Genomic DNA, 57671 nt, shown 5'->3' with positions numbered 1-57671 from the left:
GGGCCGAGTATCTGATGCAGGCTGTGTTGTACTGCATTGAGGAAGGTTGCAGGCAAAGCGCAGCGCTTGCCAGGGGAAGAAAGCTTTCTGCGAAAGAGTCGTACCAGCGGGGCTATGAGCTTGTAAAAGAAAAAGCGCGACTGTGTTTAAAGCAATATAATGAGATGCTTTCAGGATTTTGTTCGTATGGCAACGAGAATTATTATGATACGGTTTGTAAGGCACTTCCTGGATTTTTTCGTACGTATGATGCGCGGTTTGCTCCCCAGGAAACGATCATAACAATGGATTATCCGGTGTTGTTGCCCATGCACCAATTGACGGGGATCGATGTGATTGAACGATACATTTCGTATATTCAACTAGAACAGGTTTTTCTTGGCGCATTTGAAGAAGAGCAAGTTTGTCGTGTGCTTGGAATGTTTCAAAAGAACTATCGGAGGCAGTTTTACAATATATGCAGTGTTTTCCTGCGGCATTTGCTTGGAACGATCTTATTTAGATTTGGGAAGTGTGGAAAAATGGAAGATCGGTATACCGTTTTGCGGGAAATTGTTCAGGGGTATTCCAAAGAAGAACTGAAGGGGATTTTGAATCAAGCAGTTGATGCGCTCGTATGCAAAATGTGGGAAGGGCAGCAGGAACTTGCAGAATATCTGAAAGCGGATACAGAGGAGTACAGCGCAGCGCTTGTAAGAGCAGCAGAAAATGATTGTCTTCCCGCTGTTGTGGTGTTGTAAAGGCAGAATAGTCGATTTGCTGCAAAAAATTGTCGTCGAACCGAAAAATATACTGGACGATTTGTGATAGGGCATGTAAAATAAAAGGATGTAAAAGGAGGAGAGTACCGTGAAAAAATCAACGCTTGTTGGAGGAATGCTTGCTGCCCTGTGTACATTTGGAATCAACAGCTATACCATCAAGGCAGACCTGGATGGGGAGATCAACATTGTAGAGATCGAAGAAATCGGCTCAGGCACAGTTATGTATTCTGAGGAAGACGGAATTGACATTATCAGTGAGATTATAGTCGTTCCGGAGGAGACGGAAGCGGCAGATATAGAGATTGCTTTGGAGGAAGCGCCAGAGCGCGCGGCAAGTCGGATGCTTGGACTCATTTCTGGCTTTGCGGCAGAAAAAGCAGTGGGAGAAATGACAGCTGCTCTGAAAGACGCGGAGACAGAAGCAGAAACGGAAACTGAGATGCAAACGGAAATAGAGACGCATACAGAAACGGAAACTGAGATGCAAACAGAAACGGAGACAGAAACCGAAACAGAAATGCAAACGGAAACGGAGACAGAAACGGAAACCGAGATGCAAACAGAAACGGAAACAGAAATGCAAACAGAAACAGAAACTGAAATAGAAATAGAAACAGAAACCGAGGCGCAAACAGATACCGAGATAGAAATCGAAACGGAAACAAAAACAGAAGTAGAACTTGAGACAGAGATTTCAGTTGATATTGTTGAAGTCATAGAAACAGAGACAGAGCTACCGACTGAAAACAACACAGAAACAGAGACGGAAGCTGTGGAGGTAGCGATAACCGAAACAGAAGCGGTAACTGAAACAGAACCCACTACGCAGTCTGAGACGGCGCCTCTGACAGAATCAGAACGGATACAGGATGTTGATCTGACCATTTATGAGAAGCTGGAAAAGATGGTTTTACAGGATGAACGGATGCAGGAGATTGTAGATCATTATGACAGCTATCCGGAAGATATGCTGGCGTTGTTGTCCCGCAATATAGATATGCTGGATTTTGTGCTCGGATATCCGGAGAAAAAGGGCCAGGTATATGCGGATACAATCGGTGAGGCAGAAGAGGGAGTATTTCCTCTGCTTCTTCAGTGGGATGAGCGCTGGGGATATGGATATTACGGTGACGGCGAGAATACACTGGCGGTAAGCGGCTGTGCTCCGACAGCGCTTGCGATGATTGTGGCCGGACTTACCGGGGATGCTTCCAATACACCGTATGAAATTGCACAGTACGCACAGGCAGAAGGCTATTATGTTTCGGGGATTGGGACAAGCTGGGATTTGATGACCTGGGGCTGCCAGCATTTTGGTGTGTACGGGGAGACCATTTCGCTTTCAGAAGAGTCTGTTTTTTCAACACTTGAAAGTGGAACGCCGATTGCATGCAGTATGAGGCCGGGTGATTTTACGACAGGTGGTCATTTTATCGTATTGACAGGTATCGAAGATGGAAAAATCCGTGTGAATGATCCGAACAGCATTGTGCGCAGCAATCAGCTGTGGGATTATGAAGTGCTTGCAGGACAGATTAAAAATCTGTGGGCGTTTTGGAGATTGTAAGGAAAAGTCTGGAAGTATAAAAGAAACAGAAAAAACAAATGGAAAAGGAGAGACTGTATTCTATAAACAGGATGCAGCTTCTCCTTTTAGGTGTAACGGCTCAGAGAAATCGGGGAAACGCACGACTCTATACATGGAGCAAAGGATGCACAGTGTTTTACGGAAGCCTACTGCATATGCGATCTCAGAAATTTTCCTTTTCGGGTCTTTCAGCAATTCAATGGCTTTCTGAATACGGATTTCATTCAGGATATCGACAAAATTTTTTCCGGTTTCACTTGTAATCAGAGAACTGCAATAAGCAAGGGAACGGTATACCTTTTGCGAGATATCGTTCAGCGTAATCGTATTCTGGTAATTTTCGTGTATATGATGAAGGATTGTATCAATCAGAACATGTCTTGAAAATACCTTTCAGGAGATTCTCCCGTCACAGCCGGTCAGCCTGCTTGCATGGCTTCTCGAAAACGAGCCGGAAGTGCTGGAGCGGACACAGTACATTTTTTCCGTTAAAGACTACATTCGTTTCCGGATGAACGGTGAGTCTGTTGCTGACTATACAGACCGCCCCTACGCCCTGGGCCTGTATGAAAAAGCCATGCCCCCGCAGCTTCCCTGGAAAGAAAAACTGCAAAGCGCAAAACAGGCCGGCTATGACTACATAGAGCTGAGCATCGACGAAGCAGAAGAAAAAATCCGCCGTCTTGTCATGACAAAAGAGGAACGGCTGCGGCTAATCAGCGCCATGTACGAGACCGGTCTTCCGGTACGTTCCATGTGCGTGAGCACGCTGACAAAATATTCCCTTGGCAACGACAACCCGGCTTACTGCGCAAGAGGCATAGAAATCCTGCGCGGAGCAGTGAAACTTGCAGACGACCTGGTGCGGTCCTCGGGAACGATCGCGCAGGGATTTAATAGAACCGTCATAACGCTGATTCCAGCGGTAGATATACTGTCTGTCCCTTTACTTTTTTACAAAGAAACCTTTACTTTTTGGCTTTTTAGGATATAATAAGTAAAGGAAGAAGGTGAATCCTATGATTTCATATTCCGGTCTGCTGCAAAAACTGAATGAAAAAGGTCTGACGAAAACTGCATTGGCTAAGGAGCTTGGTATATCCTCCCGCACCGTGGCAAAAATCCGCCGGAGAGAGAAAATCGCCGATTATGTTCTTGAAAAAATGGCTGTTTTTTTCGGTTGTTCTGTAGATGAACTATGCCAGACCATTTCGGATAACAGTTTGCTTCAAACGCTCAGAGATGAGAAAAACATCCGTATGCCCGGAGGTCTGTACCATGAACTTCAAGTACGGATGACCTATAACTCCAATCACATAGAGGGCAGTAAACTCAGTGAAGATCAGACCAGGCTGATTTTTGAAACAAACACAATAGACATCGGAGAAGGTATCCCTGTTGATGACATTATCGAAACTGTCAATCATTTTCGGGCCATTGACTTTTGTATCGATATGGCAGAAAAACCGCTTACCGAGGATATCATCAAAGAACTGCACCGCATTTTGAAGCAAAGCACAAAGGATTCCACGCTTGCATGGTTTGCCGTTGGTGATTACAAGAAAAGAGCCAATATGGTCGGCGGCCGTGAAACTGTAAAGCCGAAAGAGGTTGCTCCATGCATGAAAGTTCTGCTTTCCGAATATGAAGCCAAAACTGCTGTCACCATTAACGACATCATTCGCTTCCATTACGCGTTTGAACGCATTCATCCATTCCAGGATGGCAACGGAAGAGTCGGCAGGCTGATCGCTTTAAAAGAGTGCCTGCGATTCGGGCTTATTCCGTTTATCATTGAGGATGCCAAAAAAATGTATTATTACCGAGGGCTCTCTGAATGGGAACGGGAGAAAGGCTATCTGACAGACACTTGTCTGGATGGACAAGATACTTTTAGAAAACTGATGTCCATGTTTGATATCCAGTCATAACCCCCTCTTTGGAGAATTACTTGATATTAGGATTTTCTCCCTATCCGGATTAACGTATGTATTATGATCTTACATCATCAGAAATGCTCAGCTCCATGTGTCCTTGACATGGGGCTGAGCATTTTGCTATAACAGCTCTTTTGGTTTTCATGCCAGATATAACGGCAGGTGAGTGATGGTTCCATCTTTCCGGCAGCCGTGCTTTGAAAAACGAAGCGCATGATCTGGCTGGTGTATGGAAAAATAACCTTAAAAAGAAGGAACGGTTTTGAAATTTACATTTTTTGTTTGGTTTATTTTTAAATTCAGACATTAAACTGATTGGGCGTTACACCGGTATATTTCTTGAAAAGTTTGATAAAATAGCTGACATCCTAAAACAAGAAAGGAGCCCCCAAAAATGCCAGACCGCCCCTACGCCCTGGGCCTGTATGAAAAAGCCATGCCCCTGCAGCTTCCCTGGAAAGAAAAACTGCAAAGCGCAAAACAGGCCGGCTATGACTTCATAGAGCTGAGCATCGACGAAACAGAAGAAAAAATCCGCCGTCTTGTCATGACAAAAGAGGAATGGCTACAGCTAATCAGCGCCATGTACGAGACCGGTCTTCCGGTGCGTTCCATGTGCGTGAGCACGCTGACAAAATATTCCCTTGGCAACGTCAACCATCTGAAAGAAGCCGCCAGGATTGCAGAAAAGGCGGGAGTTCAAGTTACTTGAAGGTATATCCGCATATCGGGAACCTTACAAATGCGGCAGCGGTGTACCAGACGGATATCCTGGAGGATTGGGAGCTTGGCAGAGGCAGTATTACTTCAATGCATTTAAAAGAGACAGTCCCAGGCAGGTACCGGGAGGTTCCGTATGGAGAAGGGCATGTGGACTTTGAACAGGCGATTGCAAAAATGTGGGAGATGGGTGTTCGAAGATATGTAGCAGAATTTTGGTACAAAGGGAGCGCTACATGGCGGGAAGATTTGCAGGACGCGAATCGGAGGATGCGGAGAATTTTAGATAAACAGCAAGTATGAAGAAAGGGATCTGGAAGGTCCCTTTTTGTTGCAATTTTTGTTCCGCTTATATTCTGTCTTTTTGAGGATATGACAAGATTTTAACGGAGATACTAAAAGAAAGGGTTGCAAAATACCCATAAGGGGTATATAATGTTAAATGTAAGATACCTGGATGGGGTATGGGAAGGGAGGAGAGAGGATGGAACAATATACAGTGACTGGTATGAGCTGTGCAGCGTGCAGTTCCAGAGTGGAAAAAGCAGTTTCCAGTGTTCCTGGTGTAGAGAGCTGTTCCGTGAGTCTTTTGACTAATTCTATGGGCGTAGAAGGAACTGCAAATATGGAAGAAATCGTTCGGGCTGTGGAAGCGGCCGGATATGGTGCAGTTCTAAAGGGAAGTAAAGGCGCAGAGGGGAACTCTGGGGTAAATACGGTTGCAGAGTATGAGGATATGTTGAAAGACCGCGAGACGCCTGCGATGAAACGGCGCTTGATTGCATCGCTGAGTCTGCTCATTCCGATGATGTATGTGTCCATGGGGCATATGATGTGGAACTGGCCGCTTCCGGCTGTTCTTTCGGAAAATCATGTAGCCATGGGGCTGATTCAGCTTTTGTTTGCAGCAGCGATCATGGTGATCAATCAGAAGTTTTTTATCAATGGTTTGAAAGGCCTGATTCACCGGGCGCCGAATATGGATACCCTGGTAGCCCTCGGTTCTGCCGCATCTTTTGTATACAGCACGTACGCACTGTTTGCGATGACAGATGCGCAGATGCACGGAGATATGCAGACCGTTATGAGTTACATGCATGAGTTTTATTTTGAATCAGCAGCAATGATTCTCACGTTGATTACGGTTGGTAAGATGCTGGAAGCACGTTCAAAAGGCAGAACCACAGATGCATTGAAGGGATTGATGAAGCTTGCACCGAAAACTGCCACGCTGCTGCGAAATGGACAGGAAGTGGAGGTTGGCATTGAGCAAGTACGGATCGGCGACCGCTTTGTGGTTCGGCCGGGCGAAAATATTCCGGTGGACGGTATTGTCGTGGAGGGAAGCAGTGCGGTCAACGAATCGGCGCTGACAGGAGAGAGTATTCCAGTGGATAAGGCGCCGGGAGACGGCGTGTCGGCCGCAACCTTAAATCAATCAGGATTTCTGACCTGTGAGGCGACAAGAGTCGGGGAAGATACGACCCTGTCCCAGATTATCCGAATGGTCAGCGATGCGGCGGCGACGAAGGCGCCAATTGCCAAGGTGGCGGACCGGGTATCTGGTGTGTTCGTTCCAATTGTGATTGCCATCGCACTAGTGACGCTTGTAGTCTGGCTGGTTGCGGGAGAGGGCATTGGTTTTGCACTTGCGAGAAGCATTTCAGTTCTTGTGATCAGCTGTCCGTGTGCGCTTGGGCTGGCGACACCCGTGGCCATCATGGTGGGAAATGGGATGGGAGCCAAAAGCGGTATTCTGTTTAAAACAGCCGTATCACTGGAGGAGACAGGCAAAATTGAAGTGATAGCGCTGGATAAAACGGGAACGATTACAAGCGGAGAACCGCGGATTACAGACTTGCTTCCATCAGACGGTGTGACGCAGGAGGAACTGCTCATTCAGGCATTCGCATTGGAACAAAAGAGTGAACACCCTCTGGCCCGCGCGATTGTGGAGCGGGCAAAAGAACAAAAACTTCCGGCCAGAGAGCTGCGGGATTTTGAGGCAGTGCCAGGAAACGGACTTACCGGAAACAGTGACGGACGTTTGCTTGCAGGAGGCAATCTGACCTTCATTCGCACGAAAGCGGAGGTGCCGGAGCGTGAGCAGCGTGCGGCAGAGCAGTTTGCGGCAGAAGGAAAGACGCCATTGTTTTTTGCACAGGATGGGAAGCTTATCGGCGTGATCGCAGTGGCAGATGTTATAAAGGAAGACAGTCCGGAGGCCGTAAAGCAGTTGCAGAATATGGGAATCCGGGTGGTGATGCTGACAGGCGACAATGAGCGGACCGCAAAAGCTATCGGTGCGCAGGCTGGCGTGGATGAGGTGATTGCAGGAGTTTTGCCAGACGGTAAAGAAAGCGTGATTCGAAATCTGAAGCATCATGGAAAGGTCGCAATGGTGGGAGACGGAATCAATGATGCGCCGGCCCTGACACGTGCAGATATCGGAATCGCCATTGGCGCCGGTGCGGATATTGCGATTGATGCGGCGGATGTGGTTCTGATGAAAAGCAGACTTCTCGATGTAGCAGCCGCAATCCGTCTGAGCAGGGCGACACTGAGAAATATTCATGAGAACCTGTTTTGGGCATTTTTCTACAATATCATTGGGATTCCGCTTGCAGCAGGACTGTGGTATCCAATCTTTGGCTGGAAACTGAATCCGATGTTTGGCGCCGCGGCCATGAGTTTGTCAAGCTTTTGTGTTGTGGTAAATGCGCTACGTTTAAATCTGTTTTCGATGTATCAGACATCGAGAGATAAAAAAATAAAACATCATAAAGAAAAGGAGACGAAAAAAATGGAAAAAACAATGAAAATCAATGGGATGATGTGCGGACACTGCGAGGCACGTGTAAAGAAGACTCTGGAAGCTCTGCCGCAGGTAGAAGAGGCGATTGTGAGCCATGAAAGCGGAACAGCCGTCGTAAAGCTCAATGCAGAGGTAGATCCTGCTGTGCTGAAGAAAGCGGTAGAGGAGCAGGACTATGAGGTGACAGATATCCAATAAAAGGATTGTGGGAAATATGTGATTTATTTATGCAAGGACAAAGCCAATTTTCGGGCTTTGTCCTTTGTATTACATAGATTTTGGCAGAAAAGAAGGGAAAAAGGTATCTTTACGCAGAAAAGAAAAGCATGTATACTGAATGAAAAGAACTAAGGAGGAACGGTAATGTCTGAATTTTATGATCAGGTGAGGGAACGGCTTATTCGTTATGCAAAAGTAGATACACAGTCTCTGGCAGGGACTACTGCTACACCGACTACGGAAAAGCAGAAGGATTTAGGACGTATGCTCAGAGATGAGCTCGTAGAAATCGGAGCAGAAAATGTTTATATGGATGAGGAGAAGTGCGTGGTATATGGTACGATTCCCTCAAACCTGCCGGATGGCGCAGGAAAATCCGTTGGTTTTGTGGCACATATGGATACGACGCCGGATATTACCGGCACAAATGTAAAGCCGTGGGTGCTGGAAAACTATCAGGGCGGAGATATTTTGGTGAATCCGGAGAAAAATATTATTATGGAAGAGTCCGTATATCCCAAGCTGAAAAATTATATTGGTCATGATCTGATTATGACGGATGGAACGACACTGCTGGGCGGAGACGATAAATCTGCAGTGGCAGTAGTTATGACAATGGCTGAATATTTTTGCAAACATCCGGAGGTTTTGCACGGCCCGATTCAGATTGGATTTACTCCGGACGAGGAAGTAGGACGTTTGGCTGAAAATCTGGATCTGGAGCGGTTTGGCGCAGAGATTGCCTATACGGTAGACGGCGAAGAAGTAGGACATTTCAGCTATGAGACCTTTAACGGAACAGAAGCTCAGATAACGGTGAACGGACTGAATGTGCATCCTGGTTTTGCAAAAGATATCATGAAAAATGCAGTGGAGATCGGCGGCCAGTTCATGGAAATGCTGCCTGCGTTTGAACGTCCTCAGTTTACAGAGGGAAGAGAAGGGTACTTCCATCCGTTTATTTTTGAAGGTACTGTAGAAAGAACTTTTATTCGCTGCCTGATTCGTGACCACGATGGCGAGCATTTTGAGCAGCGCAAAGCTTATGTTCAAAAATGTGTGGATGCGCTGAACCGTCAGTATGGAAGCGGAACTGTGGAACTGAACTATGTATCCACTTATTACAGTATGAAGAAGGTAGTGGGCCAGGTGCCGTACATGGTGGACTATGCGAAAGAGGCCATGGAGGCATGTGGCGTAGAAATGATTAACGAGGCAGTGAGAGGCGGAACCGATGGCTCGGCGCTTTCACAGAGAGGACTTCCCTGCCCGAATATCAGTGCAGGTTATCAGTATGGACACAGCCGGTTTGAGTTTGCATCCATTCAGTCTATGGAAAAAACGGCGGAGATTCTGGTAGAACTGGTAAAGGTGTACGCGCGGCACGCGTAAGCAAAACGATCCAAATAAAAAAGTTATTTTAAAATGAATATGCTCCTTTCAGGCAGACAAGTAAAAATCAAACTTGTCACTTAGAAAGGAGCATATTTTATGCTTTAAAGATAGCGCTGTTCAGAATGAGACCGATGCGCAGCATTAGGATTGATTTTTGATCTGCATGTTCCACATAATCTCATTTACATTTTCTTCGGTCACTTTCTGATAAGGCAGACGTATATATTTTCCGTCGATCAGTTTGATATCGTCCGGAAGTTCGGTATGCATAACTACGGACCGCGCGAGCTCCAGCATACTGATTGCCTGGCCCTTTGCATCATTGAGGACGGTTCCAAGCAGATCGCCTGCCTGCAATGCCTCGAGACCAACCTTGGTTCCGTCGATTCCGATGACGACTGGCCATGGATGCCCGTCTTCACTGGCCTGACGCCTGGAACCCAGGTTTTTTTTCAGAGAATCTACAGCGCCGAGCGCCATATCGTCATTGTTGGCAAGTACCACTTCGATCTGACCGTCAAAATTTTTCAGAAACTGATTCATTTTTGTCTCAGCCTGTGCGCGATTCCAGTTGGCAATTTCATCACCAAGTTTTTCAACCTGGTATCCTTTTTCTTTTAGTGTGTTGATTACATATAAGGTACGGACCATGGAATCCTGATGCCCGGCTTCTCCTTCGAGCATCACATATTGAATCACTCCATCACCGTTGCGATCAATAGCGGAAAAATCTTTTTCACATGCCTCGGCAAGAATTTCACCCTGAAGAATACCGGATTCAAAAGCGTCGGCTCCGACATAATAGAGATGATCCCAGCGCTGAAGGTCTTCTTCTACGAGCTCACGGTTGAAAAAGATAACCGGTACTCCGGCGATTTTTGCTTTCTCGATAATACTGGAAGCGTCGGTGCGGTCTACCAGATTGATGCATGCAATATCAAAACCACGTCGGATAAAATCATCCATCTGGTCATTCTGTGTAAGTTGAACTTTGTTTGCATCCTGAACTTCCACAGTAATAGTTATATCCCATTCCTGTTCCTTTTCTTTCGCATAAGCTTTTAGCTGGGAAATTTCTTCCGAAATAAAAGTATCATACTGGTCATAAACGCTGATGCCGATTTTCAGACTTTTTACCTCTTCTTTCTGTCCGGAAATTGCGCCGCAGCCTGTGGTGAAGGCAGTGGCAATCAGAAGAACCGGAAACAGACGTATGATTTTACGAGTCATATGTTTTTCCTCCATATGTTGCGCAGCTTTTTTGTGTTGTTTCTTTGCGTCGTTTCTTTGCGATTGGAACGACACGGCAGCTATTTTAACGGAAACAGTAATCTTTGGTGTTCCGGGTCATACAGGGTCTCTCTTGTGACATAATAATATTTGATTTCGGCAGTTGGTATGAGTTCCCTGTTCTGACTTTTCTGGATCAGTGCCTGAAGGCCCTGATAACCGATATTGAATTCATTCTGATAGACAAGTCCGCAAATTTTTCCGGAATCCAGACCGCTAACGGTTTTTTGGGTATTGCCTATTCCAAAGGCTCTCTGGCGGAAAACATCTTCAAATTCCCGGGCAATCTGGGGGTGGTCAGAAGCGTCAATCAGAGCTTCTGTACAGTACTTGTCCAGTGCAACGACATAGGCCCCCGCATAGCCCTGGCCGTACATATTGGCAATACAGACTGGCAGGCTGTAGTCTCCTACGGAACGGGTGTATTCGGTGATATTTGCGTCCGGGATTTTTTCATTGACGGCATCTGCAAATCCCTCGAAACGACGCTGCACGCTCTGACGTTGGATGTATTCTGTTATAACGCAAACCTCTGTGGAAGCTGTTTGTTTCATGTCCTGGGCCACGCGTGTGCCAAGGAGGTATCCCATTTTATAATTGTCAGCTGAGATATCAGCGTCCTGTGAGCCAAGGCCTGTTTCGAGCGTTAAGATGGGAATGGGCTTTTCCAGTTGTTTTATTTCTTCCATCAGGGCTTCGCTGTCTACCGGGGCGAGCAACAGACCATCCGCACCATTTTCAATTTCCCGTTTGATCAGCTCCAGCTCATTTTCCGGCGTTCCTCCAGATGGCATGGTAACGTAGTTGACCACCGCGTTAGTATCTTCTTCCGCTTGCCGGATTCCTTCAAGAAGAGCTGTCCAGTCATTGTCTGTGTACTGATAGAGAATGACGGAGTAGTGTCCGGACGAAACCTGAATGGGAGGCGTCAGTAGAATCAGGTAGACAAGTGCAAAAATCGCGCTGATGAAAAGAAAGATGAAGGAAAAACGAAAATATTTATTTTTCATAAGATCGCTTCCTCCTTTATTTTTTCAACAGTGTCCTCGCAAAGTGGCAGACGGATACGTACCAAAGTACCTTCATCTGGTTCGCTTTCAATTTCCAGACCATAGGCGCTGCCAAAATAAAGCTGGATACGCTGGTGAACGTTACGCAAGCCAATGCCCGAGCCGCGGCTGCGTTCCCTGGTTTCCTCTGTGAGGAGGGAAGAGAGCCGTTCCGTCGGAATCCCGGGGCCGTTGTCAGCCACCTCGATGGACAGGTCTGCACCGTCCGGTTTTACACGGATGTGAATCTCGCCATCACCGTCCATGAATTCCATACCGTAATAGATGGCGTTTTCGATCAGAGGCTGAATAATCAGCTTGATTGTCTTGTAATGTGTCAGCGAATTATCCACATCAAAGAATGCTTCAAAGCGATTCTTATAGCGGTATTTTTGAATCGCCACGTAGCTTTGGGCATGGCGGATTTCATCTTCGATCGTGATTAATGTTTTGCCCTTGGAAAGGCTGATGCGAAACAGACTTCCAAGCGCCTGTACCATGGAGATCGCGTCCTCGTATTTCTCTGCTTCAATCATCCACATGATGGAATCCAGGGTGTTATACAGGAAATGCGGGTTAATCTGGGATTGCAGTGCATCCAGCTCGCTCTTTCGTTTTTCTTCCTGCTCGCGGACAATATCATCGGTCAGACGACGCATTTCCACGACCATGGACTGAATTGTTTTGCCGAGATGCTGGATTTCATGCGGCCCTCCGATGTAAATCTGCGGAGTGGGTGAAAAGTCAATTTCCTTCACAGAATTTTCCAGACGCTTCAGCGGTTTGACTACGCGGACCGAAACAAGCTGATTCAGGAAAATCATAACAAGAATTGCGATTGCGACAACAAGGAATGCCATGAGCTGGCTTCTGAAAAATGTGCCGTACAGTCGCTTGATCGGAGTGACACTTATGATTTTCCAACCAGTATAACCAACTGTTTTTACAACCAGCATACGTTCCTCGCCGTGAAACGATTCTTTGTGAATGCCGTCTTCCAGTGCGGCATCCTGTATGTTATTCTCTTCAATTAAGTTAGAAAAGATCAGATTCTGTTTCGGATGGTAGATCAGCTTTCCGTTGCTGTCTACCAGATACACGTATCCGGGGCTCTGGATATTTACTTTTGTGAAGAGCTGCTGGATTCCGCTGAAATCCATGTCGACGAGCAAAATACCGCTTTCTAGGCTGCCGTTTCGTGTGATTTCCACACCACGGCTTAAGGAAATAACCCAGTAATACCGGTCACTGCTGTTATCGAAAAGATTCTGTACGTGAATATCGGAAAAGTGCAGATTTTCCATTTTCTCGGAAGCTTTTAAAAACCAGTCCTGTTCTGTAACGTCGATATCGGGCTTCAAAGAAGAGAAGGGGACAGCGCTGATGAGTTGTCCTTCTTCTGAAAAACAGGCGAGACTGACCAGGGTGTCCTTGTTGGCTTCGTACAGAAGGTTCAGGTCGTTGTCAATACCTGAAGCTCCGAAGTCAATCTGTTTGATACTGTTATAATAAACAGAATCGGAAATTCGCATCATATTACGCAGATAGCTGTTCAGGTTAATGTCCACCTGATTCAGAAGCCGTTCATTGTCTTCAAGAGCCAAAGTTTCCATGGCAGACTGATAGCTGCGAAGCAGAAAAATACCGAGCAGCGCCATGCCGATTACGGTCACGAGCGTAAAAGAGATGGAGATCGTAAACTGCATGCTTTTCTGCTTGTAGTAGTGCTTGATGTATTTCCAGCGTTTTTTGAACCAGCTCATTCATTTACCTCTTTTTTCAGGTTTGCGCGGTACTTGGATGGTGAAATACCAAATTCCTTTTTAAATACATAACTGAAATAATTCGGTTCCATATATCCGACAGCTTCTGCGATGATATATGTTTTATCTTCTGTGGAGGAGAGCAGCTGCACCGCGTGTTCCAGGCGGATTTTTGTCAGATAAGAGGCAAAGCCAAGTCCGACCTCGCGTTTGAATACAGTGGAGAAATATGCGGCGCTGACATTCAGATACCGGCAGAGCGTATCAGCAGAAAGATCACTTTCCATATAATGTTCCTCAATGTATTCTTTTGCCTTTTCCGTAAGTCGCATGGTAGAGTCTTTTCGTTCATGCCGCAGTTTGCGGCGCAGATTGGTGCAGATATCCAGAAGCCAGGCCTCAAGCTCCTCCAGGGAAGAGAACTGGTCAATTTCCTGCCACGGTACCCGTTCCTGTCCGAAAATATCGCGGACGTCCAGCTGATAGGAGCGTCCTACCTTGGTAAATTCCGTCAGAAGTTCCATACAGGCAAGCTGGTACTGGCTTGGCGTGACAGCACGGCAGCGCAGCGTTTTAATAAACTGATGGATAGCCTGATAGGTTTCTTCCCGGTTGCCAAGCTTGACGGCGCGAAGAATTTCCTGGTAATTGTATTCAGGAAGCTCCACAGAATCTTCCGGGCGCGGTTCAATATCATTGATATAGATTACCTGACTTTCGGCAGCAATGATGGTGCGGTATTCCATCGCATTTGCAGCTTCCTGAAAGGAGGCCGTGAGATTTGTGAAGTCTGTCACAATCTGACCGACAGCGGCAGTCACGCGGATTTTCAGTATGCGGTCCGCCATCTTGCAGATCTGATCCAGGTGATAGAGGATGTTGCTTAAAGCTTCCGGTGTTTCAGTCAGAAAAATGATAGCAATCCGGTCCAGATAATTGATGCAGTGGTGGCGGATTTTATCGGTCAGGTAGTCCTGAACAAGCCCCATTAAAGAGAGATTCAAAAGCTGTAAAGGATTTTCCCCTCCGCCGGTAGAACTGCCTCGGAGAATAGCGGCGGCATAGCAGGGGCTGTCAAGATTCAGATCATACGTCTGCAACAGACTTTTGGCGCGTTCTCCGGTGGTGTGGCCTTCCAGGATACTGGTGAGAAGCTGTTCCTGCATGGCAGGCAGACTTTTTTGATAATATTCATTCAACCGGTACACGTTGCGGCGCTCGGCGATTTCGTGATCCAGAGCTGTTTTGATTTTGCGAAATACTTCAGTCAGATCTTTGGAGCTGATTGGCTTCAGAAGATATTCCTCTGCTTCCAGGTGGATGGCTTCGCGTGCGTATTCAAATTCGTCGAAGCCGGAATAGATGACCACTTTCATGTTCCGGTAGTTTTCTTTTAATTTACGGCAGAGCGTCAGTCCATCCATAAACGGCATTTTGATATCAGTCAGCACGACATCAATGTGCGTCTGCTCTGCAATCTCCAGAGCTTCCTGTCCGTTTTCCGCAGTGCCTACCATCGAGAAGCCAAGTGCCTCCCAGTCTATTTTTCGTTTCATAACCTGGAGGACGTCTGCTTCGTCGTCGACCAGTAAAATGTTATAGAGTTCGTTTTTGGTGTCCATGTGTATGTCTCCCTGTATAGATGGCATATTTTTTCACAATGTGAGGGATTTTTATAGGATTAATTATAAGGGGTGAACCCAAAAATAACAATGAAATTCCGTAAAGAAAGATTCAAAAAATGAAAAAGAAGCGGTTCTCCGCCCGGGAAAACCGCTCCTCATCTTATCTGCTAAAAATCATTCCGCATATTACGACAGCAATTCCAAAAATCGCCAGTCCGGCAATCAAGCGATCCATTACCTTTACAGTGACATGATGGTCATAAAGCCAGTCGTAGGCACGTTCGCGTATACTGCGCGGATCTACTTCGCGTTTTTTTCTACGCCTTGGTTTTCTGCTCATAGAATGTCCTCTTTTTCAGATATTTTTTCAGGTTAATTCCTGATAAATTATTCCCGATTAGTTATTTCTTTGCGATGTACTTGCGGATATCGAGTGCGATAGCGATTACGATAACGACACCCTGTGCCACGTACTGCCAGCTCGGGTTGAGTCCCAGGAACTGAAGTGCGGACTTCAGAAGCTCGAATACAGCAACACCGATGATAACACCGGAAATTTTACCGATACCACCGTTTACGGATACGCCACCGATCGTACAAGCTGCGATAGCTTCCAGCTCGTAACCATTACCCATAGCAGTAGAAGCACCGCCGGATTTGCCGCCAAGCAGGAAACCTGCGATTGCATACATAGCAGCAGCAGTAATGTAGATGATGATTTTGGTTTTCTTTACATTTACACCGGAAACTTCAGCAGCGGCTTCGTTGCCACCGATTGCGTACATGTATTTACCATGACGGGTATAATTGTAAATAAACCAGAAAATAGCAGCTGCTATAATCAAATAAATAAACAGGAACGGAACGCTGCCGGCAATTTTGCCCTGAGCAACTGTGATGTAGTCCTGACGGTATCCGCCGAGCGGAACGTTGTTTGTGATGACCTGAACAATACCGTAAACAATAAGCTGCATACCGAGCGTACCAATGAAGGCCGGTACATTCAGATAGGAAATTACAACACCATTTATAAGACCGAAGATACAGCAGATTGCAATAACGATGAGCAGAACGATCCATACGTTAAGCTGCGGGAAACTCGGCCACAGTTTGGAAGATGTTTCCGCTTTCTGAAGCATAGCGCCGGCAAGACATGCTGCCAGACCTACCTGACGTCCTGCGGACAGATCCGTACCTTTTGTAATCAGACATCCGCTGACACCGAGAGCGATGATAACACGCGGAGCGGCATTGATTGCCAGGTTCCACAGGTTCTTTACGCTACGGAAGGTCGGAACAGTAATACCTACATAAATAACAAGAATTGCGAGGAGAACGATAATACCGTTGTCCATCAGTAATTTCTTTGCATCAAATTTCTTATCGTTTGACATTGATTTTTCCTCCTTTACCTAGAACTGAGTCGCATACTGCATGATATTTTCCTGAGTTGCCTCATCGCCGCTTACTTCACCGGTAATCCGTCCGTTACACATAACCATGATACGGTTGGATACGCCGATCAGCTCAGGCATTTCGGAAGAAATCATGATGATAGCTTTGCCCTGCTTTGCCAGCTGAATCATAATCTGGTAGATTTCATATTTCGCACCTACGTCGATACCACGGGTAGGTTCATCCATGATCAGAATGTCAGGGTTATTGGCCAGCCAGCGGGAAATAATAACCTTCTGCTGATTACCACCGGAGAGCGACTGAATCAGCGTTTTGCTGCTCGGTGTCTTGATGCTCAGTTTCTTGACATTTTCCTGTACCAGATCTTCAATTTTCTTTTTGTTCAGCTTAACGCCGGCTTCAACATACTGACTCAGGGATGCGATGGATACATTGTCAGCGATGGACAGACAGCCAAGAATACCGGTACCACGGCGGTCTTCTGTGATCATACCGATACCGTTATTGATAGCATCCTGCGGACGTTTGATAGAAAGCTGCTTGCCATTCAGTTTTACTTCGCCGCTTTTGATGTGGCGGATACCGAAGATTGCTTCCATCAGTTCTGTACGCTGTGCGCCTACCAGGCCGCCAAAACCGAGAATTTCACCTTTGCGCAGCTTGAAGGAACAGTCCTTAAAGGAGTTGTCATGAATACTTGTAAAATTATTAACCTCAAGAACAACCTCGCCAGGTGTATTTTCAAGAGGAGGATAGATGTTGGTCAGTTCACGGCCAACCATATTTTTAACGATCTCGTCGTCTGTGATATTTTTCATTTCCCAGGTGCCTACATACGTACCATCACGCATGATTGTGATATCATCGGATATCTTACGAAGTTCAGCCATTTTGTGAGAAATAAATACGAAAGAAACACCGCGATCCCGAAGATCTCTTACAATCCGGAACAGAGCTTCTACTTCATTGTCTGTCAGAGACGATGTTGGCTCGTCCAGGATAATCAGGCGTGCTTCCTGAGAAACTGCTTTCGCGATTTCAACAGACTGCATCTGAGAAATAGAAAGACTGCCTAACTGAGATTTGGGGTCAAAAGGCATTTTTACATTTTCAAGCCATTTTTTGGCTTCTGCGTTCATTGTTTTATGATCGATTACCTGGATCGGTCCGCATTTTTTGGTCGGATATCTGCCCAGGTACATATTTTCAGCAATTGTTCTGGCCGGAATCGGCTGCAGCTCCTGGTGAACCATGGCCAGGCCTTTATGTAACGCTTCATCCGGGTTGGCAATATTTACTTTTTCTCCGTCTACGTAGACTTCACCCTCATCCATGTGATAAATACCAAACAGACATTTCATCAGGGTAGATTTTCCAGCACCGTTTTCACCCATCAGAGCGTGGACTGTACCGGGACGTACTTTCAGATTAACCTGATCCAGCGCTTTGACTCCGGGGAAGCTTTTGCTGACCCCGCGCATTTCCAATCTGTATTCTGCCATTCCACTCTCTCCTTCACAAAATCGGGTGTGTCGTGCAGGACACACCCGAAATAGAGTTTGTTAAATTATTCTGATTTTAAAGCTTTGATTACTGAAGCAGTGCAAGAATGTCACCTGCGTTTTCAGAAGTAGCTTTTACATAGTCAACCATGTTGATCGGAGCAACTTCTTCACCCTTCAGGTAGTTAACTGCCATGTTAACAGCTGTCTGAGCCTGGCTGATGTGATCGTTGAATACGGTACCTGTCATGTTGCCGTCCTGGATGTTCTGAAGAGCATCTGTAAGAGCGTCAACACCTACAAGGTAGATATCCTCATTAACAACTCTGCCTGCTGCCTGGATGGACTGCAGAGCGCCGAGTGCCATAGCGTCGTTGTTACAGAAAACAACTTCGATCTGCTCGCCGAACTGTGTCAGAGCGTCCTGAACGATCTGCTGGCCTTTTGCCTGATCCCAGTCACCTCTCTGAAGCAGAAGCTCTTCAACTTCTACGCCAGCGTCTGTAAGAGCTTTAACAGAGAACTCTGTTCTGTACTGAGCATCAACGTTCTCCGGATCACCCTGAACCATGATGTAGCTAACTTTTCCGTCGCCGTTGATATCGCCGCCGTTAGCTGTTTCAAGGATTTCTTCACCCTGGAAAGTACCGGACTGTCTAGCATCTGCACCTACGTATGTAGCTTTGATGCCTTCAGATTCCCATCTGTCAGACTCAGCTTCTTCCGGCTGACGGTTGATGTAAACTACCGGGATACCAGCTTCGTTGCAAAGGTCTGTAACCTGCGGAGCGGAAGAGGACTGAACGAGGTTCAGGATCATAACGTCAACACCAGCTGTGATGAAGTTGTTGATCTGGTTTGTCTGCTCAGCCTGGTCATTCTTACCATCTGTAACAGTGATGTTTTCCTCTTTGAATCCAAGGTCTTCTGTCAGGTAACGAACGAGCTCTGTTCTGTACAGAGTCATGAAGTTGTCGTCAAATTTGTAAATAGAGATACCAACTTTTGCGTTTTCTACGTCAACGCCTGTCAGGTCGATCGGAGCTTCTGCTGCCATAGCCGGAGCTACCATCATAGATGCTGTCATTGCTGCGCCAAGAATCAGGCTTAAAAATTTCTTTTTCATGTTTTTCTTCCTCCTTATTTTTGGTGGATGTGTAATCCACTGGTTGATGTCGTAATCATAACAAATGAGTCTTGAAAAGGAAATACGATTTTTTCTCCTGATTCTATAAATTTTTTAGCAGGTCACCGAGAAAAAAACAAAAATGAATGAAAAAATTGTATGTTTTTATGGTATAGGAAGAAAGCGGTTGGGGGAAATGACGAAAGATAACGGGAACCTGAGGGAAGATAGGGTGATTCCGCTGGATATGAGAGGGAGTATTTATAAAACCGGTTTAAGATGATTGAAATGTAATTAAAAAGGAGGCAGCCCCCTGACTGCCTCTTATGTATGTTAAAGCTCTTTTTTTCCTTCTGTTTTTAAATGCGCCATGGAACCATAAAGCTTTTGCAGCATCTGGAACTGTTCTTCATCATAAAAACGGCATTTCCCGGCACCGTAAAATTTCGCGGTCTCTACGGCGAAACGCGCGGCGCTTTCGATGCTGACAAACTGGCTTGCACCGGTTGCACAGCCGGCAACCATGGTTTCTGTAGTAATGGCTACCCCGACCACGGGGGCGTCGGTGGATGTGGCAGGCTGCAAGATACTGTTTAAATGATAGAGATTGTTTTCATATGGAGTGATATCCTGTGTGGAAAGCGGAAATATTTTCGGCATGGCTCCGGTTACAGTCTGCATGATGTCGAGAAGATCTTCGGAGACACTCAGGATGTAGCCGGATTTTACGGTATTTGAGATGGCGAAGCCATTGTGGTTGATGATACGGTTGCCTTTTGTTGTGTCGATGGAAAGAATCGCGTCCATCTCGGGAAGAACTTCTGTTTCATTATTCTGGAACATCTCCACCGGAGAACCCATAAATGGAACCGGCTCGTGCGGGGAAGTGGGCGCGTCGGGACAGATATGGGTACACACGATCACGTCGCCCTCTAGTGTATCGCCTTTTTTTTGCATGTCGAGCAACTTTGCAGCAGCAGTGAGGGAAGCGCATGCGCCGTCGCCGTCAGAGACGAAGCCTGTCATCTCCGGACGGGCGCCGAGTCCGCCGAGACGCCCGATGATGCCGAGCGTGGGGCATGTGCCTTGGTTTGTTTTACCGTTTTTGCCTGGGATATAAATACGGATTACATCCGTTGTCTGATAGGGGGGATTGACTCCCTTTAAAACTAAAACTTCTATTTTGGTATCCGGGTTTATAGAGAGCAGGTATTCTTTCATTGCCTGGCCGGAAGCAGTACTGCGGTCAAGCAGGTCGAAAACGTCTGTCAGTTGTTTGAGTAACATAGAAATTATTTCCTCCTTTTAGTAATTTGAGCATCATTATAATACGGTTTAAAATAAAAGACAACCTAAAAAAAGCTGTAAAATACAGCGATTTTTGAAAATATATCCATTTTTCAATATTGTGCATAATGCATATTAATTATCTGCAATAATATGCAAATAAACCATGACAAAGAAAATGGCGTAAGGTATAATAAAGCGAAAATATAGTTTGTTGCCGACGTAAGACGCAGGGCATTGTGTCAGGATAATACGGCAGCCGAAAAAGGAGGAAAATCATGAAGAAGTTAACGAAAGCAGTTAGCGTAGTGACAGCATTGGCAACCGTTGTTACAGCAGGTTCTATGGCAGTAATGGCAGAGGGCGGAGAAGATAAGACGACGATTACATTCTGGCATAGCTGGAGTGGAAGCGAGGCAGATGCTCTGCAGGCCGTTGTGGATGATTATAATGGAAGCCAGAACGAAATCTATGTAGAAGTTTTATCCTCCCAGACAGAAGATAAAATGCTGACAGCTATCCCGAGCGGTGCCGGTCCGGATCTTGTATACACAGCGGATACAACGTGCAGCAAATGGGCACAGGCGGGCATGCTGAGCGAAATTGACGAGTATATTGCACAGACAGGAATGGATGTTTCCAATATTTATGAGTCAGAGTATGCGCTGGGAACGTATGGCGGAGTTCAGTATGGTATTCCGTTTACGATGGATTCCTATATGCTGTTCTATAATGCAGATGTTCTTACAGAGCTTGGCGTAGAGCCGCCGACAACGCTGGAAGAGATGGCTGAAATTTCACAAAAGGCAGTTCTTACTGATGCGGACGGTGATTACACAAGACTTGGTTATGTTCCGGATTATCCGTGGATTGACCGTGTGGAAATGCCGTATCTGTTCGGCGCAGATTTCTATGATTTTGAGAATGATGAAGTAACGTGTAAGACAGATGCGTTTGTAAATGCGATTACATACAAAGCAAGTTTTTATGATAATTATGACAGAGAAAAAGTAGAGAAATTTAAGAGCGGCTTTGGCGCATATGCATCTTCAGACAATGCTTTCTTCCAGGGGAAAGTGGTATTTGCGATTGAAGGCGAGTGGTTTGAGAACTTTATCAATGAGTTCGCATCAGATGATCTGAACTGGGGCAGCGTGAGCGTTCCGGTAACAGAGAGCCAGCCGGAGCTTGCAGGTTCTGGCAGACTGCAGGGCGGTATGCTTTCCGTTACAGCTACAAGCCAGAACCCGGAGGCGGCCTTCGATGTAATCAATTATCTGACATCGGATGATGCTTACGTAAAATTCTGTGCAGCAAAAGGCAGCCTTCCGACCACATATTCCGCACTGAAGTCTGAGACACTGATCAGTGAAGCACCGCAGCTTGAAAAGTTTGTAGCATCCGTGCTGGAAGGAAAGGCAAAAGCATTCCCGGCAGTGCCGTTCAGCGCAGAGTATTCTGATTATCAGGGACTTGCAGAAGAAGCGGTTTACAGCGGAGATAAAACTGTAGAGGAAGCAATGGCTGATCTTTATGATGAACTGCAGCCGTTGGCTGATGAATGGAAAGAATCCAGATAGGAATATAAAAAAGATGGGCTGCTGCGCAATGGGGATTTTCGTGCAGCGGCCTTCTTTTTCAGTGTGGCAAAAAATGTGTCAACAAAGAGGTGACCAGAATGAAAAAAAGCAAATATCATATGCAGAGGCCACAGATACGTCTGGCAATTCTGTTTTTGATTCCGTGGATCACAGGGCTGATTCTGTTCAGCCTGTATCCGATTGTATCGACAATTTATTACAGTTTTACCGAGTATAACCTCATGAAACCACCTGTGTTCACAGGACTGAAAAATTACAGGAATATTTTTCAGGATAAGAATTTTTACCAGTCTGTGTATAATTCCCTGTATTTTGTTGTTGTTGGCGTGACTTTAGAGCTGGCGTTGTCTATTTTTTCGGCTATTCTTCTGAATGCCAAAGTAAAGGGCCGCGGAATTTTCCGGACCTTGTTTTATCTGCCGTCCATTGTATCGCCTGTTGCGAATGCAATTATCTGGATGTGGATGTTGAATCCGCAGTACGGTCTTGTAAATTCATTCCTGAAGACATTAGGTGTACCTCAGCCATTATGGCTTTCTTCGGCACAGTGGTCGAAGCCGGCCGCAATTTTAATGGCGCTCTGGGCAGTCGGCAATACGATTATTGTATACCTGGCAGGAATCGGTGATATTCCGACCGAGTATTACGAGGCAATTGAGCTGGATGGCGGCGGACCGATTGCAAAATTCCGTTATATTACGTGGCCGATGTTGTCCAATGTGACGTTTTTCCAGCTGATCAATGGTATTATTGTTGGATTTGCGACGTTTACGCAGTCCTACATGGTGGCGGCAATCGAACCTAAGGGGAATGGTATGCTCGGCGGCGTAAAGAATTCTTTGCTGTTTTATGCTGTGAATATTTATAATGAAGGTTTCCGGTATCTGAAATTCGGGTACGCCAGTGCTTTGGCTGTGATCATGCTGCTAGGCATGATATTGATTACCGTCATTTTATTTGCAACATCCAAAAAGTGGGTGTATTACGGAGGAGGCGGAAGAGATGAGTAAGAAAAAATTAAAGAGAGTCGGAATCTATGCGATTCTGCTTCTTGTCGCTGCCTTTTTCTTTATTCCTATTGTTTGGATGATCAGTACATCGCTGAAAGGTTCGGATGAAGTATTTTTGAGTCCGCCGCGGTGGATTCCGAAAAACATTCTGTGGAGCAATTATACGGCGGCATTTGAGGCGATTCCGTATCTGAAATATCTTCTGAATACGTTGCAGACAACGGGGCTTGCCGTGATTGGAAATATTATTTCAGCGCCGATGATCGGTTATGCGTTTGGAAAGCTGAGGTGGCCGGGAAGAGATAAAGTATTCCTGCTCGTGATTGCGACGATGATGCTGCCGTTTTCTGTCACGATGATTCCGCTGTACAGTATGAGTGCAAAATTTGGATGGATTAATACGTATATTCCGCTTGTTTTGCCGGACTTTCTCGGAAAATCCTACTTTATTTTCCTGATGCGTCAGTTTTATATGAATCTGCCGGATGAGCTTCTGGAAGCGGCACGGATTGATGGCGCCGGGGAATTTTGGGTTTATAAAAAAATCGCGCTTCCACTCGTCAAACCGGCGATCGTAACGGTTGCACTGTTTTCAGCTGTGTGGTCCTGGACAGATTTCATGGGCCCGTTGATTTACCTGAACAGAGCAGAAAAATGGACGATCTCGCTCGGACTGAGCCAGTTTACGAATACGTACGGTGTGGACTGGTCGCTGCTCATGGCGGCAGCCGTTATCGCGATTGTTCCGATGGTAATCCTGTTCTTCTGCCTGCAGAGGTATTTTATCGAAGGAAGTATGAATTCCGGTATTAAGGGTTAGCGGTTGGACTTTTGAAATAACCAAGTTCGTGCACACAGATGCACAGATACAAGGTGAAAAGTGCGTCAATGTTGTGCTCAAAATCAAAATCGAACTTCAACAGTTCCTTCAGATGCTGCAACCGGTAGGACAGCGTATTGCGGTGGATAAAAAGCTCTTTTGCCGTTTTTTGTATATTGAAGTTGTTGCGGAAATAGGCTTGCAGTATCTGATAATAATTCGTATGATTCTCGGTATCGTACTGGATCAGGGGCAGAAGAATATCGTGTGCCAGATTCCGGAAGTACGACAGCTGCGGAATATTCAGCAGATGAAAAATAGTCTGTTCGTAATAAGAGGATGCACAGCATGGCAGGCGAAGCTGCTTCTGTACCTCAATGGACTGCATGCTTTCTTTGTAGGATAGATATAAAGTTTCCACGCCGGAGTGGGCACAGCTGATACCGATTCGGATTTCAGCTGTTGCTTTTATCTGGTCAAAAAGCGCAATGGAAGCCATGTAAGCCTGTGTGATAGCGTCCAGTTCCTGATGAGAGGGTGGAAAAAGAAAAAAGGCACAGATCAGGTTGTCCTCATAAATCAAAAAGATTTTGTGGTCGCACAGCTGTTTTGCGATCGTTTTGGACAGCTTTTTCAGCTCATCCGGTGTGATCTTTGTCTGCAGCTGAACGGTCATGCAGACGCGTTTCAGGTTATAATCAAACTGGTAATGGTGGCAGAGCTGTTGAATGCTTTCCAGATTTTGGGACGCATTGTCCTTGAAAATCTGGAAAAACGGCCTGAAATGAGAGGATTTCTGGTTAAACGGTTCCAGTCTTCTTTTTTCAAGCAGGAGAGCCAGAAAGGGCAGAGCATTTTTGATAATTAATTTTCGATATTTATCAATATGTTCGTATCTGGATTCGATACATAAATAATGTTTGCTGTCAGGAAGCTGCAGCGTGAGATAGACAGACAGTTTTCCGGCAATTTCGAACGGAATAATGTCAGATTCTCCCGGAGTAGTGTACAGAGGGACAATCTGGTCCATAGAGAGCTCTGCCATTTGTTCTTCTGAAAAGTAGGTGGAGATCACGCCGAACGAAGAGGTTGTCAGTATGACGGACAGATTTGCAGTATCGGAAATATATTTTAAGAGCTCTTTTATGCTGCAATTATGGTAATACAGGTTTGTGAGATTATTTAATTCCTGATAAATGATTTCGTTTGAGACTTTTTTGCGGCTCATATTGCCTCCTGGCTGTGTGGTGATAGGAAGGTGTAAACAGTTTTTAACAGTATAACTGATTTCATAAAAAATGAAAAGAAAAACTGCTGATTCGGGAATAGAGGAGTAAATGAATGAAAAAGAAAATATTTGTGGCAGGAATGCACCAGGAAAGTAATTCTTTTACTGCATTAATGTCAGAAAAAAAGGATTTTGATGATTACTGGGAGGGGGAGGAGCTGCTTCGGCGGATGGCCGGAGTAAAAGAGCTTCAGGATGCCGGCTATGAGGTCCTGCCAGGACTGTATGCGGATGCGCTTCCGGGCGGCATTTTAAAACTGGAAGACTTCCGGAAAATGGCGGAAGAGATGCTTGCAAAGCTTCCGACAGACGGTTCTGTGGATGGTGTGTTTTTTCCTTCCCACGGCGCCCTGGAGGTAGAGTTTATTGGAAGCGGCGATGCATTTCTGATTAGTCAGATCAGGGAGCGGGTAGGCGCTGACGTGCCGATTGCGGTGGCTCTTGACCTTCATGCGAACAATACCTATACCTTATGCAGGCTTGCAAATATTGTATATGGTTATCGCACAGCGCCGCATATTGATATAGAAGAAACCAGAATTAAAACAGCAGAAATGCTGATTCGGGCGCTTGAAGAAGGAGAAAAGCCGTGGACAGAGATTGTCCGGCTGCCTTTTATGATGCCGGGGGAAAATATGATGACTTCGTCAGGAATCGGGAAGGAAATGATAGACCGTCTCGGCGAGATCGAACGTGCAGAAGGCGTATGGTGTGCTTCTTTCTTTGCAGGAATGCCATGGGTTGACTGTGCGCAGGGCGGAGTTTCCATCGTACTTTCGGGCATTGGAGACAAAAAGGATGGCGTGGCAGCAGCCAAAAAGCTGGGGCAGGAAATTTGGGAGCGTCGGGAAGAGTTTGCGTTCCAGGGTGTGTCAATGGAGCCGAAGGAAGCATTGCTGGCGCTTGACCAGGGGGGAATATTTCCGGCAATCCTGTCTGATTCCGCAGATAATATCACAGCAGGGGCGACAGGCGACAATGCGTATATGCTCAAGATAATTTTGGAGAGCGGTGTGAAGGATGTCCTGTACGCGGCCATGGTTGACCGGCCTGCGGTACAAAAAGTTTGTGAGCTGAACGCAGGAAGCGTCACGGATGTTTCTCTCGGAAGAACCATGGATGAAAAGAGTGAAGTGGTAATGCTTCATAACGCTGTGGTGCGGGAGACCTTTTGCGGTGAAGAGGGACCGGAGGCTGCAATTCTGGAAAAGGATGGGGTGACGATTCTGGTTTTTGCGAAACGTCTTCCAGTACCGTCAGAGGAAGTGCTGGAAAAGTATCATTTGAAGCTTTCTGATTACAGAATCCTTGTTGTAAAACAGGGGTATTTGACGCCGGCGCTGGAACGTGTGGCAAAGAACTATATTATGGCGCTGACGCCGGGTAACTGTGCGCAGAAACTGACGCTTTTGGATTACAGGCGTGTAAGAAGGCCAATGGAACCTCTGGAGCGTGTGGCGGATGAAAAGCGGATTCTGGAATCTTATGAATGATGAAGAAAGTAAGGACGCGTTTTGCAAAACGAGATAGAGGCGGAAAGAAGGAATCGGACTGTGAATAATTTTGTATTGGAAGTGTGCGCGGATTCCGTTGAATCCGTGCTGGCAGCACAGAGCGGGATGGCGACCAGAATCGAGCTGTGCGGAAATTTGCTCATAGGGGGGACGACGCCGGGAATCTGTCTGTTTCAGAAAGTGCGGGAAGTATCGGATATCCGAATTCATGTTCTGATTCGTCCGAGATTTGGTGATTTCTGTTATACAGATTATGAGTTTGAAATCATAAAACGAGAGGTAGAGCAGTTTCGTGGGCTCGGTGCCGAGGGAGTGGTAATCGGTGTTTTGAAACAGGATGGAACGCTGGATCTGGAGCGTATGGAGATACTGATGGAAGCTGCGGGAACAATGTCTGTGACGCTGCACCGGGCGTTTGATTTGTGTCGAGATCCGTATCAGGCAATGGAGCAGGCCAAAATGCTTGGAATCCATACGATTCTGACGTCGGGCCAGAGAAACAGCTGCCGTGAGGGAAAAGAACTTTTGCGAGAGCTTGTTTCGATGGAAAAAGGAAAAACGGATATCCTGATCGGCGGCGGTGTTGACGCGGATGTGATCCGGGATCTGCAACCGTATACGAAGGCGCATGCGTTCCATATGTCTGGAAAAGAAAAGATCGAAAGCCCTATGAAATATCGGAAAGAGGGCGTGAGCATGGGGCTTCCTTTATTTGATGAATTTACGATTTTCCGGACCGGGGAGGAGAACGTGCGCAGGGCGCGGACTGTATTGGAAGAATTGTAAACATAATTTTAAAATAAGCCAGGGTGATGGATACAAAAACAGGAGGTGGAGAAGGCTCTTGTATTTTGTGGACACTACCCTGGTTTTGATTTTGGAAAATAATTTCGTATGGTCTTGCCTTTGTAGAGTGTCCGGATGCAGGAAGAGGGATTGTATTTACAGGAGTTTTTTGTTACATTAAACGTAAAAAAGAACAGGTATTATGCTGTGAATGTGTCTGCGGCCTGCGTATGGATGAAGATAAATACAAGAGGGGAGAAAGAAATAGATTATGGAAGAAAAAAAGACGATGCAAAAGGTGGATGTTACGGAAAAACTGTTTGATCAGAGCAGTGCAATCAAAGAATTTACGGCAGTTGTCAGATCTTGTGAAAAGACGGAAGGCGGATACCAGGTGGTGCTCAACCGGACGGCTTTTTTTCCGGAGGGAGGAGGACAGGACGGGGATAGCGGCTGGCTGTATGAGGCGGCCGTAGCGGAAACAGAGCCGGAGACCTCTTTTTTGGAGCAGAGAAGAAGCGCAACACTGCTCGGTGTGGTATGCGATACACAGGAAAAGAACGGAATCATTTATCACAAGACAGACCGACCAGTTGAGCCGGGGACGTGTGTAATTGGAAGGCTGGATTTTGAAGAACGGTTTATGCGGATGCAGCAGCATACCGCGGAGCATATCATATCCGGGATTGTACATCGTTTGCATGGATATGATAATGTAGGCTTTCACCTGGGCGTAGATGTGACGACGCTGGATTTTAACGGAGAACTAACCTGGGAACAGGTGCATGAGGCGGAGACTCTGGCGAATCGTGCAGTTTTTGACAACCTTCCGGTAGAAATCCTTTATCCGACCTCGCAAGAGCTGGAGCATTTGGTGTATCGCAGCAAAATTGAGATTGAAGGCCAGGTACGCATTGTTTCGATTCCGGGGGTGGATGTCTGTGCTTGTTGTGCGCCGCACGTGAACCGTACAGGTGAGATCGGCCTGATTAAGATTTTGACCTGTGACCGGCATCGTGGCGGATGCAGAATGACAATGGTAAGCGGAATAAGGGCGCTGGCGGACTATCAGATGAAACAGAACAGTGTGAGTGAGGTTTCGAGCGCATTGTCAGCAAAGCCACAGGAGATAGGGGCTGCGGTGCTTCGCCAGAAGCAGCAGATACAAAAGCTACGGGAACATTTGAATCAGCTTCAGGCCTCGTATCTTTCGGAAAAACTGTCCGGGATCACAGGGGAAGAAAAAACGGTATGTATTTTTGTGGAAGACTTTGATGCAATTGCGGTGCGCAATTTTGTCAACGATGCCATGGAGCGGTGCTCTGGAATCTGCGCTGCATTTGTGGGAAATGATTTGGACGGATATCGATATATTATAGGAAGCAGAAGTGCTGATACGAGGAATCTTGCGAAACGGTTGAATCTTACGTTTGAAGGGAAGGGCGGTGGAAAGCCTGAGATGGTGCAGGGGTCACTGAAAGGGATGCAATCCGAAATTCGCAGGGCGCTGGACGGACAGGCATGAATGGTAATGCGAATGAGGGAACAAAGTGGATGGAATTTATTTTATAAAATCTGTTGATAAAAATGATGAAGAGGGAGCCTCGATTCCGGAGAATCGACTCCTTCTTTTTAATTAAAAAATAGTATTGACAATCTGTTCATACTGTATATAATGAATATATACAGTATGACAAAATAAGTACAGTTAAACATTATCGGGAGGGAGGATACGGATTGAATATTATTATCAGTAATTCCAGTCGCCAGCCCATCTATGATCAGATTACTTCGCAGATGAAATCCAAGATTCTTGCCGGAGAAATGAAGGAGGGAGACGCGCTTCCTTCGATGCGTTTTCTGGCAAAGGAGCTGCGTATCAGTGTGATTACGACGAAGAGGGCATATGAGGAGCTGGAGCGGGATGGGTTTATTGCAACCGTTCCCGGGAAAGGAAGTTTTGTTGCCAGGAAAAATCTGGATTTTGTCCGGGAGGAGCAGCTGCGCAGAATTGAGGAGCACATGCAGGAAATTGTAGAGTTGTCGGTAGGATGCTCGCTGAGTTTGAAGGAACTGCAGGATATGCTGGAGCTGATTTACACGGGAGAATGACGAGTACATTAGAGAAATATTATAGAAAATATGGATAGATATTGTTTTGAAAAAGAGGAGCAGGAGGCTTTGCCGCCGGAAATGGAGGAGATATGGAACACGCACTGGAAATTAAGAATCTGACGAAAACGTATTCAGATTTCAAGTTGGATCACGTGAATATGGAGTTGCCGACCGGCTGTATTATGGGACTGATCGGGGAGAATGGAGCTGGGAAGAGTACGACAATCCGGCTGATTCTTGATCTTGCAAAAGCAGACAGCGGCGAGATCAAAGTACTGGGGGAACATCTGACAACGGAAAGCCGGGCATTGAAGGAGCAGATTGGTGTTGTCATGGATGAATGCAATTTCCCAGAGTGTCTGAAACTTCGTGAAATTGGGAAAATGATGCAGGGATGTTACAAGACATGGAACGCAGCGCGGTTTGAAGAACTGAAACAGAAATTTTGTTTGCCGGAGGGTAAATGTGTGAAGGATTTCTCGCGGGGAATGAAGATGAAACTTTCTATTGCAGTGGCGCTCTCTCATGACAGTAAGTTGCTGATTCTTGACGAGGCGACGAGTGGCCTGGACCCGATTGTGAGGGATGAGATTCTTGATATTTTTCTGGATTTTATTCAGGATGAGAGTCACAGCATTTTTATTTCCTCGCACATTTTAAGTGATTTGGAAAAGATTTGCGACTATATTACTTTCTTACATGAAGGCAAAGTGGTTTTCAGTGAAGAAAAGACAGAGCTGCTGGATAAATATGTGATTGTGCGGTGCAGCGAACAGGAATTGTCCTGCCTTGATCCGTCAGCGGTGATCGGCATGCGTAAAAGCAGTTTTGGAACGGAGGCTCTGGTGCTGCGGGGGCGGGTGCCTGAGGGCTATATCAAAGATCCTGCGACGATCGAAGATATTATGTTGTATCATGTAAAACATGGAGGGAAAAGATTATGATGAGTTTAGTATATAAAGATTTTATGAATCTGAGAGTTCAGGCCAAATTGTATGCACTGATTATCGCAGTGTGGACCGTAGTTGCAGGAATGGAAAAAAATCCGTCCTTTCTCGGAGGCGTCCTTTCGATCTTTTCAATATTGATTGCAATTACCTCCTGTGCATATGATGAAAGAGCTGGGTGGGATAAATACGCGCTTACTATGCCGATTGGGAAAAGGGAGCTTGTTTTGTCCAAATATGTGGTGTCATTTTTGATTCTTGGCGTTGGTATGCTGGTATTTACTGGATTAAACCTGTATCTGCAAACAGAACCGATGGAATTTCTGGGACAGATCGGCATTTTTGTGGCGCTTGGTCTTCTAGCGGCTGATATCGTATTGCCGATAATTTTCCGGTTCGGGACAGAAAAGGGCAGGACATTTTTGATGTTAATCTTTCTGGTTCCGGCGGTACTTGGGCTTGTGCTGGGCGAGTTGGAACTCCCGTTGAAGGTTACACTGACAGAAATGGAACTGAGTATAGGGATGCTTGGAGTGGGAATCCTGTTGCTCCCACTGTCTATGTGGATGAGTTTTCGGATGTATGGGCGCAGGGATATGCGGTCAAACGAAAACAGGAAGAACAGTATTTAAAGATAAAATAAGCTGCTGTGCAACTATAAGTTTTGAGGCAGGATGGATATTTGAAAAACATACCGTCTGCATCAAAAGTGAAAGTTGCGCGGCAGTTTTTTTGATGCGTTTTTTTATATGACAGATAAATTCTGAAATAGAAACACAGGAGAGGTTCATTCAGGGGAACGCTGCTGGGCATTGTCAGATAGAACCTGGAAATGGGATTAGTAAAATTTAATAAAAGGTTGGGTTAGATTTTATAACATATAAATGATAGACAGTAGAAAAAGATTGTGCTATCATATCTATACTACAGGTGAAAAGGAGATAAGATAAAACGGAGAAAAGGAGGAGATATGAAGAAAGTACTGGTATCCGCGTCGCATTTTGATACCCTGTGTGTTGAGGCGTGGAAGTTGTTTGAAGCACAGGGGATAGGTGTTATCTTTGACGCAAAGAAGCCGTTTCCTGCGTATACGACAGAGGAAATCGAGAATTGCCCGGAACGGGAGGATATTGCTGCGGTGCTGATCGGAATGGATGACTATCGGGATGAGCGGAAATACCGGGCGCTTCCAGGGTTGAAAGCAGTGGCAAAATTTGGTGTGGGTGTGGATAACATTGACGGAGAAATGGCAAAAAGGTATGGCGTGAAGGTATTAAATACGCCGGGACAGAACGCAAATGCAGTGGCAGAACTGGCAGTTGCCTTTATTCTGAATCTGCTTCGCCGCGTGCTCCCGCTTCATCAGGATATGGAAAAAGGAGAATGGAAACGCTGCGTCGGCGGTGAGCTCAGAGGGAAGACAATAGGGCTTCTGGGATTTGGGGCAGTTGCGCGCCTGGTTGCCAGAAAACTACAGGGGTTCGATGTGACTGTGCTTGCGTTTGATCTCTTCCCGGATGAAGAGATGGCGAAACGGCTCAATGTTAGGCTTACGACGCAGGAGGAGGTCATTTCAAAAAGTGACGTTGTCAGTATTCATATTCCGGCAACACCAAGGACGTATCATTTTTTTGACAGAGATCGGATTGCCGCTATGAAGGATGGTGCCTGCCTTGTAAATACGGCGCGGGGGGCGTTGGTAGATCTTGAGGCTCTGACAGAGGCGTTGCTTTCTGGTAAACTTGCGGGAGCGGCACTTGACGCGTTTGAGGAGGAACCGCTTCCTGCGGACGCCTCGATTTTAAAATGTGAAAACAGGATTCTTACGCCGCACACAGGGTCAGAGACAAAGGAGGCATATTATAATGTGAGTATGGCAGCGGCACGTGACATTATCCGGGTTTTGCAGGGGCAGGAGCCGGAACACTGTGTAAATGAGTGAAATACGCTGTGGTAGGGCAAAACAGAATATGATAAGATAACGGTAACTATGCCTGCCGGGCAATTCGGTGGAATGGATACGGACAGGCGCTATGATTGGAAAAGGAGACACGGTTAAGGGTACGATGGCAGAGCAGAGGTTTAAAATCGTCAGGGCAAAATTATCAGAACAGATTGCAGACAGGCTGGAAGACAGTATTTTGAATGAGGAGTTTGTAGATAGTGAAAAGCTTCCGTCGGAACAGCTTCTGGCAGAGGAGTTTCAGGTCAGCAAAAATGTAATAAGGGAATCGCTGAATCTATTAAAAGAGCGGGGCTTGCTTGAGACACGAAACGGAAGCGGGAATTTTGTGACGCGTCCGAAAGCGGATAATTTGTCAGATGTCATCGGACGGATGATAGTTCTTGATAATATTGATTACGGACAGATTTATGATACCAGAATGATTCTGGAGGTATCCGCATGTAAACGGGCGGCGCAGCGGATTACACAGGAAGAGCTTGACGCGTTGGGACATTTGCTAGAAAAACTGGAAGACAGGGGACTGCTTGTTTCACAGCGCAGAGAGATGGATCTGAACTTTCATATCCTAATTGCAAAAGCCTCCGGGAATCATCTTCTTGTAATTTTCATAGAAGCGATGAAAAATATTATTGAGGGCGCCATGTTTTTGAAGCGTGATATGAAGCGATGGGAGAGCGTGGAGGAATCGGTTGGCTTTCACCGGCGCATTTTGAGCGCTTTGGCCGCGCATGACGCGCCGGCGGCAGAGCAGGCGATGTCAGAGCATCTTTCTACCGCGCTGAAAAATATCGAAAGAATCATGCAGGAGCAATAGGAGTGGAATCCATTTGGGAGAAAGTGAAGTTGAAAAATTCAAAGCAAAGGCAGGGGTGAAAAAATGAAAAAGTTATATGGAACCGTGGTGCCGATTGTGACACCGTTTACAGAGGAAGATACCATTGATGTGGAATCCCTGAAAAATCTGGTGGATCATGTGATCGACGGCGGTCTGCAGGGAGTGTATCCGTGCGGAACGACAGGGGAAATGATGTACCTGACCGTTGGGGAGAGAAAGCAGGTTACAGAAGTGGCGGTGGCGCAGGCGGCGAAACGTGTTCCGGTATTTGCGCAGGTTGGCGCATGGAATCTGAGCGATACGATTGAACTGGCACAACATGCTGAGAAGACGGGGGCGGATGGCATCGGCGTTGTGACACCGGTTTTTTATAAATTGAGCGACCAGGGGCTGATTGATTTTTATACAGCGGTTGCAAAGAGTGTCTCAAAGGACTTTCCGGTTTATCTGTATGCGATTCCGCAAAATGCAGGGAATGATATCAATGCAGCTGTCTGTGAGGTCCTTGTGAAGCAGTGTCCGAATATTGTTGGGATTAAATACAGCTATCCGGATTTTACGAGGCTGCAGCAGCTTATGATGGTAAATGACCAGAAGTTCAGCGTGCTTGTGGGGCCGGATCATCTCTTTCAGCCAGTTTGCGCAGCAGGCGGAGACGGCGTGGTTTCCGGTAATGCGGGAGTCGTGCGCGAACATTATGCGGCTATCTGGGAGGCCATTCAAAAGAAGGATTTTGAGCTGGCTGCAAAATATCAGAGGCGTACCAACATTCTGAACGCTGTGATGTGTGCAGTCAATAATATTGCAGCGTACAAAGTGATTTTGAAGGCAGAAGGTGTCATCAGAACGAGCAATATGAGACGACCGATGGAAAATCTGACACCGGAACAGGAGTGGAGATTGCTGGATGAGATGAAGCGGCTGGACTATAAGCGGGTATTCGTCTGAGTAGGTTTTATTTATGTTAGATTGGCAGAAAGTTATAAAGGGAATATACATATGGAAATTATAAAAACAGTTTCAGAAAAGAGTTATAAAGAAAAGACGGAGGCTCTCTGTGAGAGGCTCCGTGTGCTCACGTTGGAAGATACCGTGGTGGCTTTTTCCGGTGGCGCGGACAGCAGTCTGCTTTTAAAACTTGCGGTATTGGCAGCCAGAGAAAACGGGACGAAGGTTTTTGGAATTACGGCTGGTACAAAGCTGCATCCGTTGAGCGACCTCGAATCTGCCAGAAAAATTGCAGAGGAAATCGGAGCAGAACATCTTGTGGTGCACATGGACGAGCTTGAGAAAGCAGGAATTATGAAGAATCCAGAGGATCGCTGTTATCGCTGCAAAAAGTATTTATTTGAAGAGTTGCAGAAAAAGGCGAAGGAACTGAAGGCCCCTGTTTTGCTGGAAGGAACGAATGCGGATGACTGCAAGGTATATCGGCCGGGGCTTCGGGCTTTGCAGGAACTTGGGATTATCAGTCCGCTTATGGAAGCGGGGGTTACAAAAGAAGAGGTGCGTCAGCTATCGCGGGAGTATGAGATTACGACGGCTGACCGTCCGGCGGCACCGTGTCTGGCTACGCGTTTCCCATATGGGACGGTTCTCACGTGGGAAAAACTTCGGCTTGTAGAGCAGGCAGAGACTTTTTTGAAAACCTTTGGGTTTTATAATGTCCGGCTGCGTGTGCATGATTCCTGTGCAAGAATTGAAGTGGATGAGAAAGAGTTTGCGCTTGTGTGCAAGAATAGCAGAGCGATTGTTGATTTTATCAGTGGGCTTGGATTTGATTATGTGACGCTTGATCTTGGCGGATTTCGTTCGGGGAGTATGGATTTGCACGTGGCGAACCGGAAAATGGTGGAAAAAGAATAAGAAAATATTTTGTAGATTAGTTGCCGCAGGTAAGATATAATAGATAAGAATAGCGAAAAAATGTAGTAAAACGTTGGTGTTTCTACGACGGGAGAGGTTATGTACAATTTACAGTATTCTTATTATGAGCTGACCTGGCTGTTTCTTGCCTATTCTGTGATGGGCTGGTGTGCCGGCGTTGCGGTTGCAGCAGTGAAACGAAAGCGGTTTATCAATACCGGCGTGCTGAATTTGCCGCTATGCCCGGTATACGGTGTTTCTGCGGTTGCCTACAGTGTTTTTCTGGCAGATCTGAAAGAGTATCCTTTGTTTTTATTTCTGGGCGGTATTGTGATCAGTTCTTTTCTGACCGTAATTACCGGGATTCTTCTCGAACATATTTTTCATCGGAAGTGGTGGGATTACAGCAAATATCGTATTGGCTTTAATGGGTACATAACGGTTCCGTTGCTGCTGTTTTTTGGCGCAGCTGCACTTGGAATCATCTGGATTGGAAACCCACTTTTGCTTCAGGTGATTCATCTGATGCCGTACGCGGCAGGCAGGCTGAATCTGATGATTTTCATGGGCTTTGTGGGTGTCGATCTTTTAGGAGCGCTGGCAGTTGTCCTGAAATGGCGCAGTTATATTGATACCATGTCAGGTATGACGGACAATATGCAGAAGGTTTCGGATTCATTTGGCAATGCGATTTCCAGGACAGTCAAGAAGCGTCTGGAGCGCTCTTATCCGAATCTTTCCACAGAAAAAATTCTGGCAAACCGGGCAAAGGAGCCGGTCAAAGAAAAAACAAGGTTTGCGGAAGGTTGCGGATTTTATAAGCTGGTATGGCTGTTTTTGCTGGGTTCGTTTTTCGGTGATCTTGTGGAAATGATATTCTGTCGTTTTTCTCTTGGCTGGTGGATGAGCAGGAGCAGTGTGGTGTATGGTCCGTTCAGTATTGTATGGGGGCTTGCATGCAGCCTGTTGACTGCACTGATGTATGGCTACAGAGGAAAAAGTGACCGCTATCTGTTCTTCTACGGAACAGTTGTGGGTGGTACGTATGAGTATGTGTGCAGTGTGGCGACGGAGATTCTGTTTGGAACTGTTTTTTGGGATTACAGCAGTATTCCATTTAATCTTGGAGGCCGGATTAATCTGCTGTTTTGCTTTTTCTGGGGGATTGTGGCGGTAATCTGGGTGAAGGGGATCTATCCGTTTCTGTCACGGTTGATTGAGAAGATACCAAAACGAATCGGCCCGGCGTTTACCTGGATTCTGATTGTATTGATGGTGATCAATATAGGTATATCGGCACTGGCGCTTGACCGTTATGCAAAAAGGCAAAGAGGCCAGAGCCCGCAAAATACAGTGGACCAGATGCTGGATGAACATTTTCCGGATGCGCGCATGGAACGGATCTATCCGAAAGCCAAGATTGTGGATATGGAGTCAGTCCAGCAGAAATAACGGCGTTTTGACCAGAGCGCTGGCTGAACAAAAGAAAAAGATAAAAAAGAGGAAAAATATGAAAAAGAGGGATTATAATGCGGATTTGATTCGCTGCGTGGCAGTATATTCTGTCCTGTCCGTGCATTTTTTGCTGCGCACCGGGTTTTACAGTGAGATTGTGGAAGGGCCTTTGATGGTTTTTATGTGCATGTACCGTTCTCTGTTTATGGCCTGTGTTCCTCTGTTTATGATACTGACCGGGTATCTGATGTGTCAGAAAATACTTTGCCGCAGTTACTACAAGGGCATTTGGAAAACAGTGGAGATTTATGTACTAGCGAGTATCGCGTGTCTGCTTTTTAAGCGTTTTGTGCTGAATTATGATATGACAATCAGGAAAGCAGTACTGGATATTCTCAGCTTTGATGCGGCGAATTATGCGTGGTATGTGGAGATGTATTTCGGACTGTTTCTGCTGATTCCGTTTCTGAATCTGATTTACAACGGGCTGCGTTCACAAAAGGAAAAGAAAATACTTTTGCTTACTATGATCGCGCTTACAATGTTGCCAAAGATTCTGAACAATTTTGATCTTACTACAGAGGGATGGTGGAGCAATCCGCCCGTATCAAAAGAGTATAATCCCATAGTACCAGGATTTTTTACAGCGATGTACCCGATTACCTACTATTTTATCGGGGCATATCTGCGGGAATATGGCTGGAAACTCAAGAAAAGATGGAATTTGCTGCTTCTGTTCGGAGCAGTGGCAGGATTTGGTTTGTACAATTATTACCGAAGCTACGGCGTTAAATTTATCTGGGGCAGTAATTCTACCTGGGGCGGGGAAAACATGATCACAGCAGTGCTTCTGTTTACGCTGCTGCTTCATTTGCATCCGGAGCGTTGGCCGCGACCAGTGAAGTCCTCTCTGGTATTTATTTCAAAAGTGTCCTTTGGGCTTTATCTGGTATCGTGGATTGCGGATCAGATTGTGTATGGCAATTTTCTTAATCCGCATGTCATGGTAGTGAGTGAACGTTGGAAATATTATCTGGCGGCAGTGCCGGCTTCCTTCCTTCTTTCCCTTGGAATGTCCACAGTCCTTTCACTTGTGCAGGGAGTACGGCGCATGGGCTGGGCACTTGTGAAAAGCAGGAAGTAAAAATAAAAATGGAGTTGAATTTTTACAGCGGGATGTATATACTAACTATAGATCAGCGTTGTGTTTGACGGTGACATGTAAAAGGGAGTAACTGGCATATTCGTATGTATCTTCCTGCGTCAGTACGAGGATGGCCTTAGGCCAGAATCCGCAGAAGGTTGAAACAGTGAGACTTTTGCTGCAATGTTTTATTGTGGCAGAGGTCTCTTTTTTTGTACCTTTCAGGCATGGGGCTGGTGAAGAACAAACAGAAGGATATCGAACGAGAAAGGGAGGAAATTTTATGGAGTTTTTAATGGAGGGTCTTTTTATGCTGACCTGGCAGCAGCTTGTGATGTACGCAGTGGGAATTGGCCTCATCTACCTGGCAATCAAAAAAGAGTATGAGCCGGCGTTGCTTTTGCCGATGGGATTTGGAGCCATTTTGGTCAATTTGCCGGTCAGCGGCGTTTTGAATCAGGTGCTGCCGGGAGTCGGAGAAATCAATGGTATCATCGAGTGGCTTTTTCAGGCGGGGATTGAAGCTTCAGAGGCAATGCCGATTTTGCTTTTTATCGGGATCGGTGCGATGATTGATTTTGGACCGCTTTTATCGAATCCAAGAATGCTTTTGTTTGGAGCTGGCGCGCAGTTCGGGATTTTTGCGGCGATTCTTCTTGCAACAGTGCTTGGGTTTGATCTGAAAAATGCTGCATCAATCGGAATAATCGGTGCAGCAGACGGGCCCACCTCCATACTCGTTTCGCAGATTCTGAAATCCGATTATGTCGGACCAATCGCAGTCGCTGCGTATTCTTACATGGCCCTTGTTCCGGTATTACAGCCTTTTGCGATTCGTCTGGTAACGACGAAAAAAGAACGCGGAATCCGCATGAAATATGAACCGGCAAGTGTGAGCAAAAAAGCCCGGATTGTGTTTCCGATTGCAGTGACCATGGTCGTGGGACTGGTGGCGCCCTCATCGGTAGCTCTGGTTGGTTTTTTGATGTTTGGCAATCTGGTGCGGGAATGTGGCGTTTTAAATACCATGTCGGAGACTGCACAGAATAACCTTTCCAACCTGATCACCTTGCTTTTGGGAATTACCGTTTCTTTCAGTATGCAGGCAGAACGTTTTGTGACAGTTCAGACACTTATGATTCTTTTGATCGGTGCGTTCGCATTTTTTGCCGATACCATTGGCGGCGTTTTGCTGGCTAAATTAATGAACCTTTTTACGAAAGAAAAAATAAATCCCATGGTCGGGGCAGCAGGAATTTCTGCGTTTCCAATGTCATCACGGGTGGTACAGAAAATGGCGCTTGAGGAGGACCCGGGAAATATCTTGCTGATGCATGCAGCGGGAGCAAATGTTTCCGGACAGATCGCATCGGTAGTGGCAGGCGGCCTGGTGATTCGTTTGGTGACAGGATTTTTGGGATAGTAGCTTGAATTAAAAGAGATTTGCAGCACAGGATCATCAATATGATATAAAAGAAGGAGTGGTTTTATGGGAAATATTCAGATTGCATTTGAAATGATGTGGAAAGGTATGTCGGGAATTTTTGTTACGGCTCTGGTGCTTATGGTGATTGTGTATTTGCTTGGTAAAATTGGAAAATAGAAAAATTGGGGCTTGTTGTATCTCCATTTATTCCAAAATTATCAGAAAAGTGTTAGATTCAGGAATTTTTTTGGAAAAATATTATTAAGAAATCCTTAAGAATGTCCCCTTTACTTGGTATGAAGGAAAAACTGTGTTACGATGAAAATCAGTTCAGAAGAAAAGCCGGAATGTTGCCGGAAGAACACAGCTTTGTTGGCGGATTTATTACAGCAGGGAGAGACAACATGATTAAGATATTGATAGTGGAAGACGAGGAACCGATTGCAAATTTAATCCGGATGAATCTTGTAAAAGCAGGGTATCAGTGCGAGATTGCGCCCGACGGTGAGGAAGCGGCCAATATCATACAGGAACGGACCTTTGATCTGATGCTTTTGGATATTATGCTGCCCAAGCTGAATGGCTATGAGGTGCTGGAATATGCGAAAGCAGTGGATATTCCTGTGATTTTTCTGACTGCAATGGGAGAGACACAGCAGAAAGTCAAGGGACTTAAGATGGGAGCGGAGGACTATATTGCGAAGCCGTTTGATATTGCAGAGCTTCTGGCACGTGTGGAGACGGTACTTCGCCGTTACCAGAAAACAGAACGGCATCTCGTTTTTTTGGATATAGAGATTGATACGGATTCTAGAACGGTGATGCAGGGCGGACATCCGGTAGATCTTACGACAAAAGAATATGAACTGCTGCTTTTGTTTCTGCGGAATAAGAACCGGGCGCTTTACCGTGAGACGATTTATGAGAGTGTCTGGGGTGGAGAATACAGCGGCAGAGGTCGGACGGTAGATCTGCATGTGCAGCGGCTGAAGAAAAAGCTTGGCCTGGAAGAGCACATTGCAGCGATATATAAGGTGGGGTATCGTCTGATCGTATAACGGAGGAGCTATGAAGTTATCCTGGAAACTGTTTTTTATCACGACACCGGTATTTATCATTTTTTTGACGCTGTTTGGTACATGGATCATTCAGGAAAACTTCCAGAGCAGCCTGAAGCAGGAAGTGGAGCGCTGCATGGTAGAGAATCAAATGTTCCAAAATTCTTACGAGCTGACGAAAAATGCGTTGTCTGAGGATCAGTTGGAACAGGCATCTGTGCGGAAGATTGTGGAGAGCTTTTACCGCAGAAAGGGAGAAGCATACGGAAATGCCAGAGTGCTCGGGGCCGGCTGGGAGGTGCTATATCAGGACAATAGCCTGCATATTGAACATCATATTATGGATGCATTGGATAGTGAACATAATGTGGGCTATGAAATTGTGCAGAAGGAAGATCAGTTTTATGTAATCGTTATGTGTAAAAGCACATTTGGCGATTATATTGAGACAACGAAGAATATTACCGAAATATTTGATGATAGGACAGATCAGTATTCAAGGTACCAGCTGGGCGTGTTGACGGTTGCGTCTCTGGCAGGTTTCTCCATATTGTTTGTGCTGTTTTTTGTAATGCGTAATATGAAAAAGCTTTCCAGGGCAACAAGACAGTTTGCAAGAGGAAAATATGATGTACGCGTGATGATCCGGGCGCATGATGAGATCGGAACGCTGGCGGAAGATTTTAACTGGATGGCAAATGCAATGAACATGCAGATGCAGCAGTTGCAAAATGAAGTACAGAGGCAGGAGGAATTTACGGCAGCCTTTGCCCATGAACTGAAAACCCCTCTGACTTCGATTATCGGTTATGCAGATACCATGCGCCAGATGGAGCTGTCGCCGGAGGAACGGGATATGTGTGCGGATTATATTTACCGTCAGGGAAAACGTTTGCAGTCGCTTTCGTATAAGCTTTTGGAGATGACACTGGCAGGGAAAAAGGATGTCGACAGCAAAGAAATTTCCGTTCCGGAATTTTTACAGGAGATACAGAAAATAGTTTGTGTTTCGCTTGAAGAGAAGCAGCTTACGCTTTATGTTTCTGCGCAGGAGGGGATGATTTTCGGAGATCGGGAGCTGCTGGCTTCTGTTTTTATCAATTTGATTGATAATGCAAGAAAAGCGTCTGAGCCCGGAAAATCAATTTGGGTGACGGGAATGGCTTTGCCGGGCGGTTATTCGATCGTAGTGGAAGATGAAGGGCACGGACTTTTGCCGGAAGAGCTGTCGCGGATTGCGGAGCCTTTCTATATGGTAGATAAATCAAGAGCCAGAAAAGAAGGAGGGGCAGGACTGGGGCTGGCACTTTGTCGGAAGATTATTGAACTGCATCAGGGAAGCTGGCAGTTTGAGAGTGAGCCGGGAAAAGGGTTGCGCATTACGGTACTGTTCGGGCTTCCGGAAGTAACGGGGCGCAAACACAAAAGAATGCGGCGAATAAAGCGCCGTGAACTTGCACGTAAAGGGCGCCATGCCGGCAAAATAGGGGTAATCGAATGACAGAAAGACATAGATGGAAAACGGTGTTGCAGTACGTGTTTGGGATGTTGGCGCTTGCTGTATGCACTGCGCTTGCTATTTTTATTCCTGGCTTGTATGCCACATGGCAGGATGAGAATCTGATCCATAAGGTGACACTGGAAAACAGAGAGAATATTGAATTTATTGATGTGCACTCTCTGGATTTAGAGGGACGTTTGAAGATTTTACAGGAAGCGGAATCGATAGGAATCGCGGAAGAATTTAATACCTGGACTTATGGCGTAAATGAACACGAAATTGAGATAAAGGTAGAGGAGCTTATAGAAAGCTGGTATGAAGCGGGGCTTTTGCCAGAGCCTCCGAAAAAGGAGACCTCAGTGGAACTTCCGTATTACATGATGAGTTTTTCTCCTGTAAATATTGAGGCTGGACATGCTCGGCTTCCTGTATATATCGGACGTTTTGGTCTGCAAGGTTCTGAGGATGTTCTGACCGTTGTTATAGATCAGGAAAAAGAAATTCTTTATTATGCATCGGTAAGTGGAAACTATGCGATGAATTATATGGCAAATGAGCTTGGATATGAAAATGCAGATGTTTTGAAAAAAGAGTGTCTGACAGGAGATGCATGGGAAAGATTTTTAGGCACCCAAGGACAGACAGGAACAGAAGAAAAAGATTATGCTTCCGTCTGTGGGGCTGCGGGGGCGAAGTATTCCGAAGCTGGGGAAGCTTTTGAGGAGAATGTCGAACTGGAATTTGAGACATTTCAGGGTTATGCGTACCGGAGGATCATATACAGTGAATATGGATTTGGTGTGGCAGTAATGTATGGAACGGAACAGTGGTGCGATGTATTGCAGAATGCGTCAGATTGGTACGGTTTTCAAGAGAGACGCTGCAGTGTAACTACAATGTATCTGACCTTGCGGGAAGAGATGGATGTTGTGGTACAGAATGAAGTTTCAGAAAAAGAAATAAAAGCGGAAAGTGCCAATCATAACATTCATTAAAAAAGATACAAATTAGATACAAATTTGAAGAAATTATGATACATTAAAGAAATATTCTCTTTGTAGAAACTGGCGTCAGGCATGTATGCAGCATTTTGAGGGGAACCATGCTGCCGGGGATTGGATATGGAGGGGATATTTGAAATGTCTATATATGAATATGCGATACAAAAGGAGAGGCGAAAAGAAAGCAAAAATGCGGCGCAGGTGCGTCGGCGCATTTTGACAGGTGTGGCGATTATCCTGGGAGGCGCAGCAATTTACTGGGGAACACAAGCTTCTCTGGTAGGCGTTCCGACGGTTGGACAGCATTTTCGGGCAGAGCAGGTAAATGAGGAGGGGAGCAGCCAGGCACGTATTACAAACGCGACATGGAGGACAGAAAAGGGAGCAGAGGAGGCAGATAGTAGTCAGCTTATATCGACAGACTTTGATCCTCTTATACTGGTAAATAAGGAACATGCGCTTCCGGCAAATTACAGTGTAACACTTCACTGGCTGGCGAACGGGTCCTGTGCAGTCGCGGAGGAGATGTACGAAGCACTTAGCAATATGCTGACGGCTGGTTCAGATGCAGGACTGGAATTTGTGGTGGCATCCGGTTATCGCGATGCAGCGTATCAGCAGCGGCTTCTGGAGGAGGATATTCAAGCCAGTATGAGCCGGGAGGGGATGACTTGGCAGCAGGCATACGAAAAAGAAACGCAGGAGACAATGCCGCCTGGCTACAGCGAGCATGAGACCGGACTTGCGGTGGACATTGTGTCGCTGGGGTATCAGATTTTGGACAGTGGACAGGAGAATACTCCGGAAAATAAATGGCTCAGAGAGCATTGCAGTGACTACGGCTTCATTTTAAGATACCCGGAAGGAAAAGGGGATATTACGGGGATTCATTATGAGACGTGGCATTTTCGGTATGTTGGGGATACCGCAGCGCGTGAGATTATGGGCCGTGGCATTACATTAGAAGAATATTTAGACGGAAAGTGAAACTTTTTTGGGAATTTCAGCATCTAATAAACAGAAAGGTACCTGTCGGACAAGCAGCAGGAGAGAGCGACAGGGGAGGAAGAGTTGATGATAACAGCAGAAGGTATTGGAACAGCCCTTCGTGAGAGGGGGCTGCTGAGGAGGATCGAAGGGGAACAAGGGGGAAAAGAGATTCGTTGGCTGACCAGTGATTCTCGGAAAGCAAAGGCGGATACTTTGTTTATTTGCAAGGGGGCGGCGTTTCGGGAAGTGTATCTTTCCGAGGCCGCAAAAAGGGGAGCAGTTGCTTATGTCAGCGAAGTATCTTATGCCAGGGGGAAAGGACTGACTGGTTTTGTAGTGAGCGATATCCGTAAGGCAATGGCAGTTATTTCCGGTGTATTTTTTGCTTACGAGCCCGGACGTCCGCAGCTTACCGGAATAACCGGGACAAAAGGAAAAACCACCACGGCCTGGTACCTGAAGTCTATGCTGGATGAATGGAAGCGGGAACAGGGCGAACCGGAGACCGGACTTCTGTCAACGATACAGAATTATGATGGGGAAAACTGGGAGGATGCTGTTATGACGACCCCGGAGGCTCCAGAGCTTCATGAGTTTTTGGCGAGAGCGCGGAAAAACCACGTTTCTCATGTGACCATGGAGGTTTCGAGCCAGGCGCTGAAATACAGGCGCGTCAGCGGTATCCAGTTCCAGGTGGGGATTTTTCTGAACATTTCAGAGGACCATATCAGCCCTGTGGAGCACGAGGACTTTGAGGATTACTTCAGTGCAAAGTTGTCGATGTTCCGGCAAAGTGAAGCGGCCTGTTTGAACCTGGACTGCGACTATGCGGAGCGGATTTTGAAGGCAGCCAGAAAAGCAGGCAAAATTGTGACATTTGGTCATCATCCTAAGGCGGATTTGCACTGCTGTGAAGTGCGGGTACAGGATGAGCATATCAGCTTTCGGGTAAAGTGTGATCGTTTTTCTGAGCGATTTCAGCTCGCCATGAAGGGTAAATTCAATATAGAGAACGCGATGGCCGCGATTGCGGCAGGATACGTTTACGGGATACCGGTTCACTGCATGCAGCGTGCGCTCGCAGAAACGCTAGTGCCGGGAAGGATGGAGACTTTTTCAACAAAAAACGGAAAAATCTGTGGAATTGTAGATTTTGCACATAATCGGCTGAGTTTCGAAAAGCTTTTCGATGCGGTTTTTCAGGAGTATAGTTCTTATAAAAAAATAATTACGGTATTTGGCTGTCCGGGCGGAAAGGCATTGAACCGCAGAAGAGAGCTTGGTATTATTGCGGGTTTGTTTTCGGATCATGTGGTGATTACTTCAGATGATCCTGGCCTTGAATGTCAGGATGCGATTGCCCGGCAGGTACGTGGTTATGTGGAGATGACTGGCTGCATGTGTGAATGTGTGGAAGAGCGGGAAGAGGCAGTGGCACGGGCAGCAGAGATTGCAGAGGCATATGGGGAGAAAACGATGATTCTGCTGCTTGGAAGAGGCAGTGAAAAGTTTCAGAAGATCGGCACGGATTCTCTGGCATATCCGACGGATTCAGAACTGATGCGGGCGGCGGTGCAGCAGTATGACAGGGCAGAAACACATCGATAAACATCGAATTATGGACGGGCGTTGTTTTTGATTTACATTTTCCGGAAAATGATTTATGATGAGTTTGAGGTAAATCATCGAATAAATCATAGAAGAACAAGGCATCCTTTTTAGGAGGATGTGCGTCAGAGGAGAGCGGAAAATGTTAAAAGATCTGGTAATTGCAAACAGAAGTTATCGCGGCTATGATGAGAGCCGTCGTATTACGCGCAGGGAATTGCTTGAGATGGTGGATTGTGCGAGACTTTCTGCCTCGAGTGTTAATCAGCAACCCCTGCGCTATTATCTTGCCTGGGAAAAGGACGAGGTAGACCAGATTCAGGCGTTGACGAAATGGGCGAGGGGCCTTCCGGATATGACACTTCCTCATCCTGGGATGTGTCCGACGGGTTTTATTGTGATCTGCCAGGATACGAGGGTATGGGAATCACTTACACGTTTCCAGAAGGATGTGGGAATTGTGGCGCAGACAATCTTACTCAGTGCAGTTGAAATGGGACTTGGAGGTTGTATGATCGGAAATTTTCATGCCTCTGAGGTGAAGGAGACATTGAAACTGGAGGAGTATCTGGCGCCGCTTCTGATTGTTGCGCTGGGGAAGCCGAAGGAAGAAATTGTACTTACAGAGATTGAGGAAGGCGAGCCGGTTGCTTATTACCGTGATGAAAACGATATACACTATGTGCCGAAACGCCGGTTGGAAGATATTGTACTGAATTGACAAAAAACAGGGTTTCTTTCCGCGCTGTGTAACCAGACTGGCAGGAATGTAATATGCTATGATAGAGTCATAAAAGAGAAGGAGTCTTTCAATGAAAGAGATAATTGCAGGGCTGTTGGTTCCGTTTCTCGGAACATCGCTGGGAGCGGCCTGTGTATTTTTTCTGAAAAAAGAATTGAATCAGAAATTACAGAAATCGCTCCTTGGGTTTGCGTCAGGCGTCATGGTAGCGGCCTCCGTATGGTCGTTATTGATTCCGGCTATGGATATGTCAGAGAAAATGGGACGCTTTGCATTTGTCCCGGCAGTAGTTGGTCTCGGGTTGGGCTTTGTTTTTTTACTTGCAATGGATAAACTCGTGCCGCATCTTCATCTGGGATGCGACGAGGCCGAAGGACCAAGTGCGAGACTGAAAAAAACGACAATGCTGCTTTTGGCAGTCACGCTGCATAATGTTCCGGAGGGAATGGCAGTGGGCGTTATATTTGCGGGCATGCTTGCGGATCAGTCTGAAATTACACTAGCGGGAGCTTTTGCACTTTCGATTGGTATTGCAATCCAGAATTTTCCGGAGGGGGCCGTTATCAGTTTGCCGCTTCGCAGTGAGGAGGGCATGAGCCGTCCGAAGGCATTTCTCATGGGGGTGCTGTCCGGCGCCGTGGAACCAATAGCGGCAGTGATCACAATTTTGCTGTCACGTTTCATTATTCCACTGTTGCCGTATCTGCTTGCGTTTGCCGCGGGCTCTATGCTTTATGTCGTTGTCGAGGAGCTGATACCGGAGACGGCCGAGGGGAAACACAGTAATCTTGGTACAATTGGATTTGCAGTGGGATTTGCACTGATGATGATTTTGGACGTGGCGCTTGGATAAAGAAAGTGTCAAATGCAGTACGGAGCATCCGGGCTGAGGAGACAGGATAAAGTGGTGAAGGTACAATGAGAACAATGAATCTTACAGAGGGCAGACCCTGGCGCCTGCTCCTCTTTTTTTCTTTACCGCTGATGGCGGGAAATATTTTTCAGCAGCTGTACACGATTGTCGATACGGCAGTTGTGGGCAGGGTGCTCGGAGTGGACGCGCTGGCGGCCCTCGGAGCCGTAGACTGGTTGAACTGGCTGACACTTGGAGCGATACAGGGATTTACGCAGGGCTTTGCAATTTTGATGGCGCAGAAATTTGGCGCGCAGGAGTATCAGAGGCTTCGTCAGGTTGTTGCAAATTCTGTGATTCTTTCTGTGATCTGTGCAGCAGTGCTGACGGTGACAAGTGAAGGATTGGCAGGAACTGTACTTGGACTTTTGCAGACACCGGAAGAGATACGACAGATTTCCATGGCATATCTGAGAATTATTTTTGGCGGGATTCCGGTTGTGATGGCGTATAATCTGGCGGCGGCAATCCTGCGGGCACTCGGTAATGGAAGGACGCCGCTTGTCGCAATGGTGATTGCATCTGTAATGAATATTGGCCTGGATTTTCTGTTTGTTCTGGGATTTGGCTGGGGAGTGCAGGGGGCTGCTGCGGCAACTGTTCTGGCGCAGGGGCTTTCTGCGGTCTATTGTTTTTTACATATTTGCAAACTGGAAATTCTGCGTATGGAGAGGACTGACTGGAAAATGCAGGCAGCCCTTGGTACCAGACTGATGAAGCTCGGTGCTCCGATGGCTTTTCAGAATACTGTCATTTCTGTCGGAGGAATGATTGTCCAGATGGTTGTAAATGGCTTTGGCGTTGTTTTTATTGCAGGATTTACTGCAACCAACAAATTGTACGGACTTTTGGAGACTGCGGCCACTTCCTACGGATATGCAATGGTTACGTATGCAGGGCAGAATCTGGGCGCAGGAAAATTAAAGCGTGTTTCGAAGGGGTTGCAGGCAGGGCTTGTAATTTCTGTGTTTACTTCGCTTTTCATAACCGCATGTATGATTGGATTTGGGAAAGTGATTCTTGGGTGCTTTATATCTGCGGAAGGCGCGCAGGGAGAGGCAGCACTTCGAATTGCCTACCGTTATCTGTGCATTATGGCAGTGTTTTTGCCGGTTCTGTATCTGCTGCATGTGACAAGAAGCTGTATTCAGGGACTTGGCAATACCGTGCTTCCGATGGTGTCCGGCATTGCGGAGTTTATCATGCGTACCGGCGCAGCGCTTTTGCTTCCGGTGCTGTTTGCAGAAAATGGTATTTTTTATGCAGAGGTTTTGGCCTGGGCCGGAGCGGATTTGATTCTGGTTCCGAGTTACTTTTATGTCAGGCGGCGGTTGGAGCAAAATGGGATGAAATGGAATAGAAGCACATAAAGAAAAGGATAAATAGTCAGAAAGGAGCACAATATGCAGTATCGGGGAGATAGCAAGGGGAATCAGATTTCTATTTTGGGTTATGGATGTATGCGTTTTACGAAAAAAGGGTCCGCAATTGATCTGGAAAAGGCGGAGCAGGAATTGATGTATGCAATCCGACATGGGGTAAACTATCTGGATACGGCATATATTTATCCGGGAAATGAAGAAGCGGTGGGAAAGATTCTGGCAAAAAATAAGTGCAGGGAAGAGGTGTACCTTGCAACAAAGCTGCCGCATTATCTGATTCGTTCCGTAGCGGGGGCGCAGAAGAAGTTTCAGGAAGAGCTTGTCAGGCTTCAGACGAATTATGTTGATTACTATTTGATGCACATGTTGAATGACGTAAAGACATGGGAGAAACTTGTGTCCATTGGCATACGGGAATGGCTAGAAGGGAAAAAGGCCTCGGGAGAGATTCGTCAGATTGGTTTTTCTTACCATGGAAACAGTGGAAATTTCAAAGCGCTGCTGGATGCATATGATTGGGATTTTTGCCAAATTCAGTATAATTATCTGGATGAGTACAGCCAGGCAGGCCGGGAGGGATTGAACTATGCGGCTTCAAAAAACATACCCGTGATTATTATGGAGCCTCTGCGCGGAGGTCGTCTGGTAAACAATCTTCCTGTACAGGCAGAGGAAAAGATTGCAGGCAGTGGTTTTACGCCGGCAGAGCTGGCACTTCGCTGGCTGTGGGATCAGCCGCAGGTGACTTGTGTGCTTTCGGGTATGAACTCCCTGGAGATGGTACAGGAGAATATTAGGATTGCAGAGACGTCTGAGGCCGGAGTCTTTGGGGAAGAAGAGTACGAGCTGACCAGGCAGGTAAAAAGAGAGATCAACCAGCGAATGAAGGTGGGCTGCACGGGATGCGGCTATTGTATGCCCTGCCCCAAAGGGGTTGATATTCCGATGGCGTTTCATTGCTACAATGTGAAATATACAGAAGGGGGAAAATCAGGGAAGTGGGAATATTTGCAGTCTACGGCAATGCGCCGGGAATCCTCGAGTGCGTCCTTGTGTATCGGGTGCGGCAAGTGTGAGACGCACTGTCCACAGGGAATTCCCATCCGGCAAAAACTGAAAGAGGCGGTGGATGAACTGGAGACACCGTCGTATCGCCTGATAAAATGGGCGGTAAAAACATTCGGGATTTACTGAGAACGAGACCACAGTGACCTTCCATGCAGAAACAGAATATGATAAATGGTAGGATGTTTTTTATGCTGTTTTGATTTGAAAAAAGGAAGGAAAATGGTTTTATGGATATTATTGTGCGACCTGCGACAAAGAATCCCTGTTATCAGGCAGGAAGAAGAATTATACCCAAAGGAATTATGCTTCACAGTATCGGGGTGCCGCAGCCTGATCCGAAAGTGATTGTGAACAACTTTAACCAGCCGGGAGCGGACAGCTGTGTACATGCCGTGATCGGTTTGGGCGAGGAAGTATATCAGCTCCTTCCGTGGGATTACCGTGCCTGGCACTGCGGGAGCGGACCAAATGGAAGCGGAAATAATACGTATATCAGTTTTGAGATGACAGAACCATCTACAATCAAATATACATCCGCGGCCAACTGGGTGGACCTTGATCCGGCGGCAACTCGCAGTTTTATTCAGCAGATTTATAAAGTTGCCGTGAGATTCGCAGCATATCTTTGCAGACTCTACGGATTTGACCCGGAGGGGAAAGATGTTATCATATCACATGTGGAGGGGTACAGAATGGGAATTGCCTCGAATCATGCAGACGTGGAGCATATCTGGGATCGTGAAGGACTGTCTATGGCACAGTTCCGCCGTGACGTGGCTGCCGAGCTCAAAAATCCGGGTGGCGACGATGGGGAAGAGGAGAAGCTTCCATATATTGTTCAGGCGGGGGCCTTTCAGGATGAGGAGAATGCCCGAAGGCTGGTCGAACAGCTGGAGGTAGCAGGATTTTCCGCTTATGTGAGAAAAATCTGAGCAGTTGATTTATGGAAGTGCCTGTGATAAACTGGCAATACATGACACAAAAAAGGGTCCGGGGCTGTCTCACATTTCATGTGCCAGCCCCGGAATACGGAAAGTTGAGGATACGATGCGCTGGAACAAATTTACATTGAAAACAAAAACAGAAGTTGAGGATATTGTGATTTCATCTCTGGCGGATGCCGGAGTGGAGGGTGTGGAAATCGAAGATAAGGTGCCGCTCTCGGAGTCCGATAAACAGCAGATGTTTGTGGATATTTTGCCGGACTGTCCGGAGGATGACGGGATTGCGTATCTGAGTTTTTACCTCGATGAGGATGCAGATAAAGAAGCCATTCTTGCCAGGGTGAAAGAAGAGCTCGAGGAGCTGAGAAATTTTTTGGATATCGGAGAGGGAACGATTACCGAGAGCCAGACGGAGGACAAAGACTGGATCAATAACTGGAAGGAGTATTTTCATCAGTTTTATGTGGATGATATTCTGATTATACCGTCGTGGGAAGAGGTAAAAGAAGAAGACCAGGATAAAATGATCATCCATATCGATCCGGGAACTGCTTTTGGAACCGGGATGCATGAGACGACACAGCTGTGTATGCGTCAGCTCAAAAAATATGTGACACCTGAGACAGAGCTGCTGGATGTTGGGACAGGCAGTGGCATTTTGTCCATTGTGGCCTTAAAGCTCGGGGCAAAGCACGCAGTGGGGACCGATCTTGATCCGTGTGCGATTACCGCTGCGAAGGAAAATCTCGAAGTGAACGGGATTCCTGAGGGTATGATGGAGGTTATGATTGGCAATATTATTGATGATAAAGCAATCCAGGATGCAGTCGGCTATGAAAAATATGATATTGTAGCTGCGAATATTCTCGCAGACGTACTGGTTCCGCTGACTCCTGTGATTCTCGGGCAGCTGAAGAAAGGCGGTATTTATATTACATCGGGAATCATCGATGAGAAGGAAGAGACGGTAGTGAATGCGGTGAAAGCAGCAGGACTTGAAGTCGTCGAGGTAACACGCCAGAAGGACTGGGTATCTGTGACTGCACGGAAGCTGTAATCATACGACAGGAGACGGGGAAGATGTATCATTTTTTTGTGCAACCAGACCAGATTGGCGAACAGGAAATCCGGATAGAGGGCGGCGATGTGAACCATATCCGGAATGTGCTGCGGATGGCTCCGGGAGAGCAGGTGACAGTCAGCGGTATGGAAGGTGAAAAAGAGTACCGCTGTGAAATCTTGCAGATGGAAGAGGACTGTGTTAAGCTGAAAATTCTGTGGGCACAGGATGCGGATACGGAGCTGCCTTCGCGCATCTGTCTGTTTCAGGGATTGCCGAAAGGCGATAAGATGGAGCTGATTATCCAGAAAGCTGTGGAGCTTGGGGTACATGAGATTGTGCCGGTGGCGACAAAACGCACAGTGGTAAAGCTGGATAAAAAGAAAGAGGAAGCAAAAAGAAAACGCTGGAACGCGATTTCTGAGAGTGCGGCAAAGCAGTCAAAACGGATGCTCATACCGCAGGTGAGGCCGGTCATGAGTTTTGGAGAGGCAGTGGAATACGCGAAAACATATGACAGAAAGTTCATTCCCTATGAACTGGCAGACGGTATGGAAAAGACAAGGGAGCTGATCGGGACATTGCGTCCGGGCGAGTCCGTTGCTGTTTTTATCGGACCGGAAGGCGGCTTTGAGGAAAAAGAAGTCGCATTGGCAGCTGAAGCTGGGGCGCATCCGGTCACGCTTGGCCGCCGGATTTTGCGGACCGAAACAGCTGGGATTGCGGTATTGTCTGTTCTGATGTTTCATCTGGAAGCCGGAGAAGAAAGCAAAAAAGCAGAATAAAAGGAGGATGCATATGATTTATCATATTGTTATGTGGCAGTTTAAAGAAGAAATAGAAGCAGACAGAAAGCCAGAGCTGAAAGCAGCGATGGCAGAAAATCTCTGTGGTCTCGTAGGACAGGTACCGGGGCTTTTGAACGCGGAATTTGTGACTCATCCGATACCGTCCAGCACGCACGATATGGCGCTTGTGACGACGTTTGCTAAAGCAGAGGATATTGCAGGGTATTCCAGTCATCCGGCACATCAGCATGTGGCTAATACGTATGTGAGGCCGTTTGTGCACAACCGGGCTTGCCTGGATTTTGAGATGTAGGAGCGGTGCTGTAGTTTAATAGAAGAACCAAATACGGATAAAATGTTTTGATTTTCCGGGACTGTTGCAAAAGCGCGAATCCATACAATATATGGCATAGATGTAAAAGACATCGAAAACATATGTTGCAGGATCGCTATTTTGCCGCAGTCTCATTTTTTTGGCTGAAAATTTATTGCATGAAAGTGAAAAAATATCTGTTGCGTATCATAGAAGGGAAATAAGAGAATTGTTTTACAATGTCTGACGTTTGCTGCCCGAATGGTATCAGCCGGATTCGTACATAGAAATGGGAGATGTGAGCAAAATAAACAGAAATAAAAAAACAGGAGGACGAAAGATGCTTGGTTTTTTTAAAAAGAAAAAAAGTGAGCCCGAGAAAGAGGTGATTTATGCTCCGATTTCCGGTGAGGCGGTGGAAAGCAAAGAAATTAACGATCCGACCTTTGCGGAGGAAATGCTTGGAAAAGGAATGGCAATCAGACCATTGGAGGGAAAGGTATATGCACCGGCAGACGGTACGGTGACAATGGTTTTTGAAACAAAACACGCAATCAGCATTACGACCAAAGAGGGCGCGGAACTCCTGATTCATATCGGACTTGACACGGTCAGTCTGAAGGGAAAGTATTTCACTGCACATGTGGCGGAGAACGCTTCTGTGAAAAAAGGGGATCTCCTGCTTGCGTTTGATAAAGAGGCTATTGAGGCGGCTGGGTATGACACAATTTCTCCGGTTATTGTCTGCAATACGGACGCGTATCAGAGCATCAGAGAGATTGCCGCAGGAACTGTGAAAGCAGGAGATCCGATTTTGGAATTGAAAAGGTAACTCGTAATTTAGCAGGAATCGCAGTGCCCTTCCAGAGGAATTTTTGATAAAATTCTCGTGAGGGTGTCGATTGCCTGCCTGAAATCCGTGAGATCTTTTTCATCCATTTTTTCGAGCAGCGGCCCGAAGCATTCTGTGTTTTTGGTTGAAAACTGCTTGATGTAGGCCAGTGCTTTCTCTGTAATCTGTACTTTGATGACCCTTCGATTCTGCGGGTCATAGACACGGCTGACAAATTCGTGTTCTACCAGCCGGTTTACAATTTTGGTCATCTGCTGTTTTGACATATGAATTCGTTGCCCAAGTTCTGACATGGTCATGGTTTCGTCAAAACTGCGGATGGCCTGAAGACAATAATACATTTCCATGCTGACACCGTCATCAAGAAGCTGCTTGAATGGTCTGGCAATCTGATAATTCCAGAAAGGCAGCACTGCCAGCAATGATTCCTGTATTGGTCCCGTTTCCATAACTCTCCTCCTGTCAGTAAATGGCCCGCGTAGAAATATCGCTTTGCGGTAACCCTGACTTATTGATATAGAATAAATAATTATAAAATCTCACGATTTGAGTGTACTATCCGATGCAAAAAATGTCAAGAAGTGTTGAAAAATATCGAATATGAAGAATATGTACAAAAAGTGTCAGAAAAATCAGAAAAATTTGAACATTTGCTTGACGCAGGGCCGTAAAATGTAGTAAAGTAACTATATGTTTACTGTAAATAAAGAGCCACTGCAGAAAAAGAGAACAGATTCGGGACTATTGCTTGGCCGGATGAGTGGCTTTTGCACTGAAAGGGGGATTTCTATGAAAATTTGGCAGGAAATGCTGCGGCAGGGTTACGATGATATGAAAGAATTACAGGAAAAGCTTCATATTCCGGATGAGGAGATGAAGCAGCTGTGTGAAATACAGGAAAAATTTCCGATGTATGTCAATTCCTATTATTATTCATTGATTGATCCGGATGACCCGGGAGATCCGATCCGGAAGATGAGTGTTCCTTCACTTTCTGAGCTTCTGGCAGGAGGGCATAAGGATACGAGCGGCGAGCAGGATAATACGGTAATTACGGGAATGCAGCATAAATATCGTCAGACGGTTCTCATCCTCTCAACGAACCAGTGCGCGATGTACTGCCGCCATTGCTTCCGGAAGCGTATGGTAGGTTTATCCTCCGAGGAAACAGCAAAGTACATATCTGATATGGCAAATTATGTGAGGGAGCATGAGGAAGTTGATAACATTCTCATCTCCGGCGGCGATGCATTTTTAAATACAAATGAGATTCTGCGGAAATATCTGGACGAATTTATTGACATTCCGCATCTGAATCTGATCCGGTTCGGCACCAGAACACCGGTCGTGCTTCCGCAGAGAATTACCGGAGATAACGAGCTGGTACAGATGTTGGCAGAGTACGGAAAGAAAAAGCAGATCTACGTGGTGACGCAGTTCAATCATCCGAACGAGGTGACTGAAGAAGCAAAGGCGGCTGTCCGCGCACTGCTGGAAGCGGGAATTATAGTGAAAAATCAGACGGTTCTTCTGAAAGGAATCAATGATACACCGGAGATTTTAGGGACACTTCTGAAAAAAGTCGTATCAATCGGTGTCATTCCGTACTATGTATTCCAGTGCCGGCCGGTTCAGGGTGTTTACAGCCAGTTCCAGGTGCCGTTGCGCGACGCATACCGAATTGTAGAAGGCGCGAAGGCTTTGCAGGACGGACAGGGAAAATGTATTCGCTATGTGATGTCGCATGTGACTGGGAAAATTGAGATCCTCGGAGATCTGGAAGACGGCAGGATGTTGTTTAAGTACCATCAGGCAAAATATCCGAAGGATCAGGGCAGGATTTTTGCACAGGATATCGAAGCAGATCAGTGCTGGCTGCCATAAATTTGTTTGCTGGATGCACGAAGCGGCTTGTATAAAATATGAAAAGACAGATATGCTCCTCTTTTCCAAGATTTCTCTTGAAAAATCTCAATTCTGCGCTATAATTGCCAAGGGATAAGATTTGCGTTATCGGACAGGGGTTTTTGAAAGCCTGTCCTATGACGACAGAGTAATCAGAAAAGAGGAGATTATTATGGAACAATTATTTTGTCTGAGCATTGCAATGATGGCAGGACTTCTGATGTCTCGTGCAGCGAAGGTACTGAAGCTTCCGGCAGTGACTGCTTATCTGGTGGGTGGTATTCTGATTGGCCCGTATGTTTTGGGACAGTTTGGAATACGGGGCTTTGGTTTTGTGGATGCGGCCAACGTAAAGGAATATTCGATTTTCTGTGATGTGGCGCTTGGTTTTATTGCATTTGATATCGGAAATGAATTTCGTCTGAAACAGCTTCGGGCGATTGGCAGACAGGCCACGGTGATTGCATTTACACAGGCGCTGACAGCGACTGTTTTTGTGGATGCGGCTCTGATCGGACTGCATTTTATGATGCCGGAGCTTGTGACAATGCCGATTGCGATCATTCTTGGAGCGATTGCGACAGCGACGGCACCGGCTGCGACGTTGATGGTCGTGCGCCAGTATAAAGCTAAGGGGCCTCTGACCGACATTTTGCTGCCGATTGTTGCTTTGGACGATGCGATTGGTCTTGTGGTGTTTGCTGTGTCCTGCGGGGTTGCGGGAGCAATCGGAAGTGGTTCCATCAGCATTGTGTCAGTACTGGTACAGCCGCTTCTGGAAGTGATTCTGTCCTTGTTACTTGGTTCCTTTATGGGCTTGCTTCTGACAATTGCAGAGCAGCATTTTGAGTCGAACAGCCGGAGACTTTCGATTGTTATCACATTTGTGTTGTTTACAGTGGCTCTTTCGATGTTGAAGTTTGAAGTGGGCGGACTGGAAATCGGATTTTCCTCCCTGCTCGTATGTATGATGCTTGGAACGATTTTCTGCAATATCTGTGACTTCTCAGAAGATATGATGGCAAGAGCGGATAAATGGACCGCACCGTTGTTTGTACTGTTTTTTGTATTAAGTGGAGCAGAACTGGAGCTGGGCGTGTTCCGGAATCTGGCGATTGTAGGAATCGGTATTACATATATTATTTTCCGGTCAGGCGGAAAATGTGTGGGAGCATACGCAGGAGCAAAAGCGATGAAATGCAGCGATACAATCCGTAAGTACCTCGGAATTACCCTGCTTCCGCAGGCAGGCGTAGCGCTTGGAATGTCGATGACGGTGACGGAAACCATGGGAGAAGCAGGAAGACTGATTCGAAATATTACACTGTTTTCGGTACTGGTATATGAGCTTGCAGGTCCGCTTATGACGAAGATTGCGTTGATGAGGGCAGGAGAGATTTCGCCAAGACCTGAGATTGTGAAAACGCCAAATCAGAAATGATGATTCGGTGATACGGGATTCGTATATTTATCTGAAAAAAAGAGAGAATAGAAAAGAACGTAAAAAGAGATTGCCTGTTCTGAAAAACATGATATAATTGATAAGAAAAGATTTTAGAAAGGAAGTAACTGACTATGAAAAAGTATGTATGTGGACCATGTGGTTATGAGTATGATCCGGAAGTAGGCGATCCGGATAACGGAATCGCACCGGGAACAGCTTTTGAAGATCTTCCTGAGGATTGGGTATGCCCGATTTGCGGTGTGGGAAAAGAGGACTTCGAGGAAGCGTAAAATCATATAAGGTCAGAATGAGCTGACTTGTATGTAAAAAGGAACTGTTGCAGAAATTGGTTTTTATAAAACCGGTTTTCAAACAGTTCCTTTTTTCTTTTCAGTAGAAAAAGGGATGCTTATTGATTCTGTATTTTTTCGTATAATTCGGTCAGGTACATCCAGCGTTCCATTTTTTCGTCAAGCGACTGTTGCAGTGTTTCTTTTTCCTGCATGAGCTGATTCAGTCGGCCATAATTCGTTGCGGCTGTGACCATTTCCTGTTCAAGTGTGTCAAGTCGGGCCTCAAGTGCAGCGATATCGTCGTCAATGGTTTCAAATTCTTTCTGCTCTTTGTAGGTAAATTTCAGCTTTTTTGGACCTCCCCATGTTTTCCTGCTGTCAGTGTTGCCAGAATCTGCTTTTTCAGCGCCAGTCAGCATTTGTGCTCCAGGGTGTCCTGCGTTTGGCAGGGCTGTTTGATTTGCAGCCCGGGCATTCAGATAGTCCGAATAGCCTCCTTCATACTGGCGAATCTGTCCATCTCCCTCAAAGGCGAAAAT

General features: G+C 46.3%; 55 protein-coding genes and 1 pseudogene (2 of these 56 cut by a window edge). 42 read left to right on the top strand and 14 right to left on the bottom strand.

Features of this window, described 5'->3' with window-relative positions; genetic code table 11:
* Positions 1–740, top strand: partial view of a DUF6179 domain-containing protein gene (locus AC6I2O_RS14730; protein ID WP_497743067.1) — the 3' portion only. The gene continues 109 nt to the left of window position 1, outside the view; the window shows 740 of its 849 coding nt (coding positions 110–849); its start codon lies off the left edge, out of view; the stop codon is at positions 738–740.
* 109 nt (positions 741–849) lie between these two features.
* The gene (locus AC6I2O_RS14725) at positions 850–2331 is read left to right on the top strand and encodes a C39 family peptidase (RefSeq protein ID WP_497743065.1); all 1482 of its coding nucleotides are present in this window, start codon (positions 850–852) and stop codon (positions 2329–2331) included.
* A 60-nt stretch (positions 2332–2391) separates the two neighbouring features.
* On the opposite strand, the gene AC6I2O_RS14720 is transcribed toward AC6I2O_RS14725, so the two are convergent.
* On the bottom strand, positions 2392–2661 hold the full coding sequence (locus tag AC6I2O_RS14720) for a helix-turn-helix domain-containing protein (RefSeq protein ID WP_497743343.1): 270 nt from the start codon (positions 2659–2661) through the stop codon (positions 2392–2394).
* Between the two features lie 49 nt (positions 2662–2710).
* On the opposite strand from AC6I2O_RS14720, the gene AC6I2O_RS14715 reads away from it, so the two are divergent.
* Entirely contained in the window at positions 2711–3346 is a 636-nt protein-coding gene (locus tag AC6I2O_RS14715; RefSeq protein WP_497743342.1) for an FGGY family carbohydrate kinase, read from the top strand.
* Between the two features lie 25 nt (positions 3347–3371).
* Positions 3372–4283, top strand: a complete 912-nt coding sequence (locus AC6I2O_RS14710) for a Fic family protein (RefSeq protein WP_120393701.1) — start codon at positions 3372–3374, stop codon at positions 4281–4283.
* Positions 4284–4588: 305 nt separating this feature from the next.
* Here AC6I2O_RS14710 and AC6I2O_RS14705 read toward each other — a convergent pair.
* Positions 4589–4654, bottom strand: a pseudogene (locus tag AC6I2O_RS14705) (AraC family transcriptional regulator); the annotation flags it as partial.
* A 29-nt stretch (positions 4655–4683) separates the two neighbouring features.
* Between AC6I2O_RS14705 and AC6I2O_RS14700 the strand changes: the two are divergent.
* From AC6I2O_RS14700 to pepT, 4 genes are all read left to right on the top strand, one after another.
* Entirely contained in the window at positions 4684–5001 is a 318-nt protein-coding gene (locus AC6I2O_RS14700; RefSeq protein ID WP_497743064.1) for a hypothetical protein, read from the top strand.
* The gene (locus AC6I2O_RS14695) at positions 4998–5312 is read left to right on the top strand and encodes a hypothetical protein (protein WP_497743063.1); all 315 of its coding nucleotides are present in this window, start codon (positions 4998–5000) and stop codon (positions 5310–5312) included. The genes AC6I2O_RS14700 and AC6I2O_RS14695 overlap by 4 nt, the downstream gene beginning before the upstream one ends.
* Positions 5313–5493: 181 nt before the next feature.
* Positions 5494–8022, top strand: coding sequence for a heavy metal translocating P-type ATPase (locus AC6I2O_RS14690; protein WP_120393702.1), 2529 nt, complete (start codon positions 5494–5496; stop codon positions 8020–8022).
* 165 nt (positions 8023–8187) lie between these two features.
* Entirely contained in the window at positions 8188–9435 is a 1248-nt protein-coding gene (gene pepT / locus AC6I2O_RS14685) for a peptidase T (protein WP_497743062.1), read from the top strand.
* 144 nt (positions 9436–9579) lie between these two features.
* Here the strand turns inward: pepT and AC6I2O_RS14680 are convergent, their stop codons facing one another.
* The 9 genes from AC6I2O_RS14680 to AC6I2O_RS14640 form a co-directional block, all read right to left on the bottom strand.
* Positions 9580–10668 carry a galactose ABC transporter substrate-binding protein gene (locus tag AC6I2O_RS14680; RefSeq protein ID WP_120392952.1) on the bottom strand — a complete coding sequence of 363 codons (1089 nt, stop codon included), beginning with the start codon at positions 10666–10668 and terminating at the stop codon, positions 9580–9582.
* Positions 10669–10748: 80 nt separating this feature from the next.
* Entirely contained in the window at positions 10749–11738 is a 990-nt protein-coding gene (locus tag AC6I2O_RS14675) for a sugar ABC transporter substrate-binding protein (RefSeq protein ID WP_497743061.1), read from the bottom strand.
* The gene (locus AC6I2O_RS14670; RefSeq protein ID WP_120392954.1) at positions 11735–13540 is read right to left on the bottom strand and encodes a sensor histidine kinase; all 1806 of its coding nucleotides are present in this window, start codon (positions 13538–13540) and stop codon (positions 11735–11737) included. Before AC6I2O_RS14670 ends, AC6I2O_RS14675 begins: the two co-directional genes overlap by 4 nt.
* Positions 13537–15162, bottom strand: coding sequence for a response regulator (locus AC6I2O_RS14665; RefSeq protein ID WP_497743059.1), 1626 nt, complete (start codon positions 15160–15162; stop codon positions 13537–13539). The genes AC6I2O_RS14670 and AC6I2O_RS14665 overlap by 4 nt, the downstream gene beginning before the upstream one ends.
* Positions 15163–15325: 163 nt before the next feature.
* Positions 15326–15505: a hypothetical protein gene (locus tag AC6I2O_RS14660; RefSeq protein WP_120392956.1), complete on the bottom strand. Its 180-nt coding sequence runs from the start codon at positions 15503–15505 to the stop codon at positions 15326–15328.
* 61 nt (positions 15506–15566) lie between these two features.
* Positions 15567–16559: a galactose/methyl galactoside ABC transporter permease MglC gene (locus AC6I2O_RS14655; protein WP_120392957.1), complete on the bottom strand. Its 993-nt coding sequence runs from the start codon at positions 16557–16559 to the stop codon at positions 15567–15569.
* A gap of 18 nt (positions 16560–16577) precedes the next feature.
* Positions 16578–18083 carry a sugar ABC transporter ATP-binding protein gene (locus AC6I2O_RS14650; RefSeq protein WP_120392958.1) on the bottom strand — a complete coding sequence of 502 codons (1506 nt, stop codon included), beginning with the start codon at positions 18081–18083 and terminating at the stop codon, positions 16578–16580.
* Positions 18084–18171: 88 nt separating this feature from the next.
* A complete protein-coding gene (locus AC6I2O_RS14645; RefSeq protein WP_120392959.1) occupies positions 18172–19209 on the bottom strand; it encodes a galactose ABC transporter substrate-binding protein in 1038 nt (345 codons plus the stop codon).
* 333 nt (positions 19210–19542) lie between these two features.
* A complete protein-coding gene (locus AC6I2O_RS14640) occupies positions 19543–20496 on the bottom strand; it encodes a DUF1177 domain-containing protein (RefSeq protein WP_497743057.1) in 954 nt (317 codons plus the stop codon).
* Positions 20497–20774: 278 nt separating this feature from the next.
* Between AC6I2O_RS14640 and AC6I2O_RS14635 the strand changes: the two genes are divergently transcribed.
* From AC6I2O_RS14635 to AC6I2O_RS14625, 3 genes are all read left to right on the top strand, one after another.
* Positions 20775–22076 (top strand): ABC transporter substrate-binding protein, encoded by a 1302-nt coding sequence (locus AC6I2O_RS14635; RefSeq protein ID WP_120392961.1) that lies wholly within the window; start codon positions 20775–20777, stop codon positions 22074–22076.
* Between the two features lie 98 nt (positions 22077–22174).
* Positions 22175–23107, top strand: a complete 933-nt coding sequence (locus AC6I2O_RS14630) for a carbohydrate ABC transporter permease (protein WP_497743056.1) — start codon at positions 22175–22177, stop codon at positions 23105–23107.
* Positions 23100–23927, top strand: a complete 828-nt coding sequence (locus AC6I2O_RS14625) for a carbohydrate ABC transporter permease (RefSeq protein WP_120392963.1) — start codon at positions 23100–23102, stop codon at positions 23925–23927. The genes AC6I2O_RS14630 and AC6I2O_RS14625 overlap by 8 nt, the downstream gene beginning before the upstream one ends.
* Here the strand turns inward: AC6I2O_RS14625 and AC6I2O_RS14620 are convergent.
* Positions 23917–25155, bottom strand: a complete 1239-nt coding sequence (locus tag AC6I2O_RS14620; protein WP_497743055.1) for a PucR family transcriptional regulator — start codon at positions 25153–25155, stop codon at positions 23917–23919. The two genes, AC6I2O_RS14625 and AC6I2O_RS14620, sit on opposite strands and share 11 nt — an antisense overlap.
* Positions 25156–25268: 113 nt before the next feature.
* Here AC6I2O_RS14620 and AC6I2O_RS14615 point away from each other — a divergent pair, with 113 nt between their 5' ends.
* The 28 genes from AC6I2O_RS14615 to AC6I2O_RS14480 all read left to right on the top strand — a co-directional run bounded on the left by AC6I2O_RS14615 (position 25269) and on the right by AC6I2O_RS14480 (position 53469).
* Positions 25269–26708, top strand: coding sequence for a M81 family metallopeptidase (locus tag AC6I2O_RS14615; protein ID WP_497743054.1), 1440 nt, complete (start codon positions 25269–25271; stop codon positions 26706–26708).
* 60 nt (positions 26709–26768) lie between these two features.
* Positions 26769–27515, top strand: a complete 747-nt coding sequence (locus tag AC6I2O_RS14610; RefSeq protein WP_120392966.1) for a copper homeostasis protein CutC — start codon at positions 26769–26771, stop codon at positions 27513–27515.
* A 150-nt stretch (positions 27516–27665) separates the two neighbouring features.
* Positions 27666–27839: a hypothetical protein gene (locus tag AC6I2O_RS14605; protein ID WP_497743053.1), complete on the top strand. Its 174-nt coding sequence runs from the start codon at positions 27666–27668 to the stop codon at positions 27837–27839.
* On the top strand, positions 27787–29040 hold the full coding sequence (locus AC6I2O_RS14600) for an alanyl-tRNA editing protein (RefSeq protein WP_497743052.1): 1254 nt from the start codon (positions 27787–27789) through the stop codon (positions 29038–29040). Before AC6I2O_RS14605 ends, AC6I2O_RS14600 begins: the two co-directional genes overlap by 53 nt.
* Positions 29041–29252: 212 nt before the next feature.
* The gene (locus tag AC6I2O_RS14595) at positions 29253–29627 is read left to right on the top strand and encodes a GntR family transcriptional regulator (protein WP_120392967.1); all 375 of its coding nucleotides are present in this window, start codon (positions 29253–29255) and stop codon (positions 29625–29627) included.
* A 92-nt stretch (positions 29628–29719) separates the two neighbouring features.
* Positions 29720–30574 (top strand): ABC transporter ATP-binding protein, encoded by an 855-nt coding sequence (locus AC6I2O_RS14590; RefSeq protein WP_120392968.1) that lies wholly within the window; start codon positions 29720–29722, stop codon positions 30572–30574.
* Positions 30571–31209: an ABC-2 transporter permease gene (locus AC6I2O_RS14585; protein ID WP_120392969.1), complete on the top strand. Its 639-nt coding sequence runs from the start codon at positions 30571–30573 to the stop codon at positions 31207–31209. Before AC6I2O_RS14590 ends, AC6I2O_RS14585 begins: the two co-directional genes overlap by 4 nt.
* A gap of 338 nt (positions 31210–31547) precedes the next feature.
* Positions 31548–32519: a phosphoglycerate dehydrogenase gene (locus AC6I2O_RS14580; RefSeq protein WP_120392970.1), complete on the top strand. Its 972-nt coding sequence runs from the start codon at positions 31548–31550 to the stop codon at positions 32517–32519.
* Between the two features lie 91 nt (positions 32520–32610).
* Positions 32611–33357 (top strand): FadR/GntR family transcriptional regulator, encoded by a 747-nt coding sequence (locus tag AC6I2O_RS14575; protein ID WP_497743051.1) that lies wholly within the window; start codon positions 32611–32613, stop codon positions 33355–33357.
* 63 nt (positions 33358–33420) lie between these two features.
* Complete coding sequence (locus tag AC6I2O_RS14570; RefSeq protein ID WP_497743050.1) at positions 33421–34326, top strand: dihydrodipicolinate synthase family protein; 906 nt, start codon at positions 33421–33423, stop codon at positions 34324–34326.
* Positions 34327–34377: 51 nt separating this feature from the next.
* Complete coding sequence (gene larE / locus AC6I2O_RS14565) at positions 34378–35244, top strand: ATP-dependent sacrificial sulfur transferase LarE (protein ID WP_120392973.1); 867 nt, start codon at positions 34378–34380, stop codon at positions 35242–35244.
* A gap of 99 nt (positions 35245–35343) precedes the next feature.
* Positions 35344–36696 (top strand): putative ABC transporter permease, encoded by a 1353-nt coding sequence (locus AC6I2O_RS14560; protein WP_497743049.1) that lies wholly within the window; start codon positions 35344–35346, stop codon positions 36694–36696.
* 58 nt (positions 36697–36754) lie between these two features.
* Complete coding sequence (locus AC6I2O_RS14555) at positions 36755–37843, top strand: acyltransferase (protein ID WP_497743048.1); 1089 nt, start codon at positions 36755–36757, stop codon at positions 37841–37843.
* Positions 37844–38126: 283 nt separating this feature from the next.
* The gene (locus AC6I2O_RS14550; RefSeq protein WP_120393108.1) at positions 38127–39266 is read left to right on the top strand and encodes a sodium ion-translocating decarboxylase subunit beta; all 1140 of its coding nucleotides are present in this window, start codon (positions 38127–38129) and stop codon (positions 39264–39266) included.
* A 407-nt stretch (positions 39267–39673) separates the two neighbouring features.
* On the top strand, positions 39674–40327 hold the full coding sequence (locus tag AC6I2O_RS14545) for a response regulator transcription factor (RefSeq protein ID WP_120393109.1): 654 nt from the start codon (positions 39674–39676) through the stop codon (positions 40325–40327).
* Between the two features lie 10 nt (positions 40328–40337).
* On the top strand, positions 40338–41828 hold the full coding sequence (locus AC6I2O_RS14540; RefSeq protein WP_497743047.1) for a sensor histidine kinase: 1491 nt from the start codon (positions 40338–40340) through the stop codon (positions 41826–41828).
* The gene (locus AC6I2O_RS14535; RefSeq protein ID WP_120392978.1) at positions 41825–42823 is read left to right on the top strand and encodes a hypothetical protein; all 999 of its coding nucleotides are present in this window, start codon (positions 41825–41827) and stop codon (positions 42821–42823) included. The genes AC6I2O_RS14540 and AC6I2O_RS14535 overlap by 4 nt, the downstream gene beginning before the upstream one ends.
* A 144-nt stretch (positions 42824–42967) precedes the next feature.
* Positions 42968–43816 (top strand): M15 family metallopeptidase, encoded by an 849-nt coding sequence (locus AC6I2O_RS14530; RefSeq protein ID WP_497743046.1) that lies wholly within the window; start codon positions 42968–42970, stop codon positions 43814–43816.
* Positions 43817–43903: 87 nt separating this feature from the next.
* Complete coding sequence (locus AC6I2O_RS14525; RefSeq protein ID WP_120392979.1) at positions 43904–45427, top strand: Mur ligase family protein; 1524 nt, start codon at positions 43904–43906, stop codon at positions 45425–45427.
* A 142-nt stretch (positions 45428–45569) separates the two neighbouring features.
* A complete protein-coding gene (locus tag AC6I2O_RS14520; protein WP_120392980.1) occupies positions 45570–46148 on the top strand; it encodes a nitroreductase family protein in 579 nt (192 codons plus the stop codon).
* 91 nt (positions 46149–46239) lie between these two features.
* A complete protein-coding gene (locus tag AC6I2O_RS14515) occupies positions 46240–47022 on the top strand; it encodes a ZIP family metal transporter (RefSeq protein ID WP_120392981.1) in 783 nt (260 codons plus the stop codon).
* A 65-nt stretch (positions 47023–47087) separates the two neighbouring features.
* The gene (locus AC6I2O_RS14510) at positions 47088–48452 is read left to right on the top strand and encodes an MATE family efflux transporter (protein WP_120392982.1); all 1365 of its coding nucleotides are present in this window, start codon (positions 47088–47090) and stop codon (positions 48450–48452) included.
* A gap of 33 nt (positions 48453–48485) precedes the next feature.
* Positions 48486–49658, top strand: coding sequence for an aldo/keto reductase (locus AC6I2O_RS14505; RefSeq protein WP_120392983.1), 1173 nt, complete (start codon positions 48486–48488; stop codon positions 49656–49658).
* 101 nt (positions 49659–49759) lie between these two features.
* The gene (locus AC6I2O_RS14500; protein ID WP_120392984.1) at positions 49760–50464 is read left to right on the top strand and encodes an N-acetylmuramoyl-L-alanine amidase; all 705 of its coding nucleotides are present in this window, start codon (positions 49760–49762) and stop codon (positions 50462–50464) included.
* A 115-nt stretch (positions 50465–50579) separates the two neighbouring features.
* Positions 50580–51533: a 50S ribosomal protein L11 methyltransferase gene (prmA, locus tag AC6I2O_RS14495; protein ID WP_120393111.1), complete on the top strand. Its 954-nt coding sequence runs from the start codon at positions 50580–50582 to the stop codon at positions 51531–51533.
* A 23-nt stretch (positions 51534–51556) separates the two neighbouring features.
* Complete coding sequence (locus AC6I2O_RS14490) at positions 51557–52321, top strand: 16S rRNA (uracil(1498)-N(3))-methyltransferase (RefSeq protein WP_120392985.1); 765 nt, start codon at positions 51557–51559, stop codon at positions 52319–52321.
* Positions 52322–52334: 13 nt separating this feature from the next.
* Positions 52335–52637, top strand: coding sequence for a Dabb family protein (locus tag AC6I2O_RS14485; protein WP_497743044.1), 303 nt, complete (start codon positions 52335–52337; stop codon positions 52635–52637).
* 340 nt (positions 52638–52977) lie between these two features.
* The gene (locus AC6I2O_RS14480; protein ID WP_497743043.1) at positions 52978–53469 is read left to right on the top strand and encodes a PTS sugar transporter subunit IIA; all 492 of its coding nucleotides are present in this window, start codon (positions 52978–52980) and stop codon (positions 53467–53469) included.
* A gap of 8 nt (positions 53470–53477) precedes the next feature.
* On the opposite strand, the gene AC6I2O_RS14475 is transcribed toward AC6I2O_RS14480, so the two are convergent.
* A complete protein-coding gene (locus tag AC6I2O_RS14475; RefSeq protein ID WP_120392988.1) occupies positions 53478–53939 on the bottom strand; it encodes a MarR family winged helix-turn-helix transcriptional regulator in 462 nt (153 codons plus the stop codon).
* Positions 53940–54279: 340 nt separating this feature from the next.
* On the opposite strand from AC6I2O_RS14475, the gene AC6I2O_RS14470 reads away from it, so the two are divergent.
* From AC6I2O_RS14470 to rd, 3 genes are all read left to right on the top strand, one after another.
* Positions 54280–55374: a KamA family radical SAM protein gene (locus AC6I2O_RS14470; protein WP_497743042.1), complete on the top strand. Its 1095-nt coding sequence runs from the start codon at positions 54280–54282 to the stop codon at positions 55372–55374.
* Positions 55375–55567: 193 nt separating this feature from the next.
* Positions 55568–56836, top strand: a complete 1269-nt coding sequence (locus AC6I2O_RS14465; protein ID WP_497743041.1) for a cation:proton antiporter — start codon at positions 55568–55570, stop codon at positions 56834–56836.
* A 134-nt stretch (positions 56837–56970) separates the two neighbouring features.
* Complete coding sequence (rd, locus tag AC6I2O_RS14460) at positions 56971–57129, top strand: rubredoxin (RefSeq protein ID WP_120392990.1); 159 nt, start codon at positions 56971–56973, stop codon at positions 57127–57129.
* A 119-nt stretch (positions 57130–57248) separates the two neighbouring features.
* Here the strand turns inward: rd and AC6I2O_RS14455 are convergent, their stop codons facing one another.
* Positions 57249–57671, bottom strand: partial view of an ABC-F family ATP-binding cassette domain-containing protein gene (locus AC6I2O_RS14455; RefSeq protein WP_497743040.1) — the final stretch only. It continues 1407 nt past the right edge of the window; only the last 423 of its 1830 coding nucleotides appear in the window; the start codon falls outside the window, past its right edge; its stop codon occupies positions 57249–57251.

It is taken from the genome of Blautia sp. St.27G3, assembly GCF_059728505.1.
This window is presented reverse-complemented; position numbering and strand designations above follow the sequence as displayed.

What these genes read in the sequence shown, in the direction of transcription:
- AC6I2O_RS14500 (WP_120392984.1), top strand. Translation starts at nt 49,760, where the DNA reads ATGGATATTATTGTGCGACCTGCGACAAAGAATCCCTGTTATCAGGCA.
- AC6I2O_RS14505 (WP_120392983.1), top strand. Translation starts at nt 48,486, where the DNA reads ATGCAGTATCGGGGAGATAGCAAGGGGAATCAGATTTCTATTTTGGGT.
- AC6I2O_RS14470 (WP_497743042.1), top strand. Translation starts at nt 54,280, where the DNA reads ATGAAAATTTGGCAGGAAATGCTGCGGCAGGGTTACGATGATATGAAA.
- AC6I2O_RS14590 (WP_120392968.1), top strand. Translation starts at nt 29,720, where the DNA reads ATGGAACACGCACTGGAAATTAAGAATCTGACGAAAACGTATTCAGAT.
- AC6I2O_RS14640 (WP_497743057.1), bottom strand. Translation starts at nt 20,496, where the DNA reads ATGTTACTCAAACAACTGACAGACGTTTTCGACCTGCTTGACCGCAGT.
- AC6I2O_RS14575 (WP_497743051.1), top strand. Translation starts at nt 32,611, where the DNA reads ATGATTGGAAAAGGAGACACGGTTAAGGGTACGATGGCAGAGCAGAGG.
- AC6I2O_RS14570 (WP_497743050.1), top strand. Translation starts at nt 33,421, where the DNA reads ATGAAAAAGTTATATGGAACCGTGGTGCCGATTGTGACACCGTTTACA.
- larE (WP_120392973.1), top strand. Translation starts at nt 34,378, where the DNA reads ATGGAAATTATAAAAACAGTTTCAGAAAAGAGTTATAAAGAAAAGACG.
- AC6I2O_RS14485 (WP_497743044.1), top strand. Translation starts at nt 52,335, where the DNA reads ATGATTTATCATATTGTTATGTGGCAGTTTAAAGAAGAAATAGAAGCA.
- AC6I2O_RS14710 (WP_120393701.1), top strand. Translation starts at nt 3,372, where the DNA reads ATGATTTCATATTCCGGTCTGCTGCAAAAACTGAATGAAAAAGGTCTG.
- AC6I2O_RS14600 (WP_497743052.1), top strand. Translation starts at nt 27,787, where the DNA reads ATGGAAGAAAAAAAGACGATGCAAAAGGTGGATGTTACGGAAAAACTG.
- AC6I2O_RS14645 (WP_120392959.1), bottom strand. Translation starts at nt 19,209, where the DNA reads ATGAAAAAGAAATTTTTAAGCCTGATTCTTGGCGCAGCAATGACAGCA.
- AC6I2O_RS14700 (WP_497743064.1), top strand. Translation starts at nt 4,684, where the DNA reads ATGCCAGACCGCCCCTACGCCCTGGGCCTGTATGAAAAAGCCATGCCC.
- AC6I2O_RS14615 (WP_497743054.1), top strand. Translation starts at nt 25,269, where the DNA reads ATGAAAAAGAAAATATTTGTGGCAGGAATGCACCAGGAAAGTAATTCT.
- AC6I2O_RS14635 (WP_120392961.1), top strand. Translation starts at nt 20,775, where the DNA reads ATGAAGAAGTTAACGAAAGCAGTTAGCGTAGTGACAGCATTGGCAACC.
- AC6I2O_RS14650 (WP_120392958.1), bottom strand. Translation starts at nt 18,083, where the DNA reads ATGGCAGAATACAGATTGGAAATGCGCGGGGTCAGCAAAAGCTTCCCC.
- AC6I2O_RS14525 (WP_120392979.1), top strand. Translation starts at nt 43,904, where the DNA reads ATGATAACAGCAGAAGGTATTGGAACAGCCCTTCGTGAGAGGGGGCTG.
- AC6I2O_RS14480 (WP_497743043.1), top strand. Translation starts at nt 52,978, where the DNA reads ATGCTTGGTTTTTTTAAAAAGAAAAAAAGTGAGCCCGAGAAAGAGGTG.
- rd (WP_120392990.1), top strand. Translation starts at nt 56,971, where the DNA reads ATGAAAAAGTATGTATGTGGACCATGTGGTTATGAGTATGATCCGGAA.
- AC6I2O_RS14520 (WP_120392980.1), top strand. Translation starts at nt 45,570, where the DNA reads ATGTTAAAAGATCTGGTAATTGCAAACAGAAGTTATCGCGGCTATGAT.
- AC6I2O_RS14540 (WP_497743047.1), top strand. Translation starts at nt 40,338, where the DNA reads ATGAAGTTATCCTGGAAACTGTTTTTTATCACGACACCGGTATTTATC.
- AC6I2O_RS14515 (WP_120392981.1), top strand. Translation starts at nt 46,240, where the DNA reads ATGAAAGAGATAATTGCAGGGCTGTTGGTTCCGTTTCTCGGAACATCG.
- AC6I2O_RS14490 (WP_120392985.1), top strand. Translation starts at nt 51,557, where the DNA reads ATGTATCATTTTTTTGTGCAACCAGACCAGATTGGCGAACAGGAAATC.
- AC6I2O_RS14660 (WP_120392956.1), bottom strand. Translation starts at nt 15,505, where the DNA reads ATGAGCAGAAAACCAAGGCGTAGAAAAAAACGCGAAGTAGATCCGCGC.
- AC6I2O_RS14675 (WP_497743061.1), bottom strand. Translation starts at nt 11,738, where the DNA reads ATGAAAAATAAATATTTTCGTTTTTCCTTCATCTTTCTTTTCATCAGC.
- AC6I2O_RS14550 (WP_120393108.1), top strand. Translation starts at nt 38,127, where the DNA reads ATGGAGTTTTTAATGGAGGGTCTTTTTATGCTGACCTGGCAGCAGCTT.
- AC6I2O_RS14555 (WP_497743048.1), top strand. Translation starts at nt 36,755, where the DNA reads ATGAAAAAGAGGGATTATAATGCGGATTTGATTCGCTGCGTGGCAGTA.
- AC6I2O_RS14535 (WP_120392978.1), top strand. Translation starts at nt 41,825, where the DNA reads ATGACAGAAAGACATAGATGGAAAACGGTGTTGCAGTACGTGTTTGGG.
- AC6I2O_RS14580 (WP_120392970.1), top strand. Translation starts at nt 31,548, where the DNA reads ATGAAGAAAGTACTGGTATCCGCGTCGCATTTTGATACCCTGTGTGTT.
- AC6I2O_RS14665 (WP_497743059.1), bottom strand. Translation starts at nt 15,162, where the DNA reads ATGGACACCAAAAACGAACTCTATAACATTTTACTGGTCGACGACGAA.
- AC6I2O_RS14680 (WP_120392952.1), bottom strand. Translation starts at nt 10,668, where the DNA reads ATGACTCGTAAAATCATACGTCTGTTTCCGGTTCTTCTGATTGCCACT.
- AC6I2O_RS14560 (WP_497743049.1), top strand. Translation starts at nt 35,344, where the DNA reads ATGTACAATTTACAGTATTCTTATTATGAGCTGACCTGGCTGTTTCTT.
- AC6I2O_RS14585 (WP_120392969.1), top strand. Translation starts at nt 30,571, where the DNA reads ATGATGAGTTTAGTATATAAAGATTTTATGAATCTGAGAGTTCAGGCC.
- AC6I2O_RS14465 (WP_497743041.1), top strand. Translation starts at nt 55,568, where the DNA reads ATGGAACAATTATTTTGTCTGAGCATTGCAATGATGGCAGGACTTCTG.
- AC6I2O_RS14545 (WP_120393109.1), top strand. Translation starts at nt 39,674, where the DNA reads ATGATTAAGATATTGATAGTGGAAGACGAGGAACCGATTGCAAATTTA.
- AC6I2O_RS14630 (WP_497743056.1), top strand. Translation starts at nt 22,175, where the DNA reads ATGAAAAAAAGCAAATATCATATGCAGAGGCCACAGATACGTCTGGCA.
- AC6I2O_RS14670 (WP_120392954.1), bottom strand. Translation starts at nt 13,540, where the DNA reads ATGAGCTGGTTCAAAAAACGCTGGAAATACATCAAGCACTACTACAAG.
- AC6I2O_RS14690 (WP_120393702.1), top strand. Translation starts at nt 5,494, where the DNA reads ATGGAACAATATACAGTGACTGGTATGAGCTGTGCAGCGTGCAGTTCC.
- AC6I2O_RS14475 (WP_120392988.1), bottom strand. Translation starts at nt 53,939, where the DNA reads ATGGAAACGGGACCAATACAGGAATCATTGCTGGCAGTGCTGCCTTTC.
- pepT (WP_497743062.1), top strand. Translation starts at nt 8,188, where the DNA reads ATGTCTGAATTTTATGATCAGGTGAGGGAACGGCTTATTCGTTATGCA.
- AC6I2O_RS14655 (WP_120392957.1), bottom strand. Translation starts at nt 16,559, where the DNA reads ATGTCAAACGATAAGAAATTTGATGCAAAGAAATTACTGATGGACAAC.
- AC6I2O_RS14510 (WP_120392982.1), top strand. Translation starts at nt 47,088, where the DNA reads ATGAGAACAATGAATCTTACAGAGGGCAGACCCTGGCGCCTGCTCCTC.
- AC6I2O_RS14530 (WP_497743046.1), top strand. Translation starts at nt 42,968, where the DNA reads ATGTCTATATATGAATATGCGATACAAAAGGAGAGGCGAAAAGAAAGC.
- AC6I2O_RS14620 (WP_497743055.1), bottom strand. Translation starts at nt 25,155, where the DNA reads ATGAGCCGCAAAAAAGTCTCAAACGAAATCATTTATCAGGAATTAAAT.
- AC6I2O_RS14625 (WP_120392963.1), top strand. Translation starts at nt 23,100, where the DNA reads ATGAGTAAGAAAAAATTAAAGAGAGTCGGAATCTATGCGATTCTGCTT.
- prmA (WP_120393111.1), top strand. Translation starts at nt 50,580, where the DNA reads ATGCGCTGGAACAAATTTACATTGAAAACAAAAACAGAAGTTGAGGAT.